Raw genomic sequence first — 55,008 nt, forward strand, 5'->3', positions numbered from 1 at the left:
CGATGCGCTCGCTCCACTTCATCTTCGCGTGGAGCCTCTTCGGCTTCCTGATCCTCCACGTCGCGCTGGTGCTGGTCTCGCATCCGCTGCGCCAGATGCGCGACATGATCACCGGAGGGCCGCGTGAGACGTAGGGGCCTCATCGCGGGGCTCGGCGCGCTGGTCGTGGGCGGCTGCTCGAAGGTCGCCGACAGCGGCGCGGGCCAGGCGGTGCTCGGCAGCGCGGAGCGGTGGCACAAAGCGGCGCAGCGACTCATCACCGGACGTGACGCGCTGGCGACCGAGTTCACCCGGGCAGATATCTCGCCCTCGTTCCGCGGCAATGGATCCCAGACGGTCGGAACGCCGGAGTATGCGTCGGCGCTCGCCGGCGGGTTCGCCGATTGGCAGTTGACCGTGACCGGGCTCGTCACGCACCCGCTCTCGCTCAGTCTGGACAACATCCGCCGGCTCCCGCAGCGGACCCAGATCACCCGCCACGATTGCGTCGAAGGCTGGAGCGCGATCGGCGAGTGGACTGGCCCGCAGCTCGCCACCATCCTGCGCGGGGCGGGATTGCAGCCTGAGGCCCGCTTCGTGGTGTTCCGCTGCGCCGACGTGCTCGACGGCGCGCCCTACTACGAGAGCATCGACATGATTGATGCCTTCCACCCGCAGACCATCATCGCGCACCGGCTCAATGGAGAGCCGCTGCCCGAGCGCAACGGCGCCCCCCTGCGCCTGCGAGTCGAGCGCCAGCTCGGCTACAAGCACGCCAAGTACTTGACCGGCATCGAAGTGGTCGCCAGCCTTGATACCATTGGCGAAGGGCGCGGCGGCTACTGGGAGGACCGGGGCTACCAATGGTACGCCGGCGCCTGAGGGAGACGACGCGAAGATGTGGCTGCTCGACAAGTTCCTCAGCAAGGCGATCAAGCGCGGCAAGCTGATCGTCACGGACCACGACGGCAAGGTCTACGAGTACGGCCCTGGCCCAGCGCTCGACGACAAGGGCCCGGTCCGCATCCGGCTGACCAATGCCAAGGCCGCCAACCACATCGCCCGCTACCCCAAGGTCGGCGCGGGCGAGGCGTATATGTGGGGCTGGCTCACCGTCGAAGAGCCGCACGACATCCGCGACATGATCCTGTTCGTGACGCTCAACGCCAAGAAGGTCGGCGACGATTCGCTCGACGCGAAGGGCCCGGTGAGGAAAGCGGCGCAGGCGCTGCTGGCCAAGATCGACAGCTTCAATCCCAGGGCCAAGGCCGCGCACAACGCCGAGCACACCTACAACCTCACTCGCCGGCTCTACGAGCTGTTCCTCGACGAGGACCGGCAATACACGATGGCCTATTACCGGGGCGATCCGGAAGCGACGAGCCTCGAGCAGGCGCAGCTCGACAAGAAGGCGCACATGGCCGCCAAGATGTACTTGAAGCCGGGCATGAAGGTGCTCGACATCGGGTGCGGCTGGGGCGGGTTCGCGCTGTACCTCCACAAGCACTATGGCGTCGAAGTGCTCGGGGTGGCGCTGGCGGAGGACCAGATCGCCTTCTGCAAAGAGCGCGCCGAGGCCGAGGGGGTGGCCGACAAGGTCAAGTTCGCGCTGATGGACTATCGTGACGTCGAAGGGCAGTTCGACCGAATCAGCTCGGTCGGCCTGCTCGAGCATGTCGGCACACCGCACTACCCGCTGTTCTTCGAGCACACCAACCGCTTGCTCAAGCGCGACGGGGTGATGTTCAGTCACTGCTGCGGTCGCGCCAAGGGGCCCGGCGCGACCGACGCCTGGACGCGCAAGTACATCTTCCCCGGCGGCTACATCCCCGCGCTCAGCGAGCTCGTCACCCAGTCCGAGAAGCACGGCTGGCAGGTGATGGACGTGGAGGCGATGCGCTTCCACTACTGCTACACGCTGGAGGAGTGGTACAACCGCACGGTGATGCACAGGCAAGAGATCGTCGATCTCTACGACGAGCAGTTCTACCGCATGTGGCAGTTCTACCTTGCCGGTGCCGAGCAGAGCTTCCGCAACGGCAACATGGTCAACTGGCAGATCGTCTATGTGAAGGACCGCGAGGCGATCCCGATGACCCGCGACTTCATGTTCGAAGAGAGCGCGCGCCTGCGGGCGTCGGACACGGCGCCCACCTGGCACCTCGATCCGGCGCTGCTCGAGGCAGCCGAATAGACTTCGGGAATACCCCGCCTGCCGCTTGAAGCTTGAGCCACCAGCCGCGCTTGCCGACAACCCCGGCATGTCGACTGAGCTTGCCGAAAAGTACCACCGTGATGGATACGCGATCGTGCGCGGGGTCTTCCCGCCCGGTGCGATCGCCGAGCTTTCCGCCGCGGTCGACGAGGTCCATGCCGAGGCCTTGGCGCTCGGCCGCAGCTTCCGGTACGGTAACCTCAACTACCGGCTCGACGGCGGCGAGGTACGGATGGCGCAGTGGGCGAGCTATCACAACGTGGTGCTCGACCGCTTCCGCATCGCCGCTCGGATCGGCGCCACCCTGCGCCCGCTGATCGGCGAGGACGTCAAGCAGATCATCAATCAGCTCCACTGGAAGAAGCCCCGCGGCAAAGGCGACTTCGCGTTCCACCAGGACAGCCGCTTCCGCCGCCCCGACAGTGCCTATCGCAACCTCGGGACGAGCTACATCCAGACCGGCCTGGCGATCGACCCGCACACCCGCGAAAGTGGCGCGATGCGGATTCTCCCGGGTAGCCACCGTGCCGGGCCGATCGAACTCACGACCAGCGGCGCATCGGTAATGGATAGCGTGGTCGAAACGGAAGCGCTGGAGAAGGCCGGCCTCGATCCCACGCACCTCGTCGACCTCAAGCTCGAGCCCGGCGACCTTGCGCTGTGGAGCCCGTACCTCGTGCACGGCTCCGGCCGGAACAGCAGCGACCATTACCGCCGGTTCTACATCAACGGCTACGTCCGCGCCGAGGATTGCGACCGCGGCGAGTGGGCCTTCCGTCGCGGTCAGCCGCAGCCGCTCGGCCCGCGCCCCACGCTTGTGCATTTCGAGGAACTCTACGAGCGGCCGGGACCCCACTTCACCTAGTCGGGATAGCGGGCGTTCATCGCCTCCCAGCTCAGCGCCATCAGTTTTTCCAGCACTTCAAGGTCTACGTCCGCGAGCTTGTTGACGTAGAGGCAGGACTTGCCGGTCTTGTGCTTGCCGAGCCGGGCGAACAGCGCGTCGGCTTCCGGCTGGCGGTCGCGGTAATTGCCCATCAGGTAGAGCGTCAGCGCGGCCTTGCGCGGTGAGAAGCCGCCGCGCATCGCCACCCCTTCGTGCCCGCTGTCGTAGCGGTAGTGATAGCTGCCGTAGCCGATCATCGACGGGCCCCACATCTTCGGCTCGAGCCCGGTCACCCGGCGATGCATCGCATCAAGCACCGCCGCCTCCTCGCGCCGACGCGCGTCGGGCAGGCCGGCGATGTAATCGGCCACCAACACCTCTGTCGCCGCGGTCTTCGCCTGATACTTGCCCATCAACGCATCCTTCCTTGCCGCCCGCGCCCCCTTGCCATAGGGCGCGCACCGACTTTCGGCCGAGCCTACAGGAAACGCCCCATGTCCGACATCAAGAAGGTCGTTCTCGCCTATTCGGGCGGGCTCGACACCAGCGTCATCCTCAAGTGGCTGCAGGTGACCTACAACTGCGAGGTGGTGACCTTCACCGCCGACCTCGGCCAAGGGGAGGAGCTGGAGCCGGCGCGGGCCAAGGCCAAGCTGATGGGTATTCCCGACAGCAACATCTACATCGACGACCTGCGCGAGGAATTCGTGCGGGACTTCGTGTTCCCGATGATGCGCGCCAACGCCCGCTACGAGGGCGACTACCTGCTCGGCACCTCGATCGCGCGGCCGCTCATTTCCAAGCGCCTGATCGAAATCGCCCGCGAAACCGGCGCCGACGCGATCGCCCACGGCGCGACCGGCAAGGGCAACGACCAGGTTCGCTTCGAGCTCTCGGCGTACGCCCTCGCCCCCGACATCAAGGTCATCGCCCCGTGGCGCGAGTGGGACCTGACCAGCCGCACTGCCCTCATCGCCTGGGCCGAGGCGCACCAGATCCCCGTTCCGAAGGACAAGCGCGGCGAGAGCCCGTTTTCGACCGACGCCAACCTGCTGCACACCTCCAGCGAGGGGAAGGTGCTGGAGGACCCGTGGGAGGAGGTGCCGGACTACGTCTACAGCCGCACCGACAACCCCGAGGATGCGCCCGACGCGCCCGAATACATCACCATCGACTTCGAGCGCGGCGATGGCGTTGCTCTCAATGGCGAGGCGATGTCGCCTGCCACCTTGCTGGCCGCGCTCAACGATCTCGGCCGCAAGCATGGCATCGGCCGCCTGGACCTGGTCGAGAACCGCTTCGTCGGCATGAAGAGCCGCGGCATGTACGAGACGCCCGGCGGCGAGATCTACGCCCGGGCGCACCGGGGGATCGAGCAGGTCACCCTCGACCGCGGCGCGGCGCATCTCAAGGACGAGCTGATGCCGAAGTACGCGGAGCTCATCTACAACGGCTTCTGGTTCGCGCCGGAGCGCGAGATGCTGCAGGCGGCGATCGACCTCAGCCAGGAGAAGGTCTCGGGCACCGTTAGGCTCAAGCTTTACAAGGGTTTGGCGCAGGTGGTCGGGCGCAAGTCGCCCAACTCGCTGTACTCCGAACGGCACGTCACGTTCGAGGACGATGCCGGCGCGTACGACCAGACTGATGCGCAGGGCTTTATCAAATTGAATGCACTGCGTTTGCGGCTGCTCGCCCAACGAGACCGTTGATTTAGAACGCTTTTTTCTGCAAAAATGCGGCGAGGCGTTGACTTATCCACGCGTGTCCACAGCGAAAAGCGCAGGACGTGGATAAGCGCCGGGCTGCGCGCTTGCACGACTCGGCCCCGCAAGGCACCTTTGGTTCATCGAGACGGGGCGGAAAGCTCGGATCGGACGGTCCTAACGGACTGAAAGATCAAGAGATTTCACTTCGCATCGAGATGGCGGCAACTGTCCGCGCGGTCTTCGAGATCGGCATGCCGAGAACTTCGGTTCGAAGCAAATCGATCGTTCGAGAAGAACGCGAAAGCAATGCCACCATCGGCCGGGAGAACCCGGTCGCCCAACAGGCAAGGCATCCAGGCTTCGGCCAGGTTTGCGGCGCCAGCGGCGGGTGACCACTACGGAACTCCTGGTCTCGGAACCGCCGGATGGAGGGCGAGGATCTTCGGATCCAAACCGCCATCTGACGGAACCGGATGCCGGTGCGAGCGCCGGTGACAGAGCCAACGGAAAGCGATCTTCGGATCGCGGACCTACGGCAACGACACTGGGTGCCAAGCGCCTTCTTCGGAAGGACCACGCGCCGGTGAGAGTGGGGTCGACCTTCGGGTCGGCCCCATTTGCATTGGGGCTGGCCCCGCCCGTTCTCGCCGGTCCTCCGTGCGTTCTCCCTCCTCTCCACTGAACTGTTTCGACCGCGGTTCCAGCGCGTCGGTAGCCCAACTCCACCACCCGTTTCGGCTCCCCGCGACTCGGGCCGGACGGCATGGCACCGCCACCACGCTGTAGGAAAGCACCCTCACCCCGCCCGCCGCGGAAACGTGGTTAATGTTCCCTAACCATCGGATGAACGGTTTGGAGTCCGGGACGAAGTGACTCCCAAGGGGTGCCCAGCCCGGAACCGGACCTGTAAACCGCCCGCCATGGACGGAACAGCGACACGCACCCGGCGCTCTGCGCTGCGCGGCATCGCCCTGGCGGCCGCGCTCATGCTCCCGGCATCGGCCAGCGGCCCGGCTTTCGCCGACACCGGCAACGACTTCCGAGCATCCTTCGCCCCTCTCAACGCGGCAGCGAGCGCCTTCGTTCCGACCGCCGGCATGGTCGACGTCACCGCGATCGATCCCGCCGACGAGCCCGCGCAGGCCGAGCCTACCTTCGACGGCGGCCGCGCGATCGGCGGCGGCGTCGCCAGCTATTACGGCAACGAACTGGCCGGCCACCGCACCGCCAGCGGCGAGCGGTTCAACCCCGGCTTGTTGACCGCCGCGCACCGCACGCTGCCGATGGGGTCGAAGGTCCGCGTGACCAACCCCGCCAACGGCAAGTCGGTGGTGGTCCGCATCAACGACCGCGGCCCCTTCCACGGCGGCCGGGTGATCGACCTGTCGAAGTCGGCCGCCTCGCAGATCGGCCTGATCGCGCGCGGCAGCGGCCGCGTGGAGCTCGCCCTCCTCGACTGACCGGCGCCCCGCGCCGTCCCGCTCTCACTAGCCGGAATGCACCGGCCGCTCGCGCGCTGGACCCTGTAAAGGCAAGCAAGCGAGGTGACGAGATGGCCGGCGGAATCTGGAGCTTCGTACTGATCGGCGGGCCGATCCTGCTGATCGCGGTGTTCATCTGGGGCTTCCTGCGCAACCGCGCGACCAGCGCCCGCACCGACGCCCGCGCCGAGCGCGGCGCCGCGGAACTGCGCGACGAGATCGAGAGCGGCACGCCGCCACCCCACAGCTAAGGGGCCCACAGCTAGGCCCGCCCCGCGCCAATCTCCGGCTCCGGCCGCAGGAGTTCGGCCAGCTCGGCGATCCGGTACGCGGCGTGCTCGTAGTCCTCGGGCGGCAGCGCGAGGTACCAGCGTTCCTCCCCCGCCTCGTACGCCGCGACCTGCGCGCACTCGATCTCCTCCTGGTCGACGTCCTCCATCTCCCACGGGCTGAGGACGTGCTCGGGCCGCTCGGCATCCATCGCGTTGAGTTGCGCGGTGTCGGGATCGACCATCTCGCGCACGAACGGGCACCACACGAGCGGCCCACCGTCCGCCACGGCGGGCCCGTCGTCCCTGTATTGCGCCCCGCCCTCCCCGTCGCCGCCCTCCGCCGGCGCCGCGCTGTTGGACTTGTCACACTTGTCACACTGTCCTGGCGAAGAACTCTCCACCGGCGGAGCAACCAGCTCTTCGCCCGCGACAAAGCGCTCGAGCGCGCCCTCGAAGTCCTCGGCAATGGCGCCCGCCGCGACATCGTCGCACAGCTTGTCGAGCCGGGCGAGGTGCGCGAGCAGCAGGCGGCTGTCGTAGCGCACGCGGCGGCCGACCTCCTCGCCGCGGTAGAATACGATTTCCTCCACCCCGTCGATCGCGCGGGTGGCGAGCACATCGGCATGCACCGCGCGGGCGGCGATCAGCGCCGCGTCCCACGCGAGCGCGAAGGTGCGGCTGGCGCGCCGCTCGCGATAGACGGTGCGGTAGCTCACCCCCACGCCGGCCGAAGCGCGCCGCACCGCCCCGCACGCGGCGAGCGCGTGGAGGAACTGCACCTGCAACGCGCGGGTGAACGCGCCGCGCTCCTCCTCCGGCTCGGCGAGCAGCTCGGCGGCGAGGCTGGTGAAGGTGGGTTTCTCGGCAGAGGGTGAGGCGGCAGCGGCCCGCGCCACCCCCTCCCACCCCCGCCCCGCCGGATGCGCCAGCCCCCGCGCGCGCCAATCCTCGGAGGGCGTGCCGGGAGCAAGCTCGCGCGCGTCGACGGCGGAGACCTCGCCGGGCGCATCGGGAATGTCCCCCGGCAGGGTGAAGGCATCGATGGCGGTCGCGGGCGCGCCAGTGATCGAGGATGCGGCGCGATGGAGGGCGGCGGCAGAGATGTACGACATGGGAGAGGTCCGTCTTTTCCGTGGCATGGGGAGCGATGGACCGAGTCATGTATGCGATGGCGCGGGCTGTAGGAAAACGGTTTAATCCTCCCCGGCACGGGGAGGGGGACCGCGTCGCGCAGCGGCGGGGTGGAGGGGCACCCGCCTCCTCCCACGGCGTTAAGTGGGCGACGAACACAAGGAGGCGAGCGAATGAACCAGGTCACCGGCGGCTGCCTGTGCGGCGCGGTGCGGATCGAGGCGACCGGCGAGCCCCGGCGCGTGGCGCTGTGCCACTGCCTCGACTGCCGCAAGCACCACGGCGCGGTGTTCTACGCCGCGGCGATCTTCCAGGATGACGCGGTGCGCGTGACCGGCGAGACCCGCCACTGGAAGCACCGCCACTTCTGCCCCACCTGCGGCGGATCGGTCTTCGCCCGCTGGGACGACGAGATCGAAGTCCACCTCGGCACCCTCGACGAGCCGAGCCGCTTCACCCCGACCTACGAAAGCTGGACCGTACGGCGGGAGGACTGGCTGCCGGCGTTTGCGGGGATGCACGGGTTTGAACACAACCGGGGAGTGTAACGCTCGCCCTATAGCCCCCAATTTTCGTCACCCCGTTGGCGCTTGCAGTTGGGTGGTTTTAGGCCTGTTCCATTGCGGTCTGATCACATTAGGAAGCTCGGTTACGCCTATTGCGACGCTCAGAACGCCAAGGAGTCGATATGCTATGTCGGGCTTCAGCTTTGAAGATGCTTCTCAAGTTCGGGTTTAACCCTTCGCCAAGTTGCCTCTTGAACTAGAGGAAGCATTACAAGCGAAAATATAAGTTTGCACGCGTACACGTACTGATGCGAATAAAAAGAACCATCTTCGGTCATGCCGTGGCAAAATGTGTGCCGCACCTTAGGTCCTAGTTCGTGGACAAAAAGGTTCTCAACGGCGAAAATTTGGTTCACTCCAAACACTTTTTCCAATATGTCTCGGTGTTGACCCAATAAATTGCCCAATCCAATTGTTTGTTCAATGCCACCTAGCGAAATGGTAGTATCTGCTCTTCCAGCAGCCGCAACCAGAGCGCGCAGTCCCGCCTCAAGGAAGGGTATCAGCAACGATCCAGCAACGATCTCATCGCCATACAGAAATGCGTGAAGACCGCGCGCGATTTGAGTCTCATAGCCATTTGGGACAAACGGGCTATAGCGACAAATCCAATATAGAAGTTGCTCGGGGATATAAAAGCGCTGAGTTATCTCTGTTCTCGCGGGCACAACTGCGGCGCCGATCGCAAGGCTCATACTGATATCAAACTGCTGGATGACCTTGTGGCGAAGAGTATCGTTCTCTTCAATTCCTCCACCGGTTCTGGCGACCGTCCGGCCGTTTCGATCCAGAAGAGATGTGGCGAACAATGAGGACAATGGGTATTTCTGCGCTTGCTCCCGCGCCTCATCTATCATTTTATCGGGGTCTCTAGGAAGCTCCGTCAGGGCTAGCCTTTTAAGGCACTCCAACAAATCCAACCCAGAGTAGCCGTCTAAGAGGCGTTTCACCTCATCACTAAGATCCATCGAATGGCCGAAGGAACCCATTTCGTCCGCAAAGTGAAGCTGCGCCTCTTTCAAACGCTCGTGCAGGCGTTGTCTCTCTTCACGTACACCCTTCGCACCCTGCAACGCGTCGATCGCCAACTGCAGAGAGTGCGTTTGTAGAAACGACGAATCTCCGGAGGCATCTGCTTGACTCTCATGAATTTTAGCCAGCCGCAGGCGGCCTTCGGATGATATCTCCCCTTGGTTCTTCCGGGCAGCAATGGAATTCGCCAGTTCTTGCAATGCAATCGCTTCGTGGAACTCGTTTCTCAATCGGGCTTCGTCGGCCTTTGAGTCGAGATCTCCGACTTCTGCCTCGACATTCTCAATCCCATAGCGAAGCCCCAGTCGAGCGAAACGCACGAGCGCCATCCCGCCCTCGGTAACCGCTGCCCTGATCACTTCGGTAAAGGCGCCCCTCAGCGCGTCATTTTCCGCCTTTTCCCAACCTGTAGATCGGGCAATCACCAGGGCTCGCTCTAGAAAGTTTTGTACACTGATCCCCGTTGCGCTCGACCGCTCAAACCTCAACGTTCCGACGCCGCTGAGGACGTTGAGTACCATCTGAACGTAGCCATCAATGGCAAGGCGACTGTGTGCAACACGGGACTTGTCCCGGGACCAAACAAGATCAGCGATACGCGTCCGAAGAGGTAAAAGGTCGATCTTGTCGGCAACCGAGGCGAGCGTGTGGATATCTTCCCGATCAAAGTCAGAGCCCATCAACGTCCTCGTGCCATCGCCGAAAGAAGCCATGTTAGAAAAAGGCTCTGCTTTGTCCTCAGGGCGGAAATGAAAGCGCGACACCGCTGCGAAGAGACGGAATGCAAGCGCCCGCGACTTATCTCCGGCCTCGTCGGCGTCCTTCGCCGCCTCTAAAAAGCGCGCATCGAACGCCTCTATGTCAACGCAATTTGCGTCAGCGACCACCGTCGAGGGATCAACGGACAAGAAATCTGCCTCAGAGAAACGTTCTTTGTACATTGATCCCCGCCTGTTTAGTCCGCCGCGACCTGCTGCGGCCTCCTCATTATCTGATGGGTTGAAGCACCCACCTTCTCCAACATCGGCCGCAGGTAGTGCCCCGTGTAACTCCGCGGCTCCCTCGCCACGTCTTCCGGCGTGCCTTCCGCCACGATCTCCCCGCCGCGTACGCCGCCTTCCGGTCCCAGATCGACGATCCAGTCCGCCGTCTTGATCACGTCGAGATTGTGCTCGATCACCACCACGCTGTTGCCCTGGTCGACCAGGCGCTGGAGCACTTCGAGTAGCTTGCGCACGTCTTCGAAGTGCAGGCCGGTGGTCGGCTCGTCGAGGATGTAGAGCGTCTGCCCGGTGGAGCGGCGGCTGAGTTCCTTGGCGAGCTTCACCCGCTGCGCCTCCCCGCCCGACAGCGTGGTCGCCTGCTGGCCGACCTTGACGTAGCCGAGGCCGACTTCGTTCAGCATGTGCATCTTGTCGCGGATTGGGGGGACGGCCTTGAAGAAGCCTTCCGCGTCCTCGATCGTCATGTCGAGCACGTCGGCGATGCTGAGGCCCTTGAACTTCACCTCCAGCGTTTCGCGGTTGTAGCGCTTGCCGTGGCATTCCTCGCAGGTGACGTACACGTCCGGCAGGAAGTGCATCTCGATCTTGATCAGCCCGTCGCCCTGGCACGCCTCGCACCGGCCGCCCTTGACGTTGAAGCTGAAGCGCCCCGCCTTGTACCCGCGCGCCTGCGCCTCCGGCAGGCCGGCGAACCAGTCGCGGATCTGGGTGAAGGCGCCGGTGTAGGTCGCCGGGTTGGAGCGCGGGGTGCGGCCGATCGGCGACTGGTCGATCTCGATCACCTTGTCGCATAGCTCGAGGCCCGTGACCTTGTCGTGCGCGCCGGCGATCACCCGCGCGCCGTTCAATGTGCGCGCGGCGACCGCGTAGAGCGTGTCGATAGTGAAGCTCGACTTGCCGCTGCCGCTGACGCCGGTCACGCAGGTGAAGGTGCCCAAGGGGATGCTGGCGGTGACGTTGTTGAGGTTGTTCGCCCGCGCGCCGTGGACGGTGATGTGGTGGCCGTTGCCCTTGCGCCGCTCAGCCGGCACCGCGATCTCACGCCGGCCGGTGAGGTAGTCGGCGGTGAGGCTCTTCTTCGAGCGCAGGACTTCCTTGAGCGTGCCTTGCGCGACGATCTCGCCGCCGTGGACGCCCGCGCCCGGGCCGAGATCGACCACGTGGTCGGCGGCGCGGATCGCGTCCTCGTCATGCTCGACCACGATCACCGTGTTGCCGAGGTCGCGCAGGCGCTTGAGCGTTTCCAAGAGCCGGTCGTTGTCGCGCTGGTGGAGGCCGATGCTCGGCTCGTCGAGCACGTAGAGCACGCCCGACAGCCCGCTGCCGATCTGGCTGGCGAGGCGGATGCGCTGGCTCTCGCCGCCCGACAGCGTGCCGCTGGTCCGGTCGAGGTTGAGGTAATCGAGCCCGACGTTGTCGAGGAAGCCCAGCCGCTCGTTGATCTCCTTCAGGATCGCGCGCGCGATCTGGTTCTGGGTGTCGCTGAGCTGTTCGGGCAGCGCGAGGAACCAGTCCTTCGCGGCGGTGACGCTCATCTGCGTGGGGGTGGCGATGTCGGTCCCGGCGACCTTCACCGCCAGCGCCTTGTCGTTGAGGCGCTTGCCGTGGCAGGTCTCGCACGGCTGCGCGGTCTGGTACTTGCCCAGCTCCTCGCGCATCCACGCGCTCTCGGTCTGCAGCATGCGGCGGTTGAGGTTGCCGATCACCCCCTCGAACGCCTTGCGCACGGTGTATTCCTTGCGCCCGTCCTTGAACGTCAGCGGCACCGCCTTGCCCTTGGTGCCATGGAGGATGACGTCCTGGTTATCCTCCCCCAGCGCGTCCCAAGGGGTGGTGAGGTCGAAGCCGTATTCCTTCGCCAGCGAGCTCAGCACCTGCATGTAATACGGGCTCGGCGGGTTGGACTTGGCCCACGGCACCACCGCGCCCTGCTTGAGGCTGAGGTGCTCGTTGGGCACCACCAGTTGCGGATCGAACAACAGCTTCTCGCCAAGCCCGTCGCACGCCGGGCACGCGCCCTGCGGGGCGTTGAACGAGAACAGCCGCGGCTCGACCTCCTCGATGGTGAAGCCGGACACCGGGCAGGCGAACTTCTCGGAGAACACGATGCGGTTGGCGGGGAGGCCGGCGCCCTTCATCGCGCCGCCCGCATCCTCCACCTCGCGCCCAGGCACCGGACCGTCGGCGAGATCGACGTAGGCCAGCCCCTCGGCGAGCTTGAGCGCAGTCTCGAAGCTGTCGGCGAGCCGGGTCTCGATCCCCTCGCGCACCGCCAGGCGATCGACCACCACCTCGATGTCGTGCTTGTACTTCTTGTCGAGCGCCGGCGCCTCGCCGATCTCGTACATCTCGCCGTCGATGCGCACGCGGGTGAAGCCCGCCTTCTGCCACTCGGCGAGCTCCTTGCGGTATTCGCCCTTGCGCCCGCGCACGACCGGCGCGAGCAGGTAGGCGCGCGTGCCCTCGGGCAGCGCCATCACCCGGTCGACCATGTTGCTGACCGTCTGCGCCTCGATCGGCAGCCCGGTGGCGGGCGAATACGGCACCCCCACCCGCGCCCACAGCAGGCGCATGTAATCGTAGATCTCGGTCACCGTCGCGACCGTCGAGCGCGGGTTGCGGGAAGTGGTCTTCTGCTCGATCGAGATCGCGGGGCTGAGCCCGTCGATGTGCTCGACATCGGGCTTCTGCATCATCTCGAGGAACTGGCGCGCGTAGGCGCTTAAGGACTCGACGTAACGCCGCTGCCCCTCGGCATAGATGGTATCGAACGCGAGGCTGCTCTTGCCCGAGCCCGACAGCCCGGTGATCACGATCAGGCTGTCGCGCGGCAGATCGATATCGATCCCCTTGAGATTATGCTCCCGCGCACCACGCACGCTGATCTTTGTTAGGGACATAAGGGTAGCGTGTTCCGGTTTCGTTCGCGGGTGTCAAGAGGCGCGCGGGAAGCCCTCCCCCACGCAACGCGCGATGTGGGGAGCGGGGTCCGGATTGCAACTCGAGGGCGGCTCTGCGGGGAGCTGGCGCATGACCGCATCGCCAATCAAAAAATTTTTCAAGCGACAGGGAACCGGCGCCCGCCTTTCGAGTCATACTCAGCAGGGCTGCGCTGACTCCCTGGCTGTCGAGATCGTCTCCGTGGGTCTCCGGTCAAAGGAGGCGCAGCCTTTCCTGTCTCCACACGCCTGCTTTCGTTGATTCCATTGCATAAATCCTTCGCCTCGCTAGACACGCTTCCCGATCACGAGTCGAGCAGGGCGCAGAGCATGGAACAGGACGAACTGCTCAAGAAGATGCGCGGCCGGGTGGAACAGTGCCGCCGCCTCGCCACCTACGTGATGGACGAAAGGGCCCGGGCCGAACTGCTGGCGATGGCGGCCGAGGGTGAGGCCGATATTGCGCGCATCCTCGCCGAGTCCGGCGAGCCGACGGGCAATTAGGTAAACCGGCGCGCCCGTGCTAGGGCCGAACCATGGCAGACAACTGCCTGGCCAGTTTGTGACTGAGAGACCGAGTGTGCTCCCGCTGAAGGAGAGCACGTCGTGTCTGAAGGAACCCTCATCGTCATCGCCGCCATCGTGCTGACCGGCGCGATCGTATACCTGTGCTGCGAGTTCACGGCGAAGCGGCGGTAGCCCGGCGCGTTCCGCTCTTCGTCGACCCCTCCCCGCCGTTCATCGACCAGCCGTCGCGCCCCGCGCGGGAAAGCAGTTTCAGCGACAACCACTTGCACCGCCGGCTCAGGGGGAGCATCGGTGCGCGCGTTTTCAGGGGACTGCTTTACATGACCAGCTTCAAGACCTCTCTGGCGGCGGCCACCGCCCTCGCCCTTTCGCTCGCCGCCGCGCCGGCTCTCGCGCAGGACGCGCAGACTGACGATGCGCAGCAGATCGTCGTCACCGGCCACCCGCAGATCGGCGACTTCGGCATCGACCTCTCGGCGCGCGACCTCACCGTCAAGCCGGGCGACGACTTCGAGAAGTACGCCAGCGGCACCTGGATCGCGGCCACCGAAATCCCGAGCGACAAGGCCTCGGTCGGCAGCTTCGTCAATCTCGACGAAACCGCGCGCGATCAGGTCCGGACGCTGGTCACCAGCCCCGCCAACGCCTCGACCAAGTACGGCAAGGCCTATGCCGCGTTCATGAACGAAAAGGCGATCGAACGCGCCGGCCTCGCCCCGCTGATGAAGGACATCAATGTCGTCCGCGGGATCGACGACAAGACCGAATTCGCCCGCTTCATGGGCTCGACCTACGACAAGTTCGGCACCACGCTGTTCGCTGGCGGTCCGTACGTGGACAGCGACGATCCGACGATGAACGTACTGTGGTTCGGCCAGGCCGGGCTCGGCATGCCCGACCGCGACTATTACCTGAAGTCGGACTTCGCCAAGCAGCGCGCGGCCTACCAGGCCTATATCGAACGCACCTTCCGCGCGCTCGGCACGCCGAACCCGGCGGTCGCGGCGCAGGAAGTGATGGCGTTCGAGACCTACATCGCGCAACTGTCGTGGGCGAATGACGACCGCCGCGACATCTCCAAGATCAACAACCCGATGTCGACTGCGCAGCTCGAAGCCTACGCTCCCGGGATCGACTGGGCCGCCTATTGGGACGGCGCCAACCTCGGCCCGCAGAAGCGGATCATCGTCAACGAGAACACCGCGATCAAGGCGCTCTCGGCGCTCTACGCGGCGACCGATCTCGACACGCTCAAGCTGTGGGAGGAATTCCACGTCGCCGACCAGGCAACCGGCTTCCTGCCCAAGAAGATGGTCGACAGCCGCTTCGCCTACACCAGCACCATCAGCGGCGTGACCCAGCAGCGCCCCCGCTGGAAGCGCGGCATCGACAACGTCAACGGCTCGATGGGCGAGCTGGTCGGCGAAGGCTACGTCGCCGAATACTTCCCGCCGGTCGCCAAGGAGCGGATGGAAGACCTGATCAAGAACCTGAAGCTGGCCATGGCCGACCGCATCCGCGGCAACGACTGGATGGGTGCCGACACCAAGAAAGCGGCGATCGACAAGCTCGAGAAGATGGAGGTCATGGTCGGCTACCCCGACAAGTGGCGCGATTTCTCGGGCCTCGCGATCGGCGACAGCCTGTACGAAAACGCGGTCGCGGCGACCAAGTTCAACGCCGAGTACGCGATGGAAGACCTCGGCAAGCCGGTCGACCGCAAGAAGTGGGGCATGAACCCGCAGACGGTGAACGCCTATAACGGCGGCCTCGAGAACAAGATGGTGTTCCCGGCCGGCATCCTGCAGCCGCCGTTCTTCGACGCCTATGCCGATCCGGCGGTCAACTATGGCGCGATCGGCGTGGTGATCGGGCACGAGATCAGCCACGGGTTCGACGACCAGGGCCGCAAGATCGACGCCAGCGGCGCGGTGCGCGACTGGTGGACCCCGCAGGACGCCGCCCGCTTCGAGAAGGAAGCCAAGGTGTTCGGCGACCAGTACGCCAAGTACGAAGTGGCGCCGGGCGCGTTCATCAACCCCACGCTGACGATGGGCGAGAACATCGCCGACCTCGCCGGCGTGCTGGTGGCGCTCGATGCGTACCACAAGTCGCTGGGCGGCAAGGAAGCCCCGGTGATCGGCGGCCTCACCGGCGACCAGCGCTTCTTCCTGTCCTACGCGCAGGTGTGGAAGTCCAAGGCGCGCGAGGACGATCTGCGCAACCAGGTCACCACCGACCCGCACAGCCCCGAGCGCTACCGCACGATCGGCCCGCTGCGGAACGTCGATGCGTGGTACAAGGCGTTCGACGTGAAGCCGGGCGATGCCAACTACATTACGCCCGAAGAGCGCGCGCGGATCTGGTAACTTTTGTTGATTTGGGACCGCTTCGCGCTGCGGAGCGTTCCCAAATCATGCAAACATTACAACGGCGAGTGGACGTCGACTCTGTCGACGCCCCGGTGGACGACGCCGCAGACCAATTCCGGGCGATGATCGCCGACACCGCGTTCCCGTGCGTCGGCGCCAAATCGGCCGCCGCGCGCGGGATGCTGCAGGTGATCCAGGCGCGCGACATCACCAGCGCTTGGAACGACCTCCAGATCACGCACGACCTGCTCGAATGGTCGTGGCGCTACAAGGACGAGCGCGAGGGGCTGCGCAGCTTCGCGGTGATCTTCGCCGGGCCGCAGGACCTGACGGAACGCGAGTTCGAGGCGGCGATGTGGCAACGGCTGCAGTCGATCTCCGACAAGGACCATTGGCTCGGCCAGCAGCCCGACGAGCGGGTGAGCGGCGACCCCGACGATCCGCACTTCTCGCTCACCTTCGGCGGGGAGGCGTACTTCGTGGTCGGCCTCCACCCCAACGCCTCGCGCCCCGCCCGCCGGTTTGCGCACCCGACGCTGGTGTTCAACCTGCACGACCAGTTCGAACGGCTGCGCGAGGAAGGCCGTTACGAACGGATGCGCGACAAGATCATCGAACGCGACGTCGCTCTCTCGGGCACGCCCAACCCGATGCTCGCCCAGCACGGCGAGGCAAGCGCCGCGCGCCAGTTCAGCGGCCGCGCGGTGAACGACGACTGGCAGTGCCCCTTCCGCGACCCGCGCGCGTGAGCGAGACGGTCGAAATCCCGCCGCGCTCGGGCGTGGCGTTCCCGCTCGCCGCGGGTCAGTTGCTGACGGTGATCGATCCGCATGGGAGCCAAGTCGCCGACCTCCTCGCATACGCGGCGGCGGACGTGCGCGAGGTGATCTCTAACGGGCGGACGTTCGACTACGAAGAGACGATTGCGCTGACCACTGGCAACACGCTGTGGTCGAACCGCTCGAACCCGATGCTGGTGATTGAAAGCGACAGCGTCGGGCGGCACGATTTCCTGCTCACCCCGTGCAGCGAGGCGACCTTCCGCCACTTCTACCCCGAGCATCCGGTCCACCGTGGCTGCTTCGGCAACCTCGCCGAAGCGCTCGCGCCTTACGGCATTGAACCGGATGCGATCCCCACCGCGTTCAACCTGTTCATGAACGTACCGGTCGAGGGCAACGGCAAGTTGCGGGTCGATCCCCCGGTGAGCACGCCGGGCGACCACATCTCGCTGCGCGCATCGATCGATTGCGTGATAGGGCTGACCGCGTGCTCGGCCTACGCATCCAACGGCGGCAGCTTCAAACCGATCCACTACCGGATCGACTGACGCTTGCGACTGACGGCGCGGCACAAGCGCGAGTGCTGCTGACGTACGCGTGGCGTCACCGCCGCCTGCCCGATCTTGCCGCCCCGCGCCGCTTCACCGAACTGGTGCAACGCCGCAAGCTGACCGACCGCGACCCGCGTCAATCCGCCCTGCTCGACAAGATTGCGGCCAAAGCGCTGGTGTCGGCGCGGCTGGGGCCTGAGTGGATCACGCCGTCGCTGTGGGAGGGCGATACCCTGCCACCTGCCCCGCCCTTTGCCGCGCCCGCGATCCTCAAGGCGCGCCACGGCTGCAATCAGTACGCCGTCCTACCAGGTCCGCCCCGCGAACTCGCGTGGCGCCGACTGCGCAAGCGAGCAGCCCGCTGGATGACGCGGCCTTATGGCTTCTGGCTGAGCGAATGGGCCTACCAGCAGGTCCCGCGCGGCCTGCTTGTCGAGCCCTTGCTGGGAGACGGACCGGCGCTTCCGATCGATTACAAGATCTACGTATTCGGTGGCCGGGCGACGCATGTGCAGGTCCACCTCGACAGGGCCGGACGGCACCGCTGGGTTCTCCACGACCGCGACTTCCGCCCGCTGATACCCGGACGCGACCAACCGCCTGCGCCGCGCTCGCTTACGGTAATGCTCGAAGCGGCAGAGGAACTGGCGCGCGGGTGGGATTTCCTGCGGATCGATTTCTACGAGATCGACGGCCGCCCGCGCTTTGGCGAGTTCTGCCTCTATCCGGGATCGGGCCTCGACCCGTTCGCGGCGGACTGGATCGACCTGGAACTCGGCGCGCTGTGGCACGCCGCCCGGTCCCAAGCGTCATGACCCGGCTGTTCGTCGCGCTGCGCCCGCCGGCCCCGATCCGCGACGCCTTGCTTATGACGATCGGCGGGGTCGAAGGCGCACGTTGGCAGGATGACGGCCAGTTGCACCTGACCTTGCGCTTCGTCGGCGAGATCGATCCACCACAGGCCGAGGACCTTGCCGCCGAGCTCGGCCGGATCGAAGCGCCCCGGTTCGAGCTCAAGATCGCCGGGGTCGGTCATTTCGAGAAGAAGGATCGGCTTCACGCCCTGTGGGCCGCGGTCGTGCCCTCACCGCCCCTCGACGTGCTGCAGCAGAAAGTCGAGCGCGCCTGCCAGCGGATCGGGCTGGAACCGGAGCATCGCAAGTTCACTCCGCACCTGACGCTCGCTCGGCTTGGCGGACGCTCCGGAGCAGTGGGAGAGTGGCTCGCTGCCAACGGGGCGCTCTCAGCAGGACCTTGGCCGATCGACGAGTTCCGCCTTTACGAGAGCCAGCTTACCCCCGCCGGCCCCCTCTACGAGCCGATCATCAGCTACCGCCTGCGCCCATGACCTGCCAATGCGGTTGCAGGGGCAACCAAATTGCGCTTCATGCGTAGCCATCTTGCGCGCCGCCGCAGCCGCGGCCGCGCCATCCCCGGGGAGACACCTTTTGCATACCACCAGGCTTTTCGCCGCAGCCACTGTCGCAGCGCTGCTTGCAGGATGCAGCACCATGAGCACGACCGACCGTCCCGCCGCGGCGATCCCGCAGGGCACCGGCTATTTCGCCTCCGACAGCACGCTGCACCTGCACGCGCCGGATTTCGCCAAGATCTCCGACGCCGATTTCAAGCCGGCGTACGAGCAGGCGATGGCGATCCACGACGCCGAGATTCAGGCGATCGTCGACAATCGCGCCAAGCCGACCTTCGAGAACACCATCGTCGCGCTCGAGCGCGCGGGCGCGATGCTCGGCCGCGTCGGCGCAGTGTTCGGTGCACTGACCGGCTCCAACACCAACGACACGCTCGACGCGATCGATGCCGAGATCAGCCCCAAGCTGACCGCGCACTACGATGCGATCAACCTGAACCCGGCGCTCTTCAAGCGTGTGAAGGCGGTCTACGACCAGCGCGCCTCGCTCAACCTCGACACCGAGGACGCAAAGCTGCTCGAAGAGACCTACGAAGGCATGGTCCACGCCGGTGCCGAGCTGACCGCCGCGCAGAAAGAGCAGGTGAAGGACATCAACACCCGCCTGTCGGCCGCGACCACGCAATTCGGCCAGCGGCTGACCCAGGCGACCAAGGACGCCGCGCTGGTCATCACCAGCGACGCCAAGCTCGCCGGCCTGTCCGATGCCGACATCGAGGCAGCGAAGAAGGCAGCCAGGGACCGCGGCCAGGCCAGCGGCGGCGTGATCGCGCTGCAGAACACCACCCAGCAGCCGGCCCTCGCCACGCTCAAGGATCGCGCGACCCGCGAGGCGCTGTTCAACGCCAGCTGGAACCGCGCCGAGATGGGCGGTGCCAATGACACCCGCGCGCTGGTGGCGGAGATCGTCCAACTGCGTGCGCAGAAGGCCGCGCTGTTCGGCGCGCCGGACTGGGCGACCTACCAGATGTGGGATCGCATGGCGAAGAACCCCAAGACCGCGCTCGACTTCATGCAGCAGATGGTCCCCGCCCTCGAGGCGACCCAGCGGCGCGACGCCGCCGCGCTCAATGCCGAGATCAAGGCCAGCGGCGGCGACTTCACCGTCAAGCCGTGGGACTGGGCGATGTACGCCGACAAGCTCAAGGCCAAGAAGTACGCCATCGACGAAGACGCGGTGAAGCCTTACTTCGAGATGAAGCGGGTGCTGGAGGACGGCGTGTTCTTCGCCGCCAACCGGCTCTATGGCCTGACCTTCAAGCCGCGCACCGACATCCCCGTCTACAACCCCGACGTGTGGGTTTACGACGTGTTCGACCGCGACGGCAGCCAGCTCGGCCTGTTCTACTTCGACCCGTTCCAGCGCGACAACAAGCGCGGCGGGGCGTGGATGAGCAACTTCGTCGAGCAGTCGAAGCTCAACGGCACGCTGCCGGTGATCTACAACGTGCACAACATCCCCAAGGCGCCCGCCGGCCAGCCGCAGCTGATCAGCTTCGACTGGGTGGAGACGATGTTCCACGAATTCGGCCACGCGCTGCACGGTTTCTTCGCCAACCAGAAGTATGAGAGCCTGTCGGGCACCGCGGTCGCGCGCGATTTCGTCGAGTACCCGAGCCAGGTCAACGAGATGTGGGCGAGCTACCCCGAAGTGCTGCAGCACTACGCCAGGCACTACAAGACCGGCGCGCCGATCCCGCAGGCGCTGATCGACAAGATCGAGGCGGCCTCGAAGTTCGACCAGGGCTACCAGTTCGGTGAGGTTGTCGAAGCCGCGCTGCTCGACATGAAGTGGCACGCGCTCACCCCCGAGCAGGCCAATGCGATCAAGGCGCCGGAAGGCGTCAACGCGTTCGAGAACAAGGCGTTGAGCGAGCTGGGCCTGGCGACCGACCTCGTCCCGCCGCGCTACCGCACCAGCTACTTCCGCCACATCTTCTCGGATCCGGCGGGGTACTCGGCGGGATACTACTCGTACCTGTGGACCCAGATGCTCGACCGCGACAGCCGCAAGTGGTTCATGGACCACGGCGGCCTGACCCGCGCGAACGGCGATCACTTCCGCGAGACGGTGCTGAGCCAGGGCGGGACGCAGGACTACTTCGAGATGTATCGCCGGTTCAGCGGGCACGAGCCCGATGTGCAGCCGATGCTCGAGGCGCTGGGGCTGACCGGTGGTCCAGGAACCGACACCGCCACCAACAGCGGCGACGAGACCAACTAACTCGTCACCAGCGCCCGCGCGCCCGGCTCGCCGAGCCAGCGCGCGGGGACGCGCCAGACCTGTTCGATGATCGCGGCCGACAGCGCTTCCTCAGGGGCGCCGTCGGCCGCTTTCGTTCCGGAGCTGAGCACGATCACGCGGTCGGCGTGGTTCATCGCCAGCGCGAGATCGTGCAGCACCAGCACCACGCCCGCGCCTTCGTCGGCCGCGCGGCGCAGGTGACGCAGCAGGGCGAGCTGGTGCGCGAGATCGAGCGCGGCGAGCGGCTCGTCGGCGAGGATCCACATCGGCTCGCCTGCCAGCACTCGCGCCAGCAGCGCCCGCGCGCGTTCGCCGCCCGACAGGCGCGACACCGGCCGGTCGGCGAGTTCGGCGAGGTCGAGCGCGGCGATGGCGGCCTCTACCTGCGCGGTTCCGCGGTCGCGGTGCGGGAGGCGGCCGAGCGCGACGAGGCTGCGCACGGCGACGTCCCACGCGACCTCGCCCTCTTGCGGGAGGTAGCCGATGGCCTGCGCTCGTGTGCGCTGATGGAGCGCGGGTAGCGCATCGCCGCCGAGAGTAACCTTGCCTGCCGCGGGCTCGAGCAGCCCGGCGAGGCATTGCAGCAGGCTCGATTTGCCCGCGCCGTTGGGGCCGCAGATCGCGGTAATCTGCCCCGGCTCGAGCGCCAGCGACACGCCCGCCAGTCGACCAGTCAGGTGCAGGTCTTGAGCCGCGAGGATCATGCCAGCCCCCGCCGCATGCGCAGCAGCAGCCACAGGAAGAACGGCGCGCCGACCAGGCTCAGCGCTATGCCGAGGCGTAGCTCGGTCACCAGCGGCAGCACGCGGCAGACGCAGTCGGCGACCAGCACCAGCAGCGCGCCCGCAAGCGCGCTCGGCAGCAGAACCGAGGTCGGCCGCCGGTCGGTCAGCGGGCGCACGAGGTGCGGCACGATCAGGCCGACGAAGCCGACGATCCCGGCGACCGCCACGCCGCTGCCGACCGTCAGCCCGACGCCGGCGATCAGCCATGCCTGCAACCGCCGCGGATCCATGCCGAGGCTGCGGGCGGCGCCCTCGCCTAGCACCAGCGCGTCGAGATCCCGTGCGGCCATCAGCAGGCAGCCGATGCCGGCGAGCGTCAGCGGCGCTGCGATCCACACCTCGCGCCACGATCGGTCCGTCAGCGCGCCCATCAGCCAGGTGACGATCTCGCTCATCGCGAATGCGTTGGGCGCAAGGCTGATCGCGAAGCTGGTCAGCGCGCCGGCGAGGCTGGCGATCATCATCCCCGCGAGTGTGAACAACGCGATGCCCGCGGTGCGGCCGGCGATGAGGCCGAGCAGCGCCATCGCTCCGGCGGCTCCCAGCAGCGCGAACAGCGGCAGCAGCCAGGGCGATGCCGCGAACCCGAACCACAAACTGGCCACTGCGCCGAGCGCCGCCCCGGGCGCGATGCCGAACAGCCCCGGGTCGGCGAGCGGATTGCGCAAGTACCCCTGCATCGCCGCGCCGCTCGCGCTCAGCCCCGCGCCGATCGTCAGCGCGAGGATGGCGCGCGGCAGGCGTAACTCGGCGAGGATCGCGGCGGCGTTGGGCGTGCTCCACGGATCGATCCACACCCGCCCCGCCAGCAGCGACAGCGGCACCGCGAGTGCGATCAGGCCGAGCAGGATGGCGACGGGGCGGGTCACGAGACTTTCCGCCGGATTGCAGTCAGCCGCTCGACCGCGCGGATGATGGTGGGACCGCCGCAGTAGAGCAGCGTCGGATCGAACGCCGCTCGCTGCAGGTGCGGAAGGTGAGCGAGCACCGGGTGGTGCTGCCCGCGCTCGCTGCCAGCGACCAGCAGGACGCGCGGGGGATCGGCCAGCAGGCGTTCGAGCGAGAGGTAGTCGGCCTGCCCCATTCCGCGCGCCGCGCTCTGGTTCGCAAACCCGGTGCGGCGCATCAGCTCGCTGACCAGCGCACCCTCGCCGGGCACGATGCCGTCGGGCTGCCACAGGATCGCTTGCACCGGCGCACCGGTGGGTCGCGCTTGCAAGAGTGCCGCTTCAATCCGCGCCACCAGCGCCTCGCCGCGCTCGGGATGACCCGCGAGCGCAGCCAGTTGGCGGACCTGCGCTTCGCTGTCGGCCACGGTCGGGGCGATGCCGACCGCCTCTACTCGCATCCCCAGATCACTAAGCGCGCCGCGCGTCGCCGGGTCCATGAAGCTGCTGCCGACCACTAAGTCGGGGTCGAGCGCCAGCACCTCCTCCACAGAGCCGCCGGTCGCGCGGAAGGTCTGCGCCTTGGCCAGGCCCATTGAGGTGCCGCTCGGATCCTGGCTGTAGTGGCTGATCGCGAGGATCTGCTCCCGGTCCGCCACCTCGGCGAGGATGGCGTCGGTGCAGGGATTGAGGCTGACGATCGTCGGGTGTGCTGTCACGGCGGGCGGCGCGGCGCTCGCACAACCAGCCAATATCGTCACCCCCGCGAAAGCGGGGGCCCATCTCCCAAGTTGGCGCCAAAGCGCTCGGCCGGACATGGGTCCCCGCTTCCGCGGGGATGACGAGGGGGGGGTCGTGGTCAAAGCCGCACTCGCGCCCCCACGAACGCCGCGCGGCCGCGGGTGCCGTAGCCAGCAACCTCGGTGTACTGCGCGTCGAACAGGTTCTCGACCCGGCCGTAGAGTTCGAGGCTTTTGCCCAGCGGCACGCTGGCGCGCAGGTCGGTGACCACGTGGCCGTCGACGCGCGTGAAGTTGCCCGCATCGTCGAAGCTGTCTCCCACCAATCGCACGTCTGTGCCGAACGTCACCCCAAGCGGCGTCTGCCAGTCGGCAGTTGCAGTCAGCGCGTGGCTGGGACGGCGGGCGAGGTCGTTGCCGGTCCCGCGATCCTTCGCATCGAGGTAGCTATAGGCGAGGCTCGTCCGCAGCCGCTCGCTCGGGGCGAGGCCGAACTCGACTTCGAACCCCTGCGCCCGCGCGCGGCCGACGTTGTCGTAGGTGCCGAACGGGCGGTTGGTGCAAATGCCAGTCGTTACGCCGAAGCAGGAGACAAAGTCGATCAGGTCGGTGCTGTCCCGGCGGTAGAGCGTCACCGCGCCCCAGGTCGGTGCGGCGCGATTGTTCCAGGCAAGCCCGACATCGAAGCTGCGGCTGCGCTCGGGCTGGAGCGCAGCGTTGCCGTAGTCCGACAGCAGCTGGAACAGCGTCGGCGCCTTGAAACCCTCGCCGTACGACGCGCGCAGGCGCAGGTCGGGCGCGATCTCGTAGCTGGCGTCGGCGCCCAGGCTGGTCTCGCCACCGAAGCGCGCGTGCTGGTCGCGGCGGAGGCCGGCGTGGGCGGAGAGCTTGCCGTACTCGACACCCGCCTGCGCGTAGGCGCCCCAGATGTGCGTGTGCTCGGGCGCGTCGAACAGGGTGGAGAAACGGGTCCATTCCCCCTCGCCGCCGAAATTCAGGATCACCGGGCCGATCGGCCTCCACTCACCGCGCAGGTCGACGCGCTGCGAGTGGCCGTCGGTGGTGTAGCTCGGCGCCGGGCCGAACGCGGGATCGACGCTGTCGCGCTCGGTGTCGGAGAACGAGTACGCGCCGCGCAAATAGAGCGCCCCGCTGTCGTAGATCGCCCCCGCCGCCGCGGTGTATTGGCGGGTGCGCTGGCTCTCCGCGGTGTCGCTGAAGGCGTAGGTAGGCGGCGGGAAGCCGTCGAGGTCGAGGTCGCCCTTGGCGTAGCGGCCTTGCGCGAACAGCTCGAGGCTGGGCGACAGATAGGCGCGCGCCTGGGCGTTGGCGGACCACTGCTCGAACCCGTCCGGCTCGGTGCCGGAGGCGGCGGCGGAGAACCCATCGGTGCGCTGCCAGCCGGCCGCGCCGCCGAGGAAAAACGCGTCGCTCCCGACCCCGCCGCTGGCGGTGAGGTAGCTGCTGTCGTCCGCGCCGTATTCGCCGCTGACCGTAAGGCCGCGCCGGGCGCGGGTGGTCACCAGCAGCACGCCGCCGATCGCGTCCGAGCCCCAGATGGTCGAGTTGGAGCCGCGCAGGAGGTCGAGCTTTTCGATCTCTCCCGCGGCAAGATTGCCGAAATCGAACCCGCCGCCGGGCGCGGCCGGATCGGCGACCTTCACCCCGTCGACCAGCACTAGCAGTTGCTCCGCCGCCGCGCCGCGCACCCGCACGCCGGTGAAGGCACCCGGAGGACCGTTGCGCGTAATGGTCACGCCGGGCGCGCGCTGTAGCACGCGGGTGACGTCGGCGCCCTGCACCGCGTCGATCTCGGCCTGGCCGATGACGGTGACGGGCTGGCCGGTGTTCTCGATATCGTCGCCGATGCCGTTGGCGGTCACCGTGATCGTTTCGCCCGCTACCCTCACGGGCTCCATGGCTATCGGCTGCGGGAGGTCGGAACGCGGGCGGTAAACGTAATCGATGTGGTCTTCGGGCATCGGCTCTTGCGCGGATGCAGCCACCGAAAGGAGTGAAGAACCTAGAAGAATTATATACTTGGGCATGATACCTCCGGTCATGTGCGAAGTCGCTCATGACGGAAGGCCGGCCGGAATTGGCCTGCCCCGCTTGCCTTCGGTACACCCCGCCCGCCGGCTCGAACGACCATCGCGGGCAGGTCTCCTGGCTCCCGGATCGTCGCTCCCGGCCGCCTTCCCGTGCGCGAGGCACAGTGGCTTGTCGGCCGGTCGCTCCCCGGTCACAGTTGCGGGGGCAGCGGGGGCATCGCACCCCCTTCCCTCTTCGGCCCGCCGAAGCAGGCACCCGTGACGTCGCGCCGCCCATAAGCCGCGCACGGGCGAGTGGCAAGTTTACGCCACGGCAGGGATAGCGCTTAACCGTTCCCTGCCGCCTGTTCCGCCAAGGGACACCGAGTGTCGGCACGCTCGCGGAAAGCATGTCCCGCGCGTAAGCCGGTCGCCTTCGAGGAGCCCATTTGCCCCGCACCGTTCGCCTCCACCGCCGTCGCCCTCGCCCGAGCGAGCGTCTGCGCGCGCTGTTCGCGTGGGACGGGCCACATCGCGGACGGCGCCTGCTCGCGCTCGCGGCGGCGGTGGCGGTCCCAGCGATGGCCGCGCCGGGTGAGTGGCCCGGCTTCCAGCTCGCCGCCGCGCAAGACCGGCCGATGCCGTTCGAAACACCGGGCGAGAGCTTTCCCGGCTCGGCCTTCTTCTATCTCGAAGACCTGCCGCCAGCGCCCGCCGGCGAGCTAGACCTAAGCGACAATTTGCCCCCACCGCTGGAGACCGGCGCGCACTCGGATGCGCTCGCCGCCGCGGGCCCGGCCGCGCGCTCGTTCGTGGAGCTCGGCAGCGGGCTCGACAAGGCACGCGCGCTGCAGTGCATGACGATGGCGATCTACTACGAAGCCGCCAACGAGCCGACCGACGGCCAGCGCGCGGTGGCACAGGTGATCCTCAACCGCGTCGCGCACCCGAGCTATCCGAACAGCGTGTGCGGAGTGGTGTTCCAGGGCAGCGAGCGGCGCACGGGGTGCCAGTTCAGCTTCACCTGCGACGGCGCGCTCGCCCGCCAGCCGGCGCGGGCGAGCTGGGACCGGGCGCGCTCGGTGGCCGCTTCGGCGCTCGCCGGATATGTGTTCAAACCGGTCGGCCTGGCGACGCATTACCACGCCACCTACGTGCTGCCGTACTGGGCCTCGAGCCTGCAGAACGTCGGTACGATCGGCCTGCACACGTTCTACAAGTGGCGCGGGCTCGCGGGCCGGTCAGACGCGTTCGCCTCGCGCTATCGCGGGGGCGAGCCAGTCGCCGCGCCGCACCCGCGCAGCGACGTCGTGACGCCGGATTCGGCGCCCGATCCGGTCATGCTGGCGCAGGCCTACGAGGCGGCCAAGCGCAAGGCGTTGGCGGAGAGCGCGGCCTACGTTCCGCCCCCGCCGACCTATAGCGCGGCGGTCCAGGCACGCGGCGGCGACCGCACGTTCACGGCGGAGAACCTGCCGCAGGCGAGCGGGCTCAAGGCGGAGTTCGCGAATTCCGGCCGCTGGATCGGCGACGCAAGCCAGGCGCCCACGCGACAATAGGATGACAGGCGATCCGAGGAACGCCGCGTAAGCCGCTTATCAAGCGCGATATTTTGGGGAAAGGGTGGGGGTTTCTGTTGCTACGCACCCCCGGGCGCCCGGTTTCCGATTCTGTTACCCGGTTCGGTCCGAACCGTGCTCATAACCTTGTAACTTCAGGGCGTTAGCCCCTAGAATTACGCAGCGAGAGCAAGTGCTTCGTTGTCGTTGGCACTTGTGAGTTTTGAGCCTTGAACGGGTTACTCAGCCCGAGCAAAAACGATGCTTTTCAACACACGTCGATCCTAGTTCGGCCCCGTCATTTCTCCCGCAACGCCGGGAGAGGTGGTGGAGCCGCCGGGTACTGCCCCCGGGTCCGCTGTGTCTATTGCACACCGCAATTTATCGCCATAGCCGGCCGAAACCGGCACCGACCGATATAGGCCGTTGCGGCTTAATGTGAAGTGACTGCGATCAGGGCCGCCGGCGCAACTCATCGCGGATCTCGGTCAGCAGGTCCACCTCGCTCGGACCCGCCGGCGCCTCGACCTTGCCGGTCGCGCGGTTGACCGAGCGGACGATCAGGAAAATCACGACCGCCACGATGAGGAAGTTGACCAGCGCGGTGACGAACTGGCCGTAGCCGATCATCGCCACCCCCGCTTCCTTGAGCGCGGCGTAGCTGGTCACGTCGCCCTTGAAGTCCGCCGGGATCGGCCCGAGCCTGACGAAGTGGTTGGCGAAATCGAGCCCGCCGAACACCGCGCCGATCGCCGGCATGATGACATCCTCAGTCAGCGAGGTGACGATGGTGCCGAATGCCGCGCCGATGATCACCGCCACCGCCAGGTCGAGCACGTTGCCGCGATTGATGAAAGTCTTGAATTCCGAGAGCACGTCCACCTCCTGCCCGTTGATCCGCGCCGGTTGTGCCAACGAAATTCGCGGTCCGCAACGCCGCGCCGCTTGAACCCCGGCAACGGTGTGCTAGATTCGCAATACAGGCCGGGCGTGCCTTACCACGCCGTGTTGACACAAGGATGTTCGACGCAATGACCTTCACCACTCTTCGCCGCACCTTCGTCGTCGCGCTCGCCGCGATCGGGCTTTCCGCTTGCGGCATCAACTCGATCCCGACCAAGGAAGAGACCGCCAAGGCCAAGTGGGCCGACGTCGAGGCGGCGTTCCAGGCGCGCGCCAACCTCGTCCCCAACCTCGCCGAAGTCGCTAAGGGCGCGGCCGAGCAGGAGCGCGGCATCCTCACCGACGTGATCGAGGCGCGCGCCAAGGCAACGAGCATCCAGATTACCGACGCCGACCTGACCGACCCCGCCAAGATGGCCGAGTACCAGGCCGCGCAGAGCCAGCTCTCGACTGGCCTCGGCCGCCTGCTGGCGAACTTCGAGGCCTATCCAGACCTCAAGTCGATCACCAACTACCAGATGCTGCAGGGCCAGCTCGAAGGCGTCGAGAACAAGGTCCGCATTGCGATCATCGACTACAACGAGGCGGTGCGCGACTATAACACCGAGATCCGCACCTTCCCGAGCGCGATCGGCGCCAACGTGATCTACGGTTCGAAGCCGATCGTGCCCTACAAGGCGGTCACCCCGGGTGCCGAAGTCGCGCCGACGCTCGACATGACGCCGAACGGATCGGCCACCCGTCCCACGGGCGCCAACGACAACACCGCTCAGCCCACCGCGACCGCCGCGGCGCAGTAAGGACCTAACCGATGCGCGCTCTGGCGCTCGTCTTCGCCTGGCTGGCGGTGCTTTTTGCGCCGCCGGCTTTGGCGCAAACCTTCCCGGCGCTAACCGGGCGCGTGGTCGATGCGGCGAACGTGATCCCGCCCGATGTTGAGGCCGCGCTCGACCAGAAGCTGACCGCGTTCGAGACGCGCACCCAGCGCCAATTGGTAGTGGCCACGGTACCAAGCCTCGAAGACCGCGACATCCTCGAGTATAAGAACCGACTCTATCGGACTTGGCTCCTCGGCGACAAGGAGCGCGACGACGGCGTCTTGCTGCTCGTTGCACCCAACGAGAGGAAGGTCGGTATCGAGGTTGGCTATGGCCTCGAGCCGGTGTTGACGGACGGTTACTCGACGCTGATCGTGCAAAACGTCATCCTGCCTAAGTTCAAGGCGGGCGACATGCCTGGCGGAATCGTCGCTGGCACGGACGCCATCATCAAACAGCTTGAACTGCCGCCCGAGGAGGCCGCTAAGGTCGCGCAGGCGGCCCAGGCCCGGGCCAGCGAGGATGGCGGCGGCATTCCGCTCGGCACGATCCTGTGGTTCGGCTTTATCCTGTTCTTCTTCATCTTGCCGATGTTCCGCGGCCGCAAAGGCCACCGCCGTTACAATGGCACCGTCACCGGCAGCGGCGTGGGCGACATCCTGCTGTGGGAGGTGGGCAAAGCCGCCGCGCGCGGCATTTCCGGCGGCAGCAGCGGTGGCAGCTGGGGTGGCGGAGGCTTCGGCGGAGGCGGCTTCTCCGGCGGTGGCGGCTTTTCGGGCGGCGGCGGCGCTTCCGGTAGCTGGTAGGGGGCGCGGACGATGAGATACTTGAACGACGCCGAGCACGCCGAGGTCTCCGCCGCGGTGGCCGCGGCCGAGGCGCACAGCGCAGGCGAGATCGTTACCGTGCTCGCCGAGCAATCGGACGGCTACAGCGACATCCAGCTTGCCTGGAGCGTACTGGTTGGGACGATGGCGCTGGCCGTCTATGCGGCGTTTCCCGATTTCTACCTCGGACTAATCGAGCGGATTTTCACCAGTGGCTGGAACCACGAGTGGACCACGCGCGAAGTGCTGTCGCTCGCGCTGACTGGCTTCCTGCTCAAGTTCCTCGGCACCTGGGCGCTGCAGTTCTGGCGGCCGCTCAAGTTCTTCCTCATCCCCGGCCCGGTGAAGCGCGCGCGAGTGCGCGACGCGGCGGTGCGGCACTTCAAGGTCGGCGCCGAGCGGCGCACGCACGGGCGCACCGGGGTGCTGATTTACCTCTCGATGCGCGAACACCGCGCGGAAATCGTCGCGGACGAGGCGATCGCCAGCGAGGTCTCGGCGGAGGTGTGGGGTGAGGCGATGGCCGACATGCTCAAGGACATCCGCCAGGGCCGGATCGCTGACGGGCTGGTGGCGGGCGTGCGCGATGTCGGCGCGGTGCTCGCCGAGCACTTTCCGCGCGCCGAGGATGACCAGAACGAGCTGCCCGACCGGCTGATCGAGGTCTGATGCCCCCCGACGAGGACGCGCCGGAAGAGATCGTCTGGCAGGGCAAGTTCGTCACCGCCAAGAAGCGCGGGCGGTGGGAGTACGTCAGCCGTTCGCGCGGCATCCGCGCGGCGGTGATCCTGGCGATCGACGAGGGCCAAGTCCTGCTGGTCGAGCAATACCGTGTTCCCCTCGGCAAGCGCTGCCTCGAGCTTCCGGCGGGCCTGGTCGGCGATCATGACGATGCCGCGGACGAGGACGTGCTGGTCGCCGCCGGGCGCGAGATCGAGGAAGAGACCGGCTGGCAGGCCGAGCACCTCGACCTCATGGGCGAATTCTATAGCTCGCCCGGCATGGTCAGCGAGCATTTCGCGCTGGTGCGCGCCTCGGGCCTGACCCAGGTGGGCGCCGGCGGCGGGGTCGACAGCGAGGACATCGAGGTCCATCGCGTGCCCCTTGCCGAACTTGCGGAATTCGTTGAAAACCGCCGCAACGCGGGCGTCGGGGTCGACGTTCGAATAATGGGTTTGCTGTTGGCAGGCCAATTCCAGGCGGGAGAATTGTGATGGCGGGACGGGTTGCGGGCAAGCTGGCGCTGGTGACCGGCGCGGCGCAAGGCCTCGGCGCGGCACACTGCGAGACGCTCGCCCGCGAAGGCGCCCGCGTGCTGTGCACCGACGTCAACGGCGCCGGCGCTGACGAGACCGCCGCGCGGATCAACGCCGCGCACGGCGACGGCACCGCGTTCGCGATGCGGCACGACGTGACCTCGCCCGACGATTGGGATGCGGCGATCGAGATGGCGCGCGGCACGCTCGGCGGGCTGTCGGTGCTGGTCAACAACGCCGGCGTCGGCGTGCGCGGGAACATCGAGACCTGCACGCTGGAGGAATGGCGCCGCGGCTTCGCAATCAACGTCGAAAGCGTGTTCCTCGGCTGCCAGAAAGCGCTGCCGCTGATGAAGGACAACCAGCCCGGTTCGATCATCAACATCAGCTCGATCGCCGGCCTGATCGCGAGCGATACCATGCCCGGCTACAACGCCAGCAAGGCGGCGGTGTGGATGCTGTCGAAATCGGTCGCGCTCTATTGCGGCAAGAACGGGTGGGACATCCGCTGCAACTCGGTCCACCCGACCTTCGTCGACACGCCGATCCTCGACGGCATGGTCGCGAGCACCGGCCGCGAGAAGTCGGTGATCATGGATAAGCTGGCGCGGCAGATCCCCTTGAAGCGGGTCGGGGCGCCGCGGGAGATCGCTGATGGGGTGCTATTCCTCGCCAGCGACGAGAGCAGCTTCATGACCGGGGCCGAGCTCAAGCTCGACGGCGGCATTTCGGCGATGTGAGTAAGGGCGCGGATACCCTCCGCGCCCTCCTCAGTCGGCGATCAGCGCGATCGCCAGGTAGATCAGGGCAAACGATCCGAAGCCGACGATCGTGCCGAGTGCGAACACGGCGCGGACGATCATGGGATCGATCCCGAAGTAGTTGCCGATCCCGGAGCAGACCCCGAAGACCTTGGCGTGAGTGCGGTCGAGCCTGAAGCTCTTGCCCACCGGCGTCACCGCCGGGCGCTGGCGGTCGAGGCTGCTCACGCAACGACGCCCGGGAGCAGCGCGCCCTGGTTGGCGGGGACGATCGCGGCGGCGAACATCACGAGGCTGAAAGCGGCCGAGAAGACGGCGGCGACGAGCTTGTTGTTAAGTACTTCCATTGTCTTGTTCCTTGTCCAAGCGTTTCCGGCGGACTGTCCGGCGGATGCCAAGTACTTCGCAAGTACCGTGCCAATTTGCGAAAATGGCGGAATTCTGCGGTTTTCGTCGGTCGCTTGGTTTCGCGGAGATTAACGCGCCGCTCATCATCGGGAAATTTTCCCAACTGTTGGGATCGGCGTTTTGGTCACTGGCCTGCCAGCGGTCCGGCGGCTAACCGAGAGGCCGCATGGCGCTCGACCGCATCTCGCTTTCCGGCTTCCGCAACCACCGCGAGACCGCGCTGGAGGACACACGCACGTTCAACCTGCTCGTCGGTGAGAACGGCGCGGGCAAGACCAACGTGCTCGAAGCGCTGTCGCTGCTCGCACCCGGCCGCGGGCTGCGCCGCGCGGCTTTGCCCGAGATGGCCTCGGCCGAGGGGGACGGTGGGTTCGCGGTCGGCGCCTCGCTCGATGATGTGCGGATCGGCACACTGGCCGATCCCGCCCGCCCGACCCGGCGGCTGGTGCGGATCAACGGCGCGGAAGCGAGCGCGGTGGGTCTCGGCGAGTGGCTCGCGCTGTCGTGGCTCACCCCGGCGATGGATGGACTGTTCACCGGCAGCGCGGGCGGACGGCGGCGTTGGCTCGACCGGCTGGCGGTAGCGCTCGACGCCGGGCACGCTCGCCACGCCGCGCGCTACGAAGCGGCCTTGCGCGAACGCAATCGCCTGCTCGGGGCGGAAGCGGCGCCCGATCCGGTATGGCTCGACGGGATCGAGGCGCAGATGGCCGAAGCGGGCGCCGCGCTGATTGCGGGACGCTCAGCCCTGATAGAAGCGCTGATCGAGGCCCTCGCGGAACTGCCGCGCGAACCCTTTGCCCTGCCCGAGCTTGAATACCGCAGCGGCGGCCCGGCGGATCCATCAGCTTGGCGCGCCAACCGCGCGCGCGACCGGGCAGCGGGCCGCACACTCGAAGGCCCGCACCGCGACGACCTCGGCGTGACCATGGCCGGCAAGGCCCAGCCCGCCGACCGCTGCTCGACCGGCGAGCAAAAGGCGATGCTGATCGCGATCACCCTCGCCCACGCCGGGCTCGCCGCGCGCGGGCGGGCGAGCGTGCTCTTGCTCGACGAAGTGGCCGCGCACCTCGACCCGGTCCGGCGCGAGGCGCTGTTCGAGCGGCTGGCGGGCAGTGGCACGCAAGTGTGGTTGACCGGTACCGAGACCGCGCCGTTCGCGCCGATTATGGGCGAGGCAGCCGTGTGGAGGGTTGCCGGCGGAGAGGCCCGCCGGGAGAACTAGCCCTTCGCGGCCAGCTTTGCTTCGAGCGCCGCGATCCGCTCGGCCAGCTTCTCGTTCTCCTCGCGCGCCCGCGCGGCCATGTCCTTGACCGCGTCGAATTCCTCGCGAGACACGAAATCGAGCCCGCCGACCGCCTCGCGCACGCGCCCCTTGGCGCCCTCGCGCACCTCGCGCGCCATACCCGCGGCGGTGCCGGCGGCGGCATTGGCCAGCTTGACGAGGTCGGAGATCAGATGATTTTCGCTCTGCATGGCCGGCTATGTGAACGCCTGAGTTGACGCTCGCAAGGTCAGAATTCGTAGCGCTGGACCGCTCCGTTCGCGGCACCCTCGCGCCCGCCGTCGGGATTGGCCTGGAGGAACTCCCAGTTGAGCAGCGTCGCGAAGGCTATCCACGCGAGGTACGGCAGCAGCAGCAGCGCGGCGACCCGGCGCACACGCCAGAACAGCACGATAGTCACGATCACCAGCACGTCGAGCACGCCGATCACGATCAGCGCTTCCTTGATCCGGTGCATCGCGAAGAACACTGGCGACCACGACAGGTTGACGAGCAACTGCAACGCGAAGGCAACGATCGCCGCCGTCCGCCCGCGCGCGCCCCATGCGGCGCATACCATCGCCAGCGCCAGCCCCATCAGCACATAGAGGATCGACCAGACGATCCCGAACCACATCGGCGGCGGGAAGATCGCCGGCTTGACCAGCGACTGGAACCACGCGCTCTCGGCGTTGCTTCCGACCTGTCCCGACAGGAACCCGAGCAGCAGCACGAGCGGCACGGTGAACAGCGCCCAGCGCAGGAAGCTGGCGCGCAACTGCCCGCGCGATGCCAATCCGGTCATTCCACCTCCCCTGATTCGCTTTGGGATTCGCTGGTGCCCAAGTCTTGGCCAATCGCGGCGGCGGGCGCAACTTGGCCCCGCCGCGCGGCGATCAGGAACTCGACGTTACCTTCGGGCCCCGTGATTGGACTAGTGGCGAGCCCATCGACCGTCCAGCCGATCCCGGTCAGCCAGCCGCGCACCTCGTCACACACCCGCGCATGCAGCTCGGGCGAGCGGACCACCCCGCCCTTGCCCACTTCCTCGCGCCCGACCTCGAACTGCGGCTTGATCAGCGCGACCAGCCGGCAATCGGGCGCCGCCAGTTCCAGGGGCCGCTCGAGCACCTTGGCGAGCCCTATGAACGAGGCGTCGCACACGACCCAATTACATGGCGCGTCGATCAGATCGGCCGTCAGCACGCGCGCGCTGGTCTGTTCGAGCACGGTGACGCGGACATCCTGCCGCAGCTTCCACGCCAGTTGGTTGGTCCCGCTGTCGACCGCGAACACGCGGGCCGCGCCGTGCTGGAGCAGCACGTCGGTAAATCCGCCGGTCGAGCTGCCGATGTCCATCGCGACAGCACCTGCTGGATCGAGTGCGAACACGTCGAGCGCATGAGCGAGCTTGATCCCGCCGCGCGAAACCCACGGGTGGTCGCGCCCGCGCACCTCTACGGCCGCGTCCTCGGGCAGCGTCTGGCCGCTCTTGGCGAGCTTGGTTTCGCCCGAGAACACGAGGCCCGCCATCACCAGCGCCTGCGCGCGCGTGCGGCTTTCGGCGAGCCCGCGATCGACGAGCAACTGGTCGAGGCGCTTCTTTCCCATCGGCACATCATCGCCTAGCGTGCGTTGGCCGATTGGCAAACCGGGAGAAATCATGGCTTTCCGCCGCCTGTTCGTTGCAGCCCTCTTCGTTTCGGTCGCCGGCTGCGTCGCCGCGCCGCCGCAACCCCAGCCGACGCCGCCGGTCGTCACGCCCACTCCCCGTCCGACCCCGACACCGACCCCAGTGCCGACCTACTCGAATTGGATGGACGTGCCGCAGACGCCCGGCGACTGGCGCTACGGACCGATCACCGGCGGCACGGCCGCGCAGTTCGGCCAGGCGGCGAGTGAGGCGCGCTTCGCCATCCGCTGCCTGCGCCGGGGCGAAATCGAGCTGGTCCGCTACGGCTCCTTCGCCGGGGACGCGGCGATGACGGTCCGCACCGAAAGCGCGAGCCGCGGTATTGCGGGCGTGCCGATGATGGACAACGCCGCATTGCGCGCGACCCTTTCGGCGAGCGATCCGCTGCTCGACGCGATGGCGTTTTCCAAGGGCCGCTTCGCGATCGAAGCCCCCGGCGCACCTGCGCTCTACCTGCCGAGCTGGCCCGAAGTGACGCGAGTTATCGAGGATTGCCGCTGAGCCGCGGCGCCGCTTACTTCTTCAGGTACTTGTCGAACCACTCGACCGTCCGCTTGAGCGAATCGAGCTGGTTCTCTTGCTTGCGGAAGCCGTGCCCTTCGGCCGGGTAGTAGATCGTCTCCACCACGTTGCCCTTCGCCTTGAGGATGTCGTGCACCTCCTGCGCCTGGCCCTTGGGTACGCGAATGTCGTTTTCGCCCTGGATGGTCAGCAGCGGCGCCTTGGCCTGCGCAATGTAGGTAAGCGGAGACGCCCGGTCATATCCCGCCGGGTTGCTCGCGGGCGTGCCCATCAATCCACGCAGGTAGGCTTTCAGCACCTCGTCCATGTCGCGGTACATCGTGCGCCAGTTGATGATGCCGAACCATTGCACACCGGCGGCGAATTCGTCGGGCGTCTTGGCCAGCGCCATCAGGGTCATGAAGCCGCCGTAGCTGCCACCGAAGATACCGACCCGCTTGGGATCGACGTACCCGGTATCGACCAGGAACTGCTTGGCCGCGACCGTGTCCTTGAGGTCGCCCCCGCCGAGATCGTCGTAGTTGGCAAGCTGGAACGGCCGGCCATAACCGGTCGAGCCGCGGAAGTTCGGCGCGATCACGATGTACCCCCGGCTCGCCAGCGCGGCCGCAACGTCGTCGAAGTAATCCTCCGTCTTACCGGTGGGCCCGCCGTGGGGAACCACGATCGCCGGGTTGGCGCCGTCGCGCTTGAGGTTGGCCGGCATGGTGACGAGCGCACTGACCAGCGTGCCGTCGAAACTCTTGTACGTCACCATTTGCGAAGTCGGCAGTGCGGTAGGTGAAAGGCTGGCGACCGCGAGGCGTGTGAGCTGCTTGAGCGAATTGTCCTGCAGATCGTAGGAGTACAGCTCGCCCGAGGTGTTCGCGCCCATGTGCATGACCATCAGCGATCGCCCATCGGGCGAGCGCGCATCCGATCCAGCCGCGAAGTTGAGGCCGCCCGGCATGTTGAGAGCGGTTTCCGCGCCGCTGGCGATATCGTGCCGCACCAACGTGGTGCGCATGTCGTCGCTGCTTTCGGCAAGAAGCGCCTTGCCGTCGCGGGTGAAGCGGATCGCGGTCTGGTCCCAGATGATCGGCTTCAGCCAATTCCACTGCTTGGTCGCGCGATTGTAGAGTCCGGCGTGTAGGCGGCCGGTGTCCTGGTCGGTGGTGACCGCGAGCCACTGCCCGTCCGGGCTCACGTCGTGCACGGCGTAGATCGTATCCGCTTTGCCGAGAAGGCGCGTCGCCTTGCCGCTGGCGGCGTCGATCTGCCAGACCTCGCTGCTGGTGGAATCGATCTCCTCGCGGTTCGCGAAAATCGTCTTGCCGCCGTCCGTCCAGACGCGCGGCGACCATTCGAGTTGCGGATCGGCTTCTTGAGTGAGCACGCGGATCTTCCCGCTCGCATCCATCACCGCGACGTTCGATTGCGCCTCGCTCTTCTTCTTGACCAGCAGCGCCATCGTCCCGTCCGCGCCGCCCGGAATGAGGCCGCGTTCGCTGAGCTCCGCCGTCTGGGTCAGACGCTCGACCGCACCGCCATCCGTCGGCACGCGGAAGATATCGTAGTACTCATCGCCGCCGTTATCCTGGACGAAGTAGAGCCACTTGCCGTCAACCGAGGGCGCAAGGCCGGATTGGCTGTCGTTCGACTGGGTAATCTGCAGCGGCCAGCTACCGTCGGCGTCGGTGCGCCAGATGTTGTAGCGGCCGGTGAGGTTGGTGACGAGGAACACGTGCTTGCCGTCCGCGCTCCAGGTCGAGCCGGCGACGTTGCGCGACATGCCGATGTCTTCCAGCGGCACCGCGCGGGCATTGGGATTGTCGGGCGACGTGACGCTCTTGGGATCGGTGACCGGCCGATCAGGCGTGGCGATCTGCGCCGCCAGCGGCGAGGCCGCGCAAAGAAGTGCGACCGCGAACAATCGACGCATGGTAGTCCCCCCTCGTTTATAGGGCGAAGCTAGCGGGATTTCGCAGTTGTTGGAAGAAGCCGCATCGCAGCGGCCGGAACCACCGATTCTGACAGTGAAAAACTTGAATGCAAGTCTTGTGTTCTGCCCCTGTTCGACTCACATTGTCTCCTGAGGCCAGCGACCCACGCGGCTCTCGGCCCCCGGTGAAACGAGGGTCTGGCTTTTCAAGCGCGAAAGGAGGTGACCGATGTCTCATGGTTCAGCAGGGAGGTCGGTGTCGACCCTCGCGGAGCATTATCGGTAAACTCCATCGCCGATAGAGGCTTCGTGGGCGGCCACACTGGCCGCTGACCATGCGAAGGGCGGTTTCTCGACAGAGGAGCCGCCCTTCTCATTTTTTGGAGTGAAACATTATCGTCGGCCCGGGCTTGACCCGGGCTTGGTGCTTTCTTTCTCGCGCAGCGCCACGAGCAAGCACTACCCCGGATCAGGTCCGGGGCGACGATGCTGCTTTGGGCGGTGAAAGGGAGTGCCACTTGCCTCTCCGCGCCCCTCGCCGTAACCGCCACGGCATGGACTTCGCTCACCTGCCCCATCCCGCGCCCGTCGAGGGCGAGACCCGCGCTCAGGCGATCGCCGATCCCGGTTTCGGCACCGTGTTCACCGATCACATGGTGACGATCGACTACCACGCCGATCGCGGCTGGCACTCCGCCCGCATCGGTCCGCGCGAGCCGCTGGTGCTCGATCCGGCATGCGCGGTGCTGCATTATGCGCAGGAGATCTTCGAAGGCCTGAAAGCGTACAGGCATCCCGACGGAGCGTTCGCCATGTTCCGCCCGCAAGTGAACGCGGCGCGGATGAACAAGTCGGCCGACCGGCTCGCCATGCCGCACATTCCCGAGGATCTGTTCGTCGAGGCCTGCCGCGAGCTCGTGCTCAAGGACGCCGATTGGTTCCCGACCGTCGAGGGCGGTTCGATGTACCTGCGCCCCTTCATGTTCGCGTCCGAAGCGTTCCTCGGCGTGCGGCCGGCCAAGGAATACAAGTTCCTCGTCATCGCCAGCCCCGCGGGCAACTACTTCAAGTCGGGCGCGCCAGCGGTCAGCATCTGGGTCAGTCAGGACTACGTCCGGGCGGCCCCCGGCGGTACCGGCGCGGCCAAGACCGGCGGCAACTATGCCGCGAGCCTCGTCCCGCAGGCCGAGGCGATCGCCAAGGGTCACGACCAGGTCGTGTTCCTCGACGCGGTCGCGCGTCGCTGGATCGAGGAACTGGGCGGCATGAACCTGTTCTTCGTGTTCGACGACGGCAGCGTGATCACGCCCCCGCTCGGCGGCACGATCCTGCCCGGCGTGACCCGCGACAGCCTGATCCAGCTTCTGCGCGACGAAGGCCTGACCGTGCGCGAGGAGCGTTACGCGATCGACCAGTGGCGCGCCGACGCGGAGAGCGGCCGGCTGGTCGAAACGATGGCCTGCGGCACCGCGGCGGTGGTGACGCCGGTCGGCAAGGTCGCGGCGCCGGACTACGAGTTCACCATCGGCTCGGGCGGCCCGGGCCAGCTCACCGTCAAACTGCGCGAGCGACTGGTCGGCATCCAGCGCGGTACCGTCTCCGACCCGCACGGGTGGACCTACCGGCTCTAGATTCGAGTCAGCGCCATCGCCGCGCGGGCGAGAACCGGCGCTGAAGCGGTGAGCGCGGTCAGCAAGCGTGCGCCGCTTGTGCGCTCGGCTAGCGACCACACGAGCTGCGCGGTCCGCACCGGGCGCAATGCGCGGGCGGCGAAACGACGCTGGAAGGTCGCCGCGTCCTCACCGTCGAGCCATGCCCGGGCCGCCGCTTCGCCGCTGTCCATCGCGATAGCCATGCCCTCCCCCGCAAGCGAAGGGATGACCGCCGCCTGATCGCCGAGCCGGTAAATTCCCGGAGCGGTATCTCGCGCGATCCAGCCGTAGGGAACCGAGCCGACGCTATCGACCGCGAGGTCGGCCGGCGCTGAGGCCATCCGCTCGCCGAAGAGCGAGTATTCGTCGGCTAACCGGTCGAGCAACGCGCGCGGATTGCCGCCTGCCTCCGCCAGCAGCGACTTGCGCAGCGCCAGGCAGACGTTGGCAGTGCCGTCTTCCTGCAGCACGATTCCGGCGTACCCGCCGTCGAACAGGTGCAGCTCGATCCGGCCGTGCAGCATCTCCTGAAGTCGTTGGTTGGCAGGAAGTCGCACCCGCAGTCCGAGCGCCGGGTCCTTCGCCTCGCGCGGTCGCGCTTCGCCGCGAACGTCGTGCTTGCCGGTGGCGAAGAAGATCGTCTCGGCCGGCCGGTCGCGGGCCTCGCCCTCGACCATGCCGGGGCGGACGGCGCGCGCCCTGTCGATCACCAGCTTGGCGCCATCGGCCACCGCCCGCGCCCTGAGCGCGCCGTCGAGCGCGCGGCGCGACAGGCCATAACCCGGCGCAGGCAGCGGCCCCGTCGCCTCGCGCTCACCGGCAATCAGCGCCAACGAGGTCACCGCATGCCCGCCGAGCTCACGAGGATGGAGGCCCACCACGCCCAGCCGCTCGGCCGAGCGCCACGACAGGAACCCGCCGCACAGCGCGTCGCCGACTACCTCGTCACGGTCCATTAGCACCGGCGAAGCTCCAGCCCGCGCGAGCGTAATCGCGGCGACGCTCCCCGCCGGCCCCGCGCCGAGAATTAGCGGAGCTTCTCGACGCACAACCGGAACGGAAACGCGCGAAATACCCGCGCACCCTCGACGCCTGCCTCCGCCAGCAATGGCGGCCACTCGGCGGGACGATAGGATCGCGCGATCGAGAGGTGCCCGTCGTGCCGAACGATCGGGTGCCAGCGCATCAACCCGCTGAGCAACGGCCAGCCGGTGTAGGCGAAGCCGTGGCGGTGGAGATCGTTGATCAGCCACCCCGCCTTGGCCTCGCGGTCCATGAAGCGCAGGAAGGCGATCAACTGATCGCGGCTCATGTGATGCGCGACGAGGCTGGAGATCACACAATCCCAGCCCTCGCCCTCCAGATCGGCGTAATCGCCGGTGCGGTAATCGATATTGGAATCGTCTGTCGCCTCGCGAGCGGCCGCAACGCTGTGCGGATTGAGGTCGATCCCGATCAGCCGCGCCTCGATCCCGCGCCTCGCCGCCCACTTTGCGATGGCGCGGAGCATGTCGCCGTCGCCGAAGCCGACATCGAGCAGGTTGAACCTCTTGTGCGTGCCGATCGCGCGTTCGAGGAAGGCCAAAGTGGGGCGCCGCGCCAACGTGACCCTGTTGACCTGCGCAAGGTCGTGCAGGACTTGCGTATAGGTCCCCGCGTCGAGCGCGGGGTCGTCCATCAGCTCGTCCTGGTTGGCGCGTTCAGCCAGCATCGGACCAGCCGAAGCGGAAGCCCTCCATCGCCAGGCCCGGCCCAAAGGCGAGCGCGACCCCGCTGGCGGGCTTCTTCCGCAGGATGCGCTCCAGCGCGAACATCAGCGTGGAGGAACTCATGTTGCCGCACATCCGCAGAACCTCGCGGCTCTCGTCAAGCGCGGTCGGCGGCAGGTGCAGCCCCTTCTCGACCGCGTCGAGGATCGAGCGGCCGCCGGCGTGGACCGCCCAGCCCTCGATCTCGCTCGGCACCTGTCCGCCGGTGATCCGCTGCTGCACTCCGGGATCGGCGAGGGCGGCGGCAATTCGGCCGGGCACCTCGCCCGACAGGCGCATACGGAAGCCGGTGTCGCCGATCTGCCAAGTGATCAGATCCTCGCTGTCCTCAAGCGCTGCGGAGATACCTTCGCCAAGCGCCAGCCCCGCGCCGTCGCCGGTGACGATCGCCGCCGCCGCGCCGTCGCCGAACTGCGCGCCCATCAAGAGCGGTTCAAGGTCCATTTCCTCGGCGTGATGAAGCGACGACAGCTCGACAGTCACCACGACCACCCGCGCATCGGGCTGAGAACGCACGATGTGCCGCGCGGTCCGGAGCGCGGTGACGGCGGCGTAGCAGCCCATGAAACCAATCAGCACCCGCTCGATGTCGTCCGCCAACCCCAGCCGACGGGCTATGACCTGGTCGATCCCCGGCGCCACGAAGCCGGTGCAGCTCGCCACCACGATGTGCGTCGGCGCGCCCAATTCGGGCAACTTGCCGATCGCCTTCAGCGCCAGCTCGGGCGCCTCGCGCGCGTAGATCTCCATGCGTGCCGACGTCGAAGGCGGCTCCCCGCCGTAAAAGCCGATGCCTTCGTCGAGCCGCGCGTCTTCCTCGGTCAGCACCGACCAACGGTGCTCAATACCCGAGCGCTGCGCCATCCGATCGTAGAGCTTGGCGTCGCGGCTCTCGCCCAGCTTGGACAAAGCCCATCGGCGATAGTCTTTCTCGAAGTCAAGGTCCGGAACCGCGGTCGCGATCGCCGTCAGGGTGGCCATGAAGCGTGGGTTCCGTCGCTAGTTGAAACCCAAACGCCGGGCGCTTCGCTTTGTGCCTAATCGAGCGGCGGCAGGCTGGCGCGCAGTTCCTCGACCCACACGTCTGCCACCGCGTCAGACGGCGCGCGCCAATCGCCGCGCGGGCTGACTGCGCCGCCGGCGCTGACCTTGGGTCCGTTGGGCAAAGCGCTGCGCTTGAACTGGGCGAAGCCGAAGAAGCGCTTCACGAAGTTCTCCAGCCAGTGCGCGATCGTGGCGAGATCGTACTGGTTGCGCCCGCCTTCCGGAAATTCCGCCGGCCAGCGCCCGCGCGAAGCATCACGCCACGCGTGCCAGGCGAGGAACGCCACTTTGCTGGGCCGCTGCCCGAAGCGGATCACGTGGTGCATGAAGAAGTCGTTGAGCTCGTAGGGGCCGATCTTGCCCTCGGTGCTCTGCATCTGCCCGTCGGCATCGGCGGGCACCAGCTCGGGGCTGATCTCCTGCGCCAGGATCGCCTCGAGCACCGCGTCGGTTGCGGGATCGAGCTGATCCGTACGCGCGGTCCAGCGGATGAGGTACTGGATCAGCGTCTTGGGCAGGCCGGCGTTGACCCCGTAGTGGCTCATCTGGTCGCCGACACCATAGGTGCACCAGCCCAGCGCCAGCTCGCTCATGTCGCCGGTGCCGATGACGAAGCCGTTGTGCTGTCCAGCGAGGCGGAACAGGTAATCGGTCCTGAGCCCGGCCTGCACGTTTTCGAACGTGGTGTCGTACACCGGCTCGCCGCGTCCGAAGGGATGGCCGATCGCCTCCAGCATGGTCCGCGCGGCGGGCCTTATGTCGATCTCGTCGGCGGTGATGCCGAGCGCGTTCATCAGCTTCCAGGCGTTGGACTTTGTGCCCTCGGAGGTTCCAAACCCAGGCATCGTATAACCGCGGATGGTCGTGCGCGGCAGGCCGAGCCGGTCGCACACCTTGGCCGCGACGATCAGCGCGTGGGTGGAATCGAGCCCGCCCGAGACGCCTATGATCATGGCCGAGCCGCGGGTGCTTTCGAACCGTCGCATCAGGCCATCGACCTGGATGTTGAACGCCTCGAAGCAATCCTCGTCGAGCTTTTCGGGCCGGTTGGGCACGAACGGGAAGCGGCGCACCGGGCGCACAAGGCCGATGTCGCCCTGCGCCGGCTGATGCTCGAAGCTGACCGTGCGGAAGAAGTCCTCCGGCCGCCCCTCCTCGCAAGCGTCGTTCCAGGTCTGCATGCGCATCCGGTCGCTGAGGATGCGGTCGCAATCGATATCGGCGATGCACAGCTCGGGGCTCAGCGAGAAGCGCTCGCTTTCGGCCATCAGGTCGCCGAGCTCGTAGATCATGCCCTGGCCGTCCCACGCCAGGTCGGTCGTGCTCTCGCCGTGACCGGCGGCGGAGTAAATGTAGGCCGCCGCCGCGCGCGAGCTTTGCGAGCGGCACAGCATATGGCGCTCGTCGCTCTTGCCGATGACGATGTTCGAGGCGCTGAGGTTGGCGAGAATGGTCGCCCCGGCCATCGCGGCGTAGGTCGAGGGCGGGATCGGCGACCAGAAGTCCTCGCAGATCTCGATGCCCAGCCTGAATCCCGGCAGGTTGTCGGCCGCGAAGATCAAATCGGTGCCGAACGGCGCTTCCTCGCCGTTCACCGTGATATCGAGGCCCTGGATCTGGCGCCCGTTGGCGAACCAGCGTTTCTCGTAGAACTCGCGGTAGTTGGGCAGGTAGCTCTTGGGCACCACGCCGAGCAGCCGCCCGCGGTGGATCGCCAGCGCGCAGTTGTAGATCCGACCGTTGTGCCGCAGCGGCGCCCCGATCACCAGCAGCGGCACGAGGTCCGCGCTAGCCTCCACGATCTTCGCCACCCGCGCCTCGACCGCATCGAGCAGCGCGAGCTGCATGTGCAGGTCGTCGAGCGCGTAGGAGGACAGGCACAGCTCGGGATAGATCAGCAGGTCGACATGCGCGTTATGCGCCCGGCGCGCCTCGTCGAGGATCGCCTCGCAGTTGAACGCGACATCGGCGGTGCGGACCTTGGGCGTGCTGGCGGCGGCGCGGATCAGCCCGTGGGCGTGGAGCGAATAGAACGGGTGGTCGCGGGTCTCGGTGCTCATCCAATCGCTTCATCGAGCATCGCGAGCGCGACTTCAAGCGCGGCGATCCGCACCCCCGCCCGGCCGATTGCGCCGAAATGCTCCTCGCGGTGGCAGGTCTTGCCGCCCTTGCGCGCGCAGCCGAAGTGAACGAGACCCTCTTCGTCATCCGGGCCCGCAGGACCGGCGAAGCCGGTGATCGACAGCGCGACATCCGCATTCGACCGCTCGAGCGCGCCCTTCGCCATCGCCACCGCGACGATCTCGCTCACCGCGTCGTTGGCCTTGATGATTTCCAGCGGGATGCCGAGGAGGTCGCTCTTGGCCTCGTCCGAATAGGTCACGAACCCGCGCTCGAACACGTGGCCGCGTCCGCGCACATCGGTGAGCAGCGCGGCGAGAAGCCCGCCGGTGCAGCTTTCCGCCGTGGCGATCATCAGCTTCTTCTCGTGCGCCTTGTCGAGCACCTGGCAGGCCTTGCGCTCCAGCGCATCCGGTACGCTGTCGTGCAAGGTTTCGGCGGTTTTGTGCTGGCTCATCGGCCATCAATGGTCCGCGGCGGGCGCGCGTTCCGAACGAAACGAAGGTTAAGCCTGCTTGAGCAGCTTGGCCGCCTTGGGCCCGCTTTCGAGCAGCTTGATCAGGCCGCGCTCCTCGCGGGTCAGCCACTTGCTCGCGCGCGGAAGCTTGAGCTTGGCACGCCATTTGATCTGGCTGTCGATCAGCGCAATCACCGCCGGGTGGATGTAGCTCTTGCGCGCCATCGTCGGCGTGTTGCCGAGGTGCTCGGCGACCTCGATGGTGAGCTGTTTAATGTTGAGCGGCCGCTCGGCTTCCGCGAGTAGCTTGAACGCCAGCGCGCTCGCGTGCCAGGTGCGAAAGTTCTTGGCGGTGAAGTAGTCCCCCATCGCGTTGCACAGGTACTCGTTGACGTCGGCCGAGCCGACGTTGTGTGCCTCACCGGCATCGTCGAGCCACTGGAACAGATGCTGGCCCGGCAGGTCCTGCACCTCGCGCACGAAGCGGGCGAGGCTCTTGTCGGTAATCTCGGTTTCGCGCAGCACGCCGCTCTTGGCCTTGAAGCGCAGCTTGAGCTTGGCACCCTTGAGCTTGGCGTGCCGGCGCAGCAGGGTGGTTGCGCCGAAGCTCTTGTTCTCCTTGGCGTAACTCGCATTTCCCACCCGGATCGCGCCCAGATCGAGCAGGCGGATCACGCTCGCAACCGCCCGCTCGCGGGTCAGCTTACGCTTGGCGAGGTCCTTGGCGACGCGCTTGCGGACTTTCGGGAGCAAGCGCCCGAACTTGGCCGTGCCGTCGAACTTCTCCGCCTCCTGACGGGTACGGAATTCGGGGTTGTAGCGGTACTGCTTGCGCCCGCGCGCATCGATGCCGGTGGCGAGCAGGTGACCGCAGTCGCTGGGGCAGTACCACGCATCGGTATAGGCAGGCGGGAGGGCAATCTTGTTGAGGCGCTCGATCTCGTCGCGGTCCGTGATCCGCTCGCCGTCGGGGTCGTAGTAGCCCCACCCGTGCGACAGCTTCTTGCGGGTGATCCCCGGCCCAGCGTCGTCCACGTATTCGAGTTGCGACGCCATCGATGCGGCCAACGTGCGCCCTGCCTTGCGGTTCCGGACGCGAGTGCGCATCTCCCTCGCAACATCACGGGAGCGTGCACATGGCCGATACGACTTATACCCCGCCCAAGGTCTGGGCCAACGACACCGAGAACGGCGGCGCCTTCGCCGGCATCAATCGCCCGACCGCCGGTGCGCGCGAGGACAAGGAGCTGCCGGCCGGCGAACATCCGTTCCAGCTCTACTCGCTCGGCACGCCGAACGGGCAGAAGGTTACGGTCATGTTCGAGGAGCTGCTCGAGGCCGGGTACTCGGACGCCGAGTACGACGCGTGGATGGTCAACATCCGCGACGGCGACCAGTTTGGCAGCGGTTTCACCGCGCTCAACCCCAACGGCAAGATCCCCGCGCTGGAGGATCGCAGCGGCCCGACGCCGTTCCGCGTGTTCGAGAGCGGCGCGATCCTGCTGCACCTCGCCGAGAAGTTCGGCTTCCTGCTTCCGCGCGAAAATCCCGCGCGCGCCGAGGTGCTGAGCTGGCTGATGTGGCAGATGGGCACGGCGCCGTTCATCGGCGGCGGCTTCGGCCACTTCTACGCCTATGCGCCCGAGAAGTTCGAGTACCCGATCAACCGCTACGCGATGGAAACCAAGCGCATCTTCTCGGTCGCGGACAACCAGCTCGGGCAGACCGAGTACCTCGCGGGCAACGACTATTCGATCGCTGACATTGCCGCCTACGGCTGGTTTGGCGCGCTGATCCGCGGCGATGCCTACGGCGACGCGGCGACCTTCCTGTCGATGCACGAGTACGCCAACGTCGCCCGCTGGGTTCGCGCGATCGACGCGCGGCCGGCGGCGCGCCGCGGTCGGATCGTCAACACCGCCACGATGCGCGAACGCCATTCTGCCGCCGACTTTGACGCGGTCGAAGACCAGAGCCTGCTCAGCGAAGTGAAGTGGAAGACGGACGCCCAGTGAGGCTTCCCTTAAGCGAGGGCCTCGCTATAGGGGCGCCTCGCTGCTGGGGCGTCGCCAAGTGGTAAGGCACCGGTTTTTGGTACCGGCATTCGCAGGTTCGAATCCTGCCGCCCCAGCCAGCAGCTAAGCAGCGCTACGATCGATTTTTGATCGCACCGCTTCGGCCTGCGCCATGATGTTGGCGACCAGTTCCTTGCACGTCGGGATGTCGTGGATCAGCGCCTGGCTCTGGCCGCTCGACCAGATGCCGCCGTCGACATCGCCCTGCTGATCGACCGCCACGCGCGCGCGGGCGCCAGACATCAACTCGCGCACGTCGTCGAAGGTGGTCGAAGGATCGCGCTGAATCTCAGCGACTCTCTCCGACACTGCGTTGCGAGCCACACGCGCGGTGTTGCGTAGATTACGTCCCACGAGGACCGTATCGAGCTCGGTGTTCTCGACGATCTTCTGCTTAACGTTGGGATGGATGCGGGCCTCCTGCGTGGCGCAGAAGCGGGTGCCCATGTTGACCGCGTCGGCCCCCAGCGCGAGCGCAGCGACCAGGCTGCGGCCGTCGGCCATGCCGCCGCTGGCGACGATCGGCGTGTCGGGCAGCGCATCGACGGTCGCGGGCAGGAGCACGATCAGTCCGACGTCGTCCTCGCCCGGGTGGCCGGCGCATTCGAACCCATCGATGCTGATCACGTCGACGCCCTTGCGCACCGCACTCTCCGAATGACGTACGCTGGTGCACTTGTGGATCACCCTGACCCCGGCCTCCTTGAACGCCGGCAGGTGATCGGTCGGCGCGCGGCCCGCGGTTTCGACGATCTTGAGCCCGCTCTCGATGATCGCCTCGCGATACTCGTCGTAGGGGATCGGGTTGATCGAGGGCAGCAGGGTGAGGTTCACGCCGAAGGGTTTGTTGGTCAGGCCGCGGACCTTGTCGATCTCTTCCTTCAGCGCCGCGCCCGAGGGAAACATATGCGCGGTGATGAAGCCCAGCGCGCCGGCTTCGGCCACGGCGGCGACCAATTCGCCGTAGCCGACTCCGGTCATCCCGCCCATGATGATCGGGGTTTCGATGCCGAACATCTCGGTGATCCGGGTCTTGAAGGCCATCGTCACGCTCTCCCACTAGCTTTACGTTTCCGTCAACGTGACGTGGAGTCGCGGGACAGGCAAGCGAAATGCAAGCCTCAAACCCTTCGTTAGGCGCGCGGCATAGCTTCCGGCCCAACTTGTTCGTTTGTTCGCAGTCGGATAGCGTCGCGGTTCGTTTTCGATGGAGTCGCCCATCCCGACCCGTTCACCGGCATTGTCGACCGGCGACGACCGACAACTTACCCGCGCCAGCTCGGTGCGGATGGAACTGTTCGCGCCTCCGCCGGAAGTTGCGCCATTCGTCACAACCTTTTTCCGCATGCGCTGCGACGATGTTCAGATTCGCGACGTGCAGCCGTCTTCGATCGGCATCATCGCACTGATGGCGCGGGGGACGGGACAGATGCGTTTCCTCGACGGCCGCGTCGAACCCAGCCATCGGCTGATGGTGGTCACCCCTTCGGGCGCTGCGGCAACGTTCGAGATCGACGGTCCGTGGGAGGCATTCGGCGCCATGCTCAGTCCGATCGGCTGGGCGAGCTTGACCGGCCTGTGCGCCGCCGAGCATGGCAACCACCTGTATGACGGCAAGGATGTCCTCCCCCCGCCGCTCGTTACCGCGAGCCATGAATTGCTCGGCGACTTCGATCAGCTCGCGCCGGAACAGATGAGCGCTGCCCTGAGTGCGGCAATCCTGGAGAGCGTGCGCCCGCTCCCGGCGGCCCACGTCGCCTTCATCAAGACGGTCGTGGAATGGCTCGCGGAATCGCTTTCGCCCAAGCTGGACGAGTTGCTCGAACGCGTCGCTTACGGCCCGCGTCAAGTACAGCGGCTCGCCGAACGTTACTTCGGCCTCACGCCGAGCAAGCTTGCGCGCAAGTACCGCGCGCTGCGCGCCGCCGTGCTGCTGTCCCGCCCGTCGGTCACCGACGACGAGATCGCCGCGGTGCAGGACCATTTCTACGACCAACCGCACATGATCCGCGAGATGCGCCTGTTCGCAGGACGCACCCCGGCGCGGATTGCGGACCCTAATGCGCCCTACCTGTCGGCGTTCCTCGACCTGCGAAACTTCCGCGAGGCGGGGCCGCGCATGGCGCCTATACCGAAGGACCTTCGGGCCTAGACGAACGCCGACAGCAGCAAACCGCTCGCGGCTGCGATGACGAGCGTGCGCACGATGGACCAGCGTAGCGCGAAGATGAGCACTGCGGCTAAAACGGCGATCGCAGCTGCCCGCCAGTCGAACGTTGCGAGGTCGGGCACCTGCAACTTCAAGCCAGCCATGCTCACTGTCGACACTGTGGCGAACAGCACATGCAACGCAAACCATAGTGCTAGGTTGGCGATCACACCGACCACCGCCGCAGTCACGGCAGCCAACCCCCCCTTGAGCGAGGAGGCGCGCTGGAGCCGGTCCATCCACGGCGCCACGGCGAAGATCCACAGGAAGCACGGCGCGAAGGTTACCCACGTCGTCAACGCCGCGCCGAGCACGCCGGCGACGATCGGCGCGAACGGCTCGGGCGCGCGGAATGCCGCAAGATAGCCGACGAACTGGGTGACCATGATCAGCGGCCCGGGCGTGGTTTCCGCAAGGCCCAACCCGTCGGCCATCTCGCCCCCGCTGAGCCAGCCGAAGCCGGTCACCGCCTCCTGCGCCATGTACGACAGCACCGCGTAGGCTCCGCCGAAGGTCACCACCGCTAGCTGCGAGAAAAATACGCCAATGTCCCACAACACGTGGTCACGGCCTAGAAAGACCAGCACCGCTGCCATCGGCGCTCCCCAGATCGCCAGCCATATGACCATCGCGCGCACAGTCGCTCCCCATGGGCTCGGCAATCTCTCTGTCGCCGGCGGGACGGTCTTCAACGCCAACAGGTCCGGCCGCAACTTGCCGATGAGCCCGCCGATCACCAGCGCGCCGCCGACCACCAGCGGAAACGGCGCGTCGAACAAGAACAGCAGAGCGAAGGCCACGATTGCAAGCGTGCGCTGGACCGGCGTCTTGATCGCCCGCCCGGCGATCCGCAGCAGCGCTTGGACGATGATCGCGAGCACCGCCGCCTTGATCCCAAGGAAGATCGCGGCGAACCAGTCGAGATCGGCTGCGAGCCCATAGAGGATCGACAGCGCGAGCATCACCAGTGCGCCCGGTATCACGAACAACGCGCCCGCGACCGCCCCGCCCTTCCATCCGTGCAGCTTCCACCCCATCCACGTCGCAAGTTGCTGCGCCTCGGGTCCCGGCAGCAAGTGACACAGGTTGAGCGCCTGGAGGTAATCCTCCTCCTCCACCCAGCGGCGATCGTCGACCAGCTCGCGGTGCATCAGCGCGATCTGGCCGGCGGGGCCGCCGAACGAGAGGCAGCCGATCCGCGCTGAAACGCGGACCAACTCTGGAAAGCTCGGATGATTCAAGGGAATGGGCCCCATGCTGGTCACACCTTCTGCCCCGCAGCGGCGGGGTGTTGAAGGCAACGCTTGGGCACGGGGCCTGACCGGGAGGTTGCTTTATCCCGTTCCCTTGCGGGTATCATACGGAAGGCGCGGCGGGCAACCGCCTCAGAACTGCTTCTGAATTGTCAGCCCGTAAGTCCGCGGATCGCCCGGGTTGCCGACGATCAGTCCGGTGCTGCCGGGCGCGACCTGCAACAGTTCGAAGTAGTGCGTATCGAACGCGTTGCGGACCCAACCAAACACGTTGAACCCATCATCCGTGCGGAAGCCCGCGCGGAAGTTGGTCAGCGCGTAGCCGTCGATGAACGTGTACGCGGACGGACTGGGGTTCGACGAGAAACGCGAACGGTAATTGCCGTCGACGCCTAGGTAGAACTGCCCCTCCTGACCGAACAGGCGGCCCTGCACATTACCTTCCGCGCCGTACGACAAGCTCCATTTGGATACGCCCGGCAGAACTTGGCCCGAGATATCGCACGAGGACGGGCTGATGCCTCCCGGGGTTCCCGGCGCACTCGACGTCTGACCGGCAGTCGCGGCGGTGCCGCCCGACAGCTCAGGCGGGCACGGCGCGCCGGTGAACTTGACGTACTTGGCGTCGGTATACGCGCCGCTGGCGTAGGCGTTGAACCGATCGCTCGGACGAATGGAGAACTCGGCCTCGACGCCTTGCGTGCGGACTTTCTCGGCGTTGGCGAGATAGCCGCGCGTGGTCGAAACCGCGCCGCTGTTCACCAGCGCCTGGAAGTCCGCGATGTCGGTGCGGAAGGCGGTCAGGTTGGCGATCGCCAGCCCGTTCCAGAACGAGGACTTCACGCCGACCTCGTAGTGGTTGACCGACTCCGGCCGGATCGCGCCCACCTGCGTCTGCGGATTGCCCGCCGCGTCGTTCGGCACGCCGTTCAGGTTGATCCCGCCCGGTTTGAAGCTCTTGGCATAGGTCGCGTAGACCAAGACATCGGGCGTGATCTTGTAATTGACGTTGAGATCGTAGCTGAAGTTCCAGTCGCTGAAAGTCGGCTCGATGCGCTGCGGGGTCAGGTTGTCGCGCCGCGCGGCGGTACGAATGTCGGTGATCGGCAGGCCGGTGACCGGATTGACGAACAGCACCGGGTTGCCCTGCCCATCGAACACCAGCCGCTCGTACAGGCCTTCCTTCTTGTCGTAGTTGACGCGGAAGCCGGGCTGAATGATCAGCTTGTCAGTGACGTGCCAGCCGAACTGCCCGAACAGCGCCGCGCTCGTGTTGTCGAGCCGGATGTCATTGTAGGCGGTCGTGCCCGCGAGCACCTTGGGATCGCATGCGAGCTGGTTCGACGCGCTCGGACCGCAGCCGGCCGAGCCGGCAGGCACGGAGCTGCCGGGGTTGAGCAGCCAGCGGCTCGCCGCCGAACCGAGTTGCTCGGTGCCCTGCGTGCGCACCGTCTGAGTATAGCCGAACGCGCCGAGCACGAAGTCGAACGCCCGGCTTTCGTAGTTGTAGCGGAATTCCTGCGTGTACTGGTTCTGCTGCGACGGGTTCTGCGACAGCGTGGTGATCGGCAGGCCGGTGAAGTCGCGGTCGTTGGCCGGCTTCCAGTCCCAGAAGCGCCACGCGGTGACCGAAGTCAGCGTGCCCGGCCCAACGTCCCACTTCACGCGCAAGCCGACGCCGCCGATCTTGTTGCCCGCGCTGAGCTCGGCGTCGACATCGGTCAGGCGATCGAACGGATTGGTGCTGGGCGTGACATAGCCCTGCGCCGCAGCCAGCGCGGCGTATTGCCGGTTGAGCGGCCGCTGCGTCGCACCGGTGCGCACGAACACTGTCCCGCAGCACTCGGGGTTCTGGCGGCTGTAATCGCCCGACAGCAGGACTTCGAGGTTGCCGCCCGGCTTGTAGAGCAGCTGTCCGCGGAAGCCCAAGTTGTCCTGCTCGTTGACCCAGCTGCCATTCGCGACGTTGTAGATGGTCCCACGGCGGCTGGTGCCCGAGAGCGCGAAACGGGCGGCGATAGTGTCGCTGAGCGGACCAGAGACAGCTGCCTTGACCTGCTTGAAATCGAGATTGCCGATCGATGCTTCTGCGCGCCCTTCGAACGTGAAAGTCGGCTGACGGCTGGTGATGTTGATCGCGCCCGCGGTGGTGTTCTTGCCGTAGAGCGTGCCCTGCGGGCCGCGCAACACCTCGATCTGGGCGACGTCGAGGAAGTCGAAGGTCGAGGACGCGACGCGCGAATAATAGATGTCGTCGACGTAGATGCCGACGCCCTGGTCGAACCCGTCATTGGTGAGGCCGAACGGCGCGCCGATGCCTCGAATTTGCAGCGTTGTGTTGCGCGGGTTGGACGAGGTGTACTGGATCGTTGGCGTGAGCTGCTGCAGGCGGCCGACATTGAACGCCCCGGTGTTGTCGATGTGCTCCCCGCCGACGACCGAGATCGCGAGAGGCACTTCCTGCGCGGTCTCCTGGCGGCGACGGGCGGTGACGATGATCGCGTCCTCGTCACGCGCACCGGTGCCGACCGAGGATGGCGGATCGCCGACGTCAGGCGATTGGGCTGCGATGTCCTGCTCGGCCTCAGGATCAGTCTGCTGAGCGAAGGCGGAGGTCGAGATCACGCTGGCTGCAACGCCGGCGAGCAACAGGATGCGGGTAGGCAAGATCGGTGTCCTCATGATTGGCCCCTAGCCGTCCACATGGACGACGTTTGGTGTGGGGGCGCATCCGGAGGTCCGGTCTGGCCGAGAGTGGTGGAAGGCGCCGCACTAAGACGGCGTGCGATCAGGCGAAGCGGCGGCGCTCGGTCACGTCGACCTGCATCAGCTTGCCGTTATGCACGGTAAGCTGGATCACGCCGTAGCTGAGCCGCTCAAGCGCCTCGGCAACAACGCGAAGATGTTCGGGAAGCTGGGCGGGATCGAAGCGTTCGGTAACTGCACCCATGCTGATTCTCCGTCTGTACGGTCGTACCGCGATTAACGACTCAGCTATTCTCAACTAATCTAGTTGACAATAGGCCTGCGCCGGTCCGTGGCGAATTTCGGCATGAGTTGATGGAAGCTCAGCTTTGTTCGTCGAGTGCCGCAGGGACCAGTTCGATGGGGTCCGATAGGCGGATCGCGTCGAGGATCTCCGCAGTCTGGTCCCGGACCCTCAGCATCAGCGCGCGGGTGCGGCAGTCGCCCTCTTCCACGCAATTGCGGCATTTCTCATGTGCGAAGCGGCTGGCGCAGGGCACCAGCGCGAGCGAGCCGCGCATCACGCGGATCAGGTCACCATACGTGATGTCGATCGGGGAAACCGCCAGCCAGTAACCCCCGTCCTTGCCGCGCTGCGAGGCGACCACGCCGAAGCGTGACAGTTCCGACAGAATGGTGGTCAGGAAGTTGGCCGGAATGTTCTGCTTGAGCGCGATCTCGGACAGTTGCACCGGCCCCTGGCCGTGGCGGTCGGCCAGGTGCTGCATCGCCCGGATGGCGTAGCGGGTCTTTTGCGAGAGCACGGACGATCAAGTGCGCTTGCGGCGCGAAATCCGCAAGCTCGGGACGCGCTTATGATCCGCTGCCTTGCTCCGCCGCAAACGCCGCTGCGGCGCCGACTAGGCCCGGTTGCGGGTGGGTGATAAGCTTCACGGGTAGTCTCGCCATCAGGCTCTCGAACCGTCCCTTGGCGCGGAAGCGACTGGCAAAACCGGAGGCGACTAATGTGTCACGGATGCGCAGCCCAAGCCCGCCCGCAATGACCACCGCGGCCGCGCCCTGGGCCAGCGCGACGTCACCGGCGACTGACCCGAGCGAGAGGCAGAAGCGCTCGACCGCCGCCGCGGCGAGCGGGTCCTCACCGCTGGTGCCCAGTTGCCAAACCGTGCGATCATCAAGCGATCGGATCGCACGCCCCTCGATCGCCGCGAGCGTCTCGTAAAGCTCGACGATCGCCGGCCCCGAAACCACGCGCTCGACTGACACGCGGCGATGCCGCTGGCGCAGACGGGCAAGAATGGCATCGTCGATGCTGTCGAGCGGCGCAAAGTCGATGTGACCGCCTTCGGTGGCCTGCACGCGGTGACTGCCGTCTCCGTCACGCCACAGCGACGCCACCCCTAAACCCGTGCCCGGTCCGATCACACTGATGACGCCGCTCGCTGGCAGATCGCTGTCGGGGCCGCTCAGATGCAGGAAGTGCTCGGGCGGCACGGTCGCAACGGCATGCGCCACCGCAGCGAAGTCATTGACGATGGTCCAGCGGGCGGCACCCAGGTCGCCCAATGCGGCTGGCCGGATCGTCCACGGGTTGTTGCTAAGGCGAATGACCTCGCCGCCCACCGGTCCCGCGACCGCGAGCGCTACGGCATTCGGGAGTGAAGCGCCTTGCCGGCGGGCAAACTCCTCCCACGCCGTTTGCAGGCTGGCATAAGCGGATGTCTGCAGCGTCGTAACCTCGCCGAGCGCGATGGACCCACCCGGCCCGATCTCAGCGACGGCGAACCGCGCGTGGGTTCCGCCGACATCGATCGCGACTACGTGCGAGTTGGACGACTGCTCGGGCATAGCCCGTCAGGAAATAGCGCGATGGTCGGCTGCGCCAAGGTCGTCGATAAAGTCCGCTGTCACCCCATTGGTCCAGCCAAACCCCACCTGCGGAGCGTATTCGCCGCCGCTGCCGACCTGCGGCGACTCAATTCTCCACCAGATCATCGATGAATTCGGCATCCACTCCGATGGATTCAGCAGCTTCGCGCTTCTCGGCACGCTTGAGCGCTGCAATCTCGCGGGTGTCGGGTCGCTCCTCTTCCGGAAGCGCAGATTGCATGGTCATGCCCCGTCCCCTTCAGGGCGTTCGTCGGCTTGTAGTGGACCGGTCGGCTCCCGCAGGAACCGGACGTGGAAGCGCACCTCGCCAACGGGTTCGACACGGTGCAGGATCGTG

57 protein-coding genes, 1 tRNA gene, 1 other RNA gene and 1 riboswitch (2 of these 60 running past the window's edge) are annotated in these 55,008 nt (G+C 66.7%); of the genes, 28 read left to right on the forward strand and 31 right to left on the reverse strand.

The genetic code is table 11. The annotated features are described in order from the left end of the window. From ELY12_RS10515 to ELY12_RS10530, 4 genes are all read left to right on the forward strand, one after another. Positions 1-134: the end of a cytochrome b/b6 domain-containing protein gene (locus ELY12_RS10515; RefSeq protein WP_126176658.1), read on the forward strand. 535 nt of this gene lie to the left of the window's left edge; only the last 134 of its 669 coding nucleotides appear in the window; its start codon lies beyond the left edge, outside the window; its stop codon occupies positions 132-134. Further along, on the forward strand, positions 124-861 hold the full coding sequence (locus ELY12_RS10520; protein ID WP_126176659.1) for a molybdopterin-binding protein: 738 nt from the start codon (positions 124-126) through the stop codon (positions 859-861). Before ELY12_RS10515 ends, ELY12_RS10520 begins: the two co-directional genes overlap by 11 nt. A 16-nt stretch (positions 862-877) precedes the next feature. Further along, positions 878-2,173: an SAM-dependent methyltransferase gene (locus ELY12_RS10525; protein WP_126176660.1), complete on the forward strand. Its 1,296-nt coding sequence runs from the start codon at positions 878-880 to the stop codon at positions 2,171-2,173. Between the two features lie 67 nt (positions 2,174-2,240). Beyond that, positions 2,241-3,059, forward strand: a complete 819-nt coding sequence (locus ELY12_RS10530; RefSeq protein WP_126176661.1) for a phytanoyl-CoA dioxygenase family protein — start codon at positions 2,241-2,243, stop codon at positions 3,057-3,059. Here the strand turns inward: ELY12_RS10530 and ELY12_RS10535 are convergent. Continuing rightward, positions 3,056-3,493: a DUF1801 domain-containing protein gene (locus tag ELY12_RS10535; protein WP_126176662.1), complete on the reverse strand. Its 438-nt coding sequence runs from the start codon at positions 3,491-3,493 to the stop codon at positions 3,056-3,058. The two genes, ELY12_RS10530 and ELY12_RS10535, sit on opposite strands and share 4 nt — an antisense overlap. 81 nt (positions 3,494-3,574) lie before the next feature. Here ELY12_RS10535 and ELY12_RS10540 point away from each other — a divergent pair, with 81 nt between their 5' ends. The 4 genes from ELY12_RS10540 (at position 3,575) to ELY12_RS10555 (ending at position 6,518) form a co-directional block, all read left to right on the forward strand. Next, positions 3,575-4,789, forward strand: a complete 1,215-nt coding sequence (locus tag ELY12_RS10540; protein WP_126176663.1) for an argininosuccinate synthase — start codon at positions 3,575-3,577, stop codon at positions 4,787-4,789. 77 nt (positions 4,790-4,866) lie between these two features. Continuing rightward, complete coding sequence (locus tag ELY12_RS10545; protein ID WP_126176664.1) at positions 4,867-5,178, forward strand: hypothetical protein; 312 nt, start codon at positions 4,867-4,869, stop codon at positions 5,176-5,178. A 528-nt stretch (positions 5,179-5,706) separates the two neighbouring features. After that, a complete protein-coding gene (locus ELY12_RS10550; RefSeq protein WP_241229823.1) occupies positions 5,707-6,246 on the forward strand; it encodes a septal ring lytic transglycosylase RlpA family protein in 540 nt (179 codons plus the stop codon). A 92-nt stretch (positions 6,247-6,338) separates the two neighbouring features. Then, entirely contained in the window at positions 6,339-6,518 is a 180-nt protein-coding gene (locus ELY12_RS10555) for a hypothetical protein (protein WP_126176665.1), read from the forward strand. A gap of 11 nt (positions 6,519-6,529) precedes the next feature. Here ELY12_RS10555 and ELY12_RS10560 read toward each other — a convergent pair whose 3' ends face one another. Beyond that, positions 6,530-7,651: a hypothetical protein gene (locus ELY12_RS10560; RefSeq protein ID WP_126176666.1), complete on the reverse strand. Its 1,122-nt coding sequence runs from the start codon at positions 7,649-7,651 to the stop codon at positions 6,530-6,532. Between the two features lie 192 nt (positions 7,652-7,843). Here ELY12_RS10560 and ELY12_RS10565 point away from each other — a divergent pair, with 192 nt between their 5' ends. Beyond that, entirely contained in the window at positions 7,844-8,218 is a 375-nt protein-coding gene (locus tag ELY12_RS10565) for a GFA family protein (RefSeq protein ID WP_126176667.1), read from the forward strand. A 155-nt stretch (positions 8,219-8,373) separates the two neighbouring features. On the opposite strand, the gene ELY12_RS10570 is transcribed toward ELY12_RS10565, so the two are convergent. Next, entirely contained in the window at positions 8,374-10,209 is a 1,836-nt protein-coding gene (locus ELY12_RS10570) for a DUF7380 domain-containing protein (protein WP_126176668.1), read from the reverse strand. A 14-nt stretch (positions 10,210-10,223) separates the two neighbouring features. Further along, positions 10,224-13,172, reverse strand: coding sequence for an excinuclease ABC subunit UvrA (gene uvrA, locus ELY12_RS10575; protein ID WP_126176669.1), 2,949 nt, complete (start codon positions 13,170-13,172; stop codon positions 10,224-10,226). 369 nt (positions 13,173-13,541) lie between these two features. On the opposite strand from uvrA, the gene ELY12_RS14340 reads away from it, so the two are divergent. From ELY12_RS14340 to ELY12_RS10600, 7 genes are all read left to right on the forward strand, one after another. After that, positions 13,542-13,715 carry a hypothetical protein gene (locus tag ELY12_RS14340; protein WP_164549480.1) on the forward strand — a complete coding sequence of 58 codons (174 nt, stop codon included), beginning with the start codon at positions 13,542-13,544 and terminating at the stop codon, positions 13,713-13,715. A 344-nt stretch (positions 13,716-14,059) separates the two neighbouring features. Continuing rightward, positions 14,060-16,108: a M13 family metallopeptidase gene (locus ELY12_RS10580; protein ID WP_126176670.1), complete on the forward strand. Its 2,049-nt coding sequence runs from the start codon at positions 14,060-14,062 to the stop codon at positions 16,106-16,108. A 125-nt stretch (positions 16,109-16,233) separates the two neighbouring features. Next, complete coding sequence (gene gntA / locus ELY12_RS14345) at positions 16,234-16,860, forward strand: guanitoxin biosynthesis heme-dependent pre-guanitoxin N-hydroxylase GntA (RefSeq protein WP_241229828.1); 627 nt, start codon at positions 16,234-16,236, stop codon at positions 16,858-16,860. After that, positions 16,857-17,441, forward strand: a complete 585-nt coding sequence (locus ELY12_RS14350; RefSeq protein WP_164549482.1) for a DUF1989 domain-containing protein — start codon at positions 16,857-16,859, stop codon at positions 17,439-17,441. The genes gntA and ELY12_RS14350 overlap by 4 nt, the downstream gene beginning before the upstream one ends. Before the next feature lie 32 nt (positions 17,442-17,473). Further along, positions 17,474-18,259 carry an ATP-grasp fold amidoligase family protein gene (locus ELY12_RS10590; RefSeq protein ID WP_126176671.1) on the forward strand — a complete coding sequence of 262 codons (786 nt, stop codon included), beginning with the start codon at positions 17,474-17,476 and terminating at the stop codon, positions 18,257-18,259. Further along, complete coding sequence (gene thpR / locus ELY12_RS10595) at positions 18,256-18,792, forward strand: RNA 2',3'-cyclic phosphodiesterase (RefSeq protein ID WP_126176672.1); 537 nt, start codon at positions 18,256-18,258, stop codon at positions 18,790-18,792. The genes ELY12_RS10590 and thpR overlap by 4 nt, the downstream gene beginning before the upstream one ends. A gap of 163 nt (positions 18,793-18,955) precedes the next feature. Continuing rightward, on the forward strand, positions 18,956-21,100 hold the full coding sequence (locus ELY12_RS10600) for a M3 family metallopeptidase (RefSeq protein WP_126176673.1): 2,145 nt from the start codon (positions 18,956-18,958) through the stop codon (positions 21,098-21,100). Here the strand turns inward: ELY12_RS10600 and ELY12_RS10605 are convergent. The 4 genes from ELY12_RS10605 to ELY12_RS10620 form a co-directional block, all read right to left on the reverse strand. Next, positions 21,097-21,825: an ABC transporter ATP-binding protein gene (locus tag ELY12_RS10605; protein WP_126176674.1), complete on the reverse strand. Its 729-nt coding sequence runs from the start codon at positions 21,823-21,825 to the stop codon at positions 21,097-21,099. The genes ELY12_RS10600 and ELY12_RS10605 overlap by 4 nt on opposite strands. Beyond that, positions 21,822-22,775: a FecCD family ABC transporter permease gene (locus tag ELY12_RS10610; RefSeq protein WP_126176675.1), complete on the reverse strand. Its 954-nt coding sequence runs from the start codon at positions 22,773-22,775 to the stop codon at positions 21,822-21,824. Before ELY12_RS10610 ends, ELY12_RS10605 begins: the two co-directional genes overlap by 4 nt. Continuing rightward, entirely contained in the window at positions 22,772-23,512 is a 741-nt protein-coding gene (locus ELY12_RS10615) for an ABC transporter substrate-binding protein (RefSeq protein ID WP_241229824.1), read from the reverse strand. Before ELY12_RS10615 ends, ELY12_RS10610 begins: the two co-directional genes overlap by 4 nt. Before the next feature lie 140 nt (positions 23,513-23,652). Continuing rightward, positions 23,653-25,452: a TonB-dependent receptor plug domain-containing protein gene (locus tag ELY12_RS10620; RefSeq protein WP_126176677.1), complete on the reverse strand. Its 1,800-nt coding sequence runs from the start codon at positions 25,450-25,452 to the stop codon at positions 23,653-23,655. Positions 25,453-25,672: 220 nt separating this feature from the next. Beyond that, positions 25,673-25,859: riboswitch (cobalamin riboswitch) on the reverse strand. Between the two features lie 153 nt (positions 25,860-26,012). Between ELY12_RS10620 and ELY12_RS10625 the strand changes: the two genes are divergently transcribed. Continuing rightward, on the forward strand, positions 26,013-27,122 hold the full coding sequence (locus ELY12_RS10625; RefSeq protein ID WP_241229825.1) for a cell wall hydrolase: 1,110 nt from the start codon (positions 26,013-26,015) through the stop codon (positions 27,120-27,122). A 100-nt stretch (positions 27,123-27,222) separates the two neighbouring features. Here ELY12_RS10625 and ssrA read toward each other — a convergent pair. Both ssrA and mscL read right to left on the reverse strand, forming a co-directional pair. Beyond that, positions 27,223-27,569: a transfer-messenger RNA gene (ssrA, locus tag ELY12_RS10630) on the reverse strand. A gap of 6 nt (positions 27,570-27,575) precedes the next feature. Continuing rightward, a complete protein-coding gene (mscL, locus tag ELY12_RS10635) occupies positions 27,576-27,998 on the reverse strand; it encodes a large conductance mechanosensitive channel protein MscL (protein ID WP_126176718.1) in 423 nt (140 codons plus the stop codon). Positions 27,999-28,153: 155 nt separating this feature from the next. On the opposite strand from mscL, the gene ELY12_RS10640 reads away from it, so the two are divergent. Genes ELY12_RS10640 through ELY12_RS10660 form a run of 5 tightly spaced genes read left to right on the forward strand, consistent with a single transcriptional unit; the run spans position 28,154 to position 31,666 of the window. Continuing rightward, the gene (locus tag ELY12_RS10640) at positions 28,154-28,825 is read left to right on the forward strand and encodes a LemA family protein (protein WP_126176678.1); all 672 of its coding nucleotides are present in this window, start codon (positions 28,154-28,156) and stop codon (positions 28,823-28,825) included. A gap of 11 nt (positions 28,826-28,836) precedes the next feature. Beyond that, on the forward strand, positions 28,837-29,649 hold the full coding sequence (locus ELY12_RS10645; protein ID WP_126176679.1) for a TPM domain-containing protein: 813 nt from the start codon (positions 28,837-28,839) through the stop codon (positions 29,647-29,649). A 12-nt stretch (positions 29,650-29,661) separates the two neighbouring features. Beyond that, the gene (locus tag ELY12_RS10650) at positions 29,662-30,339 is read left to right on the forward strand and encodes a TPM domain-containing protein (RefSeq protein WP_126176680.1); all 678 of its coding nucleotides are present in this window, start codon (positions 29,662-29,664) and stop codon (positions 30,337-30,339) included. Then, the gene (locus ELY12_RS10655) at positions 30,339-30,884 is read left to right on the forward strand and encodes an NUDIX hydrolase (RefSeq protein WP_126176681.1); all 546 of its coding nucleotides are present in this window, start codon (positions 30,339-30,341) and stop codon (positions 30,882-30,884) included. Before ELY12_RS10650 ends, ELY12_RS10655 begins: the two co-directional genes overlap by 1 nt. Continuing rightward, positions 30,884-31,666 carry an SDR family oxidoreductase gene (locus ELY12_RS10660; protein WP_126176682.1) on the forward strand — a complete coding sequence of 261 codons (783 nt, stop codon included), beginning with the start codon at positions 30,884-30,886 and terminating at the stop codon, positions 31,664-31,666. Before ELY12_RS10655 ends, ELY12_RS10660 begins: the two co-directional genes overlap by 1 nt. 30 nt (positions 31,667-31,696) lie before the next feature. On the opposite strand, the gene ELY12_RS10665 is transcribed toward ELY12_RS10660, so the two are convergent. Both ELY12_RS10665 and ELY12_RS14580 read right to left on the reverse strand, forming a co-directional pair. Beyond that, on the reverse strand, positions 31,697-31,915 hold the full coding sequence (locus ELY12_RS10665) for a PspC domain-containing protein (RefSeq protein WP_241229826.1): 219 nt from the start codon (positions 31,913-31,915) through the stop codon (positions 31,697-31,699). After that, positions 31,912-32,034 (reverse strand): hypothetical protein, encoded by a 123-nt coding sequence (locus tag ELY12_RS14580; RefSeq protein ID WP_277600248.1) that lies wholly within the window; start codon positions 32,032-32,034, stop codon positions 31,912-31,914. The genes ELY12_RS10665 and ELY12_RS14580 overlap by 4 nt, the downstream gene beginning before the upstream one ends. Positions 32,035-32,261: 227 nt before the next feature. On the opposite strand from ELY12_RS14580, the gene recF reads away from it, so the two are divergent. Beyond that, positions 32,262-33,320 (forward strand): DNA replication/repair protein RecF, encoded by a 1,059-nt coding sequence (recF, locus tag ELY12_RS10670; RefSeq protein WP_126176683.1) that lies wholly within the window; start codon positions 32,262-32,264, stop codon positions 33,318-33,320. On the opposite strand, the gene ELY12_RS10675 is transcribed toward recF, so the two are convergent. Genes ELY12_RS10675 through ELY12_RS10685 form a run of 3 tightly spaced genes read right to left on the reverse strand, consistent with a single transcriptional unit; the run spans position 33,317 to position 34,970 of the window. Next, positions 33,317-33,571 carry an accessory factor UbiK family protein gene (locus ELY12_RS10675; protein WP_126176684.1) on the reverse strand — a complete coding sequence of 85 codons (255 nt, stop codon included), beginning with the start codon at positions 33,569-33,571 and terminating at the stop codon, positions 33,317-33,319. The genes recF and ELY12_RS10675 overlap by 4 nt on opposite strands. Positions 33,572-33,609: 38 nt before the next feature. After that, the gene (locus ELY12_RS10680) at positions 33,610-34,164 is read right to left on the reverse strand and encodes a TspO/MBR family protein (protein ID WP_126176685.1); all 555 of its coding nucleotides are present in this window, start codon (positions 34,162-34,164) and stop codon (positions 33,610-33,612) included. Beyond that, positions 34,161-34,970 carry a TlyA family RNA methyltransferase gene (locus tag ELY12_RS10685; protein WP_126176686.1) on the reverse strand — a complete coding sequence of 270 codons (810 nt, stop codon included), beginning with the start codon at positions 34,968-34,970 and terminating at the stop codon, positions 34,161-34,163. The genes ELY12_RS10680 and ELY12_RS10685 overlap by 4 nt, the downstream gene beginning before the upstream one ends. A 52-nt stretch (positions 34,971-35,022) precedes the next feature. On the opposite strand from ELY12_RS10685, the gene ELY12_RS10690 reads away from it, so the two are divergent. After that, complete coding sequence (locus ELY12_RS10690) at positions 35,023-35,553, forward strand: hypothetical protein (protein WP_126176687.1); 531 nt, start codon at positions 35,023-35,025, stop codon at positions 35,551-35,553. Positions 35,554-35,566: 13 nt separating this feature from the next. Here ELY12_RS10690 and ELY12_RS10695 read toward each other — a convergent pair whose 3' ends face one another. Next, positions 35,567-37,495: a S9 family peptidase gene (locus tag ELY12_RS10695; protein WP_126176688.1), complete on the reverse strand. Its 1,929-nt coding sequence runs from the start codon at positions 37,493-37,495 to the stop codon at positions 35,567-35,569. A 554-nt stretch (positions 37,496-38,049) separates the two neighbouring features. Here ELY12_RS10695 and ELY12_RS10700 point away from each other — a divergent pair. After that, positions 38,050-39,126 (forward strand): branched-chain amino acid aminotransferase, encoded by a 1,077-nt coding sequence (locus ELY12_RS10700; protein WP_126176689.1) that lies wholly within the window; start codon positions 38,050-38,052, stop codon positions 39,124-39,126. On the opposite strand, the gene ELY12_RS10705 is transcribed toward ELY12_RS10700, so the two are convergent. The 6 genes from ELY12_RS10705 to ELY12_RS10730 form a co-directional block, all read right to left on the reverse strand. Beyond that, a complete protein-coding gene (locus ELY12_RS10705) occupies positions 39,123-40,103 on the reverse strand; it encodes an NAD(P)/FAD-dependent oxidoreductase (RefSeq protein ID WP_126176690.1) in 981 nt (326 codons plus the stop codon). The two genes, ELY12_RS10700 and ELY12_RS10705, sit on opposite strands and share 4 nt — an antisense overlap. A 71-nt stretch (positions 40,104-40,174) precedes the next feature. Beyond that, the gene (locus tag ELY12_RS10710) at positions 40,175-40,858 is read right to left on the reverse strand and encodes a methyltransferase domain-containing protein (protein WP_126176691.1); all 684 of its coding nucleotides are present in this window, start codon (positions 40,856-40,858) and stop codon (positions 40,175-40,177) included. Further along, complete coding sequence (locus ELY12_RS10715; protein ID WP_126176692.1) at positions 40,848-41,897, reverse strand: type III polyketide synthase; 1,050 nt, start codon at positions 41,895-41,897, stop codon at positions 40,848-40,850. Before ELY12_RS10715 ends, ELY12_RS10710 begins: the two co-directional genes overlap by 11 nt. A 56-nt stretch (positions 41,898-41,953) precedes the next feature. Further along, the gene (locus tag ELY12_RS10720) at positions 41,954-44,020 is read right to left on the reverse strand and encodes an NAD(+) synthase (RefSeq protein ID WP_126176693.1); all 2,067 of its coding nucleotides are present in this window, start codon (positions 44,018-44,020) and stop codon (positions 41,954-41,956) included. Beyond that, on the reverse strand, positions 44,017-44,538 hold the full coding sequence (locus ELY12_RS10725; protein ID WP_126176694.1) for a CinA family protein: 522 nt from the start codon (positions 44,536-44,538) through the stop codon (positions 44,017-44,019). The genes ELY12_RS10720 and ELY12_RS10725 overlap by 4 nt, the downstream gene beginning before the upstream one ends. A 48-nt stretch (positions 44,539-44,586) precedes the next feature. Then, complete coding sequence (locus ELY12_RS10730; protein WP_126176720.1) at positions 44,587-45,594, reverse strand: DNA topoisomerase IB; 1,008 nt, start codon at positions 45,592-45,594, stop codon at positions 44,587-44,589. A gap of 80 nt (positions 45,595-45,674) precedes the next feature. Here ELY12_RS10730 and yghU point away from each other — a divergent pair, with 80 nt between their 5' ends. Further along, entirely contained in the window at positions 45,675-46,553 is an 879-nt protein-coding gene (gene yghU / locus ELY12_RS10735; protein ID WP_126176695.1) for a glutathione-dependent disulfide-bond oxidoreductase, read from the forward strand. A 44-nt stretch (positions 46,554-46,597) separates the two neighbouring features. Then, positions 46,598-46,672 (forward strand) — tRNA-Gln (locus ELY12_RS10740). 4 nt (positions 46,673-46,676) lie between these two features. Here the strand turns inward: ELY12_RS10740 and ELY12_RS10745 are convergent. Then, entirely contained in the window at positions 46,677-47,657 is a 981-nt protein-coding gene (locus ELY12_RS10745; protein ID WP_126176696.1) for an NAD(P)H-dependent flavin oxidoreductase, read from the reverse strand. Positions 47,658-47,820: 163 nt separating this feature from the next. Here ELY12_RS10745 and ELY12_RS10750 point away from each other — a divergent pair, with 163 nt between their 5' ends. Beyond that, positions 47,821-48,765 (forward strand): helix-turn-helix domain-containing protein, encoded by a 945-nt coding sequence (locus ELY12_RS10750; RefSeq protein WP_126176697.1) that lies wholly within the window; start codon positions 47,821-47,823, stop codon positions 48,763-48,765. On the opposite strand, the gene chrA is transcribed toward ELY12_RS10750, so the two are convergent. From chrA to ELY12_RS10785, 8 genes are all read right to left on the reverse strand, one after another. Next, the gene (gene chrA / locus ELY12_RS10755; protein WP_126176698.1) at positions 48,762-50,078 is read right to left on the reverse strand and encodes a chromate efflux transporter; all 1,317 of its coding nucleotides are present in this window, start codon (positions 50,076-50,078) and stop codon (positions 48,762-48,764) included. The genes ELY12_RS10750 and chrA overlap by 4 nt on opposite strands. A 129-nt stretch (positions 50,079-50,207) precedes the next feature. After that, positions 50,208-52,757, reverse strand: a complete 2,550-nt coding sequence (locus ELY12_RS10760; protein ID WP_241229827.1) for a TonB-dependent receptor — start codon at positions 52,755-52,757, stop codon at positions 50,208-50,210. Positions 52,758-52,863: 106 nt separating this feature from the next. Next, a complete protein-coding gene (locus ELY12_RS10765; protein WP_126176699.1) occupies positions 52,864-53,025 on the reverse strand; it encodes a DUF2292 domain-containing protein in 162 nt (53 codons plus the stop codon). A gap of 118 nt (positions 53,026-53,143) precedes the next feature. Then, positions 53,144-53,584, reverse strand: coding sequence for an RrF2 family transcriptional regulator (locus ELY12_RS10770; RefSeq protein ID WP_126176700.1), 441 nt, complete (start codon positions 53,582-53,584; stop codon positions 53,144-53,146). Between the two features lie 49 nt (positions 53,585-53,633). Beyond that, entirely contained in the window at positions 53,634-54,629 is a 996-nt protein-coding gene (gene glk / locus ELY12_RS10775; protein WP_126176701.1) for a glucokinase, read from the reverse strand. A 6-nt stretch (positions 54,630-54,635) separates the two neighbouring features. Then, positions 54,636-54,791, reverse strand: a complete 156-nt coding sequence (locus ELY12_RS14635; RefSeq protein ID WP_126176702.1) for a trehalase family glycosidase — start codon at positions 54,789-54,791, stop codon at positions 54,636-54,638. After that, the gene (locus tag ELY12_RS14355; RefSeq protein WP_164549483.1) at positions 54,757-54,897 is read right to left on the reverse strand and encodes a hypothetical protein; all 141 of its coding nucleotides are present in this window, start codon (positions 54,895-54,897) and stop codon (positions 54,757-54,759) included. The genes ELY12_RS14635 and ELY12_RS14355 overlap by 35 nt, the downstream gene beginning before the upstream one ends. Then, positions 54,894-55,008: the end of a TehB family protein gene (locus ELY12_RS10785; RefSeq protein ID WP_057881915.1), read on the reverse strand. It continues 224 nt past the right edge of the window; only the last 115 of its 339 coding nucleotides appear in the window; the start codon falls outside the window, past its right edge — the gene reads right to left on this strand; its stop codon occupies positions 54,894-54,896. Before ELY12_RS10785 ends, ELY12_RS14355 begins: the two co-directional genes overlap by 4 nt.

Origin of the sequence: Tsuneonella rigui (genome assembly GCF_003958625.1) — a bacterium.
Classification (GTDB): domain Bacteria; phylum Pseudomonadota; class Alphaproteobacteria; order Sphingomonadales; family Sphingomonadaceae; genus Tsuneonella; species Tsuneonella rigui.

Coding starts and splice junctions, on each gene's coding strand:
- ELY12_RS10525 (WP_126176660.1), top strand. CDS start 878: ATGTGGCTGCTCGACAAGTTCCTCAGCAAGGCGATCAAGCGCGGCAAG.
- ELY12_RS10530 (WP_126176661.1), top strand. CDS start 2,241: ATGTCGACTGAGCTTGCCGAAAAGTACCACCGTGATGGATACGCGATC.
- ELY12_RS10535 (WP_126176662.1), bottom strand. CDS start 3,493: ATGGGCAAGTATCAGGCGAAGACCGCGGCGACAGAGGTGTTGGTGGCC.
- ELY12_RS10540 (WP_126176663.1), top strand. CDS start 3,575: ATGTCCGACATCAAGAAGGTCGTTCTCGCCTATTCGGGCGGGCTCGAC.
- ELY12_RS10550 (WP_241229823.1), top strand. CDS start 5,707: ATGGACGGAACAGCGACACGCACCCGGCGCTCTGCGCTGCGCGGCATC.
- ELY12_RS10555 (WP_126176665.1), top strand. CDS start 6,339: ATGGCCGGCGGAATCTGGAGCTTCGTACTGATCGGCGGGCCGATCCTG.
- ELY12_RS10560 (WP_126176666.1), bottom strand. CDS start 7,651: ATGTCGTACATCTCTGCCGCCGCCCTCCATCGCGCCGCATCCTCGATC.
- ELY12_RS10565 (WP_126176667.1), top strand. CDS start 7,844: ATGAACCAGGTCACCGGCGGCTGCCTGTGCGGCGCGGTGCGGATCGAG.
- ELY12_RS10570 (WP_126176668.1), bottom strand. CDS start 10,209: ATGTACAAAGAACGTTTCTCTGAGGCAGATTTCTTGTCCGTTGATCCC.
- uvrA (WP_126176669.1), bottom strand. CDS start 13,172: ATGTCCCTAACAAAGATCAGCGTGCGTGGTGCGCGGGAGCATAATCTC.
- ELY12_RS14340 (WP_164549480.1), top strand. CDS start 13,542: ATGGAACAGGACGAACTGCTCAAGAAGATGCGCGGCCGGGTGGAACAG.
- ELY12_RS10580 (WP_126176670.1), top strand. CDS start 14,060: ATGACCAGCTTCAAGACCTCTCTGGCGGCGGCCACCGCCCTCGCCCTT.
- gntA (WP_241229828.1), top strand. CDS start 16,234: ATGATCGCCGACACCGCGTTCCCGTGCGTCGGCGCCAAATCGGCCGCC.
- thpR (WP_126176672.1), top strand. CDS start 18,256: ATGACCCGGCTGTTCGTCGCGCTGCGCCCGCCGGCCCCGATCCGCGAC.
- ELY12_RS10600 (WP_126176673.1), top strand. CDS start 18,956: ATGAGCACGACCGACCGTCCCGCCGCGGCGATCCCGCAGGGCACCGGC.
- ELY12_RS10605 (WP_126176674.1), bottom strand. CDS start 21,825: ATGATCCTCGCGGCTCAAGACCTGCACCTGACTGGTCGACTGGCGGGC.
- ELY12_RS10620 (WP_126176677.1), bottom strand. CDS start 25,452: ATGGAGCCCGTGAGGGTAGCGGGCGAAACGATCACGGTGACCGCCAAC.
- ELY12_RS10640 (WP_126176678.1), top strand. CDS start 28,154: ATGACCTTCACCACTCTTCGCCGCACCTTCGTCGTCGCGCTCGCCGCG.
- ELY12_RS10645 (WP_126176679.1), top strand. CDS start 28,837: ATGCGCGCTCTGGCGCTCGTCTTCGCCTGGCTGGCGGTGCTTTTTGCG.
- ELY12_RS10650 (WP_126176680.1), top strand. CDS start 29,662: ATGAGATACTTGAACGACGCCGAGCACGCCGAGGTCTCCGCCGCGGTG.
- ELY12_RS10655 (WP_126176681.1), top strand. CDS start 30,339: ATGCCCCCCGACGAGGACGCGCCGGAAGAGATCGTCTGGCAGGGCAAG.
- ELY12_RS10660 (WP_126176682.1), top strand. CDS start 30,884: ATGGCGGGACGGGTTGCGGGCAAGCTGGCGCTGGTGACCGGCGCGGCG.
- ELY12_RS14580 (WP_277600248.1), bottom strand. CDS start 32,034: ATGGAAGTACTTAACAACAAGCTCGTCGCCGCCGTCTTCTCGGCCGCT.
- recF (WP_126176683.1), top strand. CDS start 32,262: ATGGCGCTCGACCGCATCTCGCTTTCCGGCTTCCGCAACCACCGCGAG.
- ELY12_RS10675 (WP_126176684.1), bottom strand. CDS start 33,571: ATGCAGAGCGAAAATCATCTGATCTCCGACCTCGTCAAGCTGGCCAAT.
- ELY12_RS10680 (WP_126176685.1), bottom strand. CDS start 34,164: ATGACCGGATTGGCATCGCGCGGGCAGTTGCGCGCCAGCTTCCTGCGC.
- ELY12_RS10685 (WP_126176686.1), bottom strand. CDS start 34,970: ATGGGAAAGAAGCGCCTCGACCAGTTGCTCGTCGATCGCGGGCTCGCC.
- ELY12_RS10690 (WP_126176687.1), top strand. CDS start 35,023: ATGGCTTTCCGCCGCCTGTTCGTTGCAGCCCTCTTCGTTTCGGTCGCC.
- ELY12_RS10695 (WP_126176688.1), bottom strand. CDS start 37,495: ATGCGTCGATTGTTCGCGGTCGCACTTCTTTGCGCGGCCTCGCCGCTG.
- ELY12_RS10700 (WP_126176689.1), top strand. CDS start 38,050: ATGGACTTCGCTCACCTGCCCCATCCCGCGCCCGTCGAGGGCGAGACC.
- ELY12_RS10705 (WP_126176690.1), bottom strand. CDS start 40,103: ATGGACCGTGACGAGGTAGTCGGCGACGCGCTGTGCGGCGGGTTCCTG.
- ELY12_RS10710 (WP_126176691.1), bottom strand. CDS start 40,858: ATGCTGGCTGAACGCGCCAACCAGGACGAGCTGATGGACGACCCCGCG.
- ELY12_RS10715 (WP_126176692.1), bottom strand. CDS start 41,897: ATGGCCACCCTGACGGCGATCGCGACCGCGGTTCCGGACCTTGACTTC.
- ELY12_RS10720 (WP_126176693.1), bottom strand. CDS start 44,020: ATGAGCACCGAGACCCGCGACCACCCGTTCTATTCGCTCCACGCCCAC.
- ELY12_RS10725 (WP_126176694.1), bottom strand. CDS start 44,538: ATGAGCCAGCACAAAACCGCCGAAACCTTGCACGACAGCGTACCGGAT.
- ELY12_RS10730 (WP_126176720.1), bottom strand. CDS start 45,594: ATGGCGTCGCAACTCGAATACGTGGACGACGCTGGGCCGGGGATCACC.
- yghU (WP_126176695.1), top strand. CDS start 45,675: ATGGCCGATACGACTTATACCCCGCCCAAGGTCTGGGCCAACGACACC.
- ELY12_RS10745 (WP_126176696.1), bottom strand. CDS start 47,657: ATGGCCTTCAAGACCCGGATCACCGAGATGTTCGGCATCGAAACCCCG.
- ELY12_RS10750 (WP_126176697.1), top strand. CDS start 47,821: ATGGAGTCGCCCATCCCGACCCGTTCACCGGCATTGTCGACCGGCGAC.
- chrA (WP_126176698.1), bottom strand. CDS start 50,078: ATGGGGCCCATTCCCTTGAATCATCCGAGCTTTCCAGAGTTGGTCCGC.
- ELY12_RS10760 (WP_241229827.1), bottom strand. CDS start 52,757: ATGAGGACACCGATCTTGCCTACCCGCATCCTGTTGCTCGCCGGCGTT.
- ELY12_RS10765 (WP_126176699.1), bottom strand. CDS start 53,025: ATGGGTGCAGTTACCGAACGCTTCGATCCCGCCCAGCTTCCCGAACAT.
- glk (WP_126176701.1), bottom strand. CDS start 54,629: ATGCCCGAGCAGTCGTCCAACTCGCACGTAGTCGCGATCGATGTCGGC.
- ELY12_RS14635 (WP_126176702.1), bottom strand. CDS start 54,791: ATGCCGAATTCATCGATGATCTGGTGGAGAATTGAGTCGCCGCAGGTC.
- ELY12_RS14355 (WP_164549483.1), bottom strand. CDS start 54,897: ATGACCATGCAATCTGCGCTTCCGGAAGAGGAGCGACCCGACACCCGC.